The sequence below is a fragment of the Pseudomonas sp. Sample_14 genome, from assembly GCF_004307515.1.
GTDB classification, from domain to species: Bacteria; Pseudomonadota; Gammaproteobacteria; order Pseudomonadales; family Pseudomonadaceae; genus Aquipseudomonas; species Aquipseudomonas atacamensis.
The window spans coordinates 1-55,316 of sequence record NZ_RCOC01000001.1; the positions used below are offsets into that span (position 1 = coordinate 1).

General features: G+C 60.8%; 55 protein-coding genes (1 of these 55 running past the window's edge). 24 read left to right on the forward strand and 31 right to left on the reverse strand.

The features are described 5' to 3' along the window. Positions 1–60: 60 nt before the first annotated feature. Positions 61–1,524: a transglycosylase SLT domain-containing protein gene (locus tag D8U61_RS00005; RefSeq protein ID WP_130909528.1), complete on the reverse strand. Its 1,464-nt coding sequence runs from the start codon at positions 1,522–1,524 to the stop codon at positions 61–63. A gap of 99 nt (positions 1,525–1,623) precedes the next feature. Further along, complete coding sequence (gene gloB / locus D8U61_RS00010; RefSeq protein ID WP_073475417.1) at positions 1,624–2,391, reverse strand: hydroxyacylglutathione hydrolase; 768 nt, start codon at positions 2,389–2,391, stop codon at positions 1,624–1,626. Between the two features lie 66 nt (positions 2,392–2,457). On the opposite strand from gloB, the gene D8U61_RS00015 reads away from it, so the two are divergent. The 4 genes from D8U61_RS00015 (at position 2,458) to D8U61_RS00030 (ending at position 5,651) form a co-directional block, all read left to right on the forward strand. Beyond that, entirely contained in the window at positions 2,458–3,216 is a 759-nt protein-coding gene (locus D8U61_RS00015) for a methyltransferase domain-containing protein (protein WP_041480625.1), read from the forward strand. Positions 3,217–3,306: 90 nt separating this feature from the next. Then, positions 3,307–3,777 carry a ribonuclease HI gene (gene rnhA, locus D8U61_RS00020; protein WP_007910572.1) on the forward strand — a complete coding sequence of 157 codons (471 nt, stop codon included), beginning with the start codon at positions 3,307–3,309 and terminating at the stop codon, positions 3,775–3,777. A 202-nt stretch (positions 3,778–3,979) separates the two neighbouring features. Then, on the forward strand, positions 3,980–4,738 hold the full coding sequence (gene dnaQ, locus D8U61_RS00025) for a DNA polymerase III subunit epsilon (RefSeq protein WP_039763238.1): 759 nt from the start codon (positions 3,980–3,982) through the stop codon (positions 4,736–4,738). A 298-nt stretch (positions 4,739–5,036) separates the two neighbouring features. Then, the gene (locus D8U61_RS00030; protein WP_125926032.1) at positions 5,037–5,651 is read left to right on the forward strand and encodes a GNAT family N-acetyltransferase; all 615 of its coding nucleotides are present in this window, start codon (positions 5,037–5,039) and stop codon (positions 5,649–5,651) included. On the opposite strand, the gene D8U61_RS00035 is transcribed toward D8U61_RS00030, so the two are convergent. Beyond that, entirely contained in the window at positions 5,617–6,510 is an 894-nt protein-coding gene (locus tag D8U61_RS00035; RefSeq protein WP_122700080.1) for a LysR family transcriptional regulator, read from the reverse strand. The two genes, D8U61_RS00030 and D8U61_RS00035, sit on opposite strands and share 35 nt — an antisense overlap. A gap of 85 nt (positions 6,511–6,595) precedes the next feature. Further along, complete coding sequence (locus D8U61_RS00040) at positions 6,596–6,826, reverse strand: hypothetical protein (RefSeq protein ID WP_016774209.1); 231 nt, start codon at positions 6,824–6,826, stop codon at positions 6,596–6,598. 183 nt (positions 6,827–7,009) lie between these two features. Between D8U61_RS00040 and D8U61_RS00045 the strand changes: the two genes are divergently transcribed. Together D8U61_RS00045 and D8U61_RS00050 are read left to right on the forward strand one after the other, a co-directional pair. Next, complete coding sequence (locus D8U61_RS00045) at positions 7,010–7,567, forward strand: NAD(P)H-dependent oxidoreductase (RefSeq protein ID WP_123441682.1); 558 nt, start codon at positions 7,010–7,012, stop codon at positions 7,565–7,567. Positions 7,568–7,716: 149 nt separating this feature from the next. After that, positions 7,717–9,000: an arsenic transporter gene (locus tag D8U61_RS00050; protein ID WP_016774211.1), complete on the forward strand. Its 1,284-nt coding sequence runs from the start codon at positions 7,717–7,719 to the stop codon at positions 8,998–9,000. Between the two features lie 115 nt (positions 9,001–9,115). On the opposite strand, the gene D8U61_RS00055 is transcribed toward D8U61_RS00050, so the two are convergent. After that, positions 9,116–10,066 (reverse strand): DUF1853 family protein, encoded by a 951-nt coding sequence (locus D8U61_RS00055; RefSeq protein ID WP_130926212.1) that lies wholly within the window; start codon positions 10,064–10,066, stop codon positions 9,116–9,118. 114 nt (positions 10,067–10,180) lie between these two features. Here D8U61_RS00055 and D8U61_RS00060 point away from each other — a divergent pair, with 114 nt between their 5' ends. Genes D8U61_RS00060 through pepN form a run of 6 tightly spaced genes read left to right on the forward strand, consistent with a single transcriptional unit; the run spans position 10,181 to position 16,699 of the window. Continuing rightward, positions 10,181–11,071, forward strand: a complete 891-nt coding sequence (locus D8U61_RS00060; RefSeq protein ID WP_016774212.1) for an NAD(+) kinase — start codon at positions 10,181–10,183, stop codon at positions 11,069–11,071. Beyond that, positions 11,071–12,042 (forward strand): metallophosphoesterase, encoded by a 972-nt coding sequence (locus D8U61_RS00065; protein ID WP_125926036.1) that lies wholly within the window; start codon positions 11,071–11,073, stop codon positions 12,040–12,042. Before D8U61_RS00060 ends, D8U61_RS00065 begins: the two co-directional genes overlap by 1 nt. Further along, complete coding sequence (locus tag D8U61_RS00070) at positions 12,039–12,908, forward strand: rhomboid family intramembrane serine protease (protein ID WP_125926037.1); 870 nt, start codon at positions 12,039–12,041, stop codon at positions 12,906–12,908. The genes D8U61_RS00065 and D8U61_RS00070 overlap by 4 nt, the downstream gene beginning before the upstream one ends. A gap of 35 nt (positions 12,909–12,943) precedes the next feature. Beyond that, positions 12,944–13,204 carry a DUF1315 family protein gene (locus D8U61_RS00075; RefSeq protein ID WP_016774215.1) on the forward strand — a complete coding sequence of 87 codons (261 nt, stop codon included), beginning with the start codon at positions 12,944–12,946 and terminating at the stop codon, positions 13,202–13,204. Beyond that, a complete protein-coding gene (locus D8U61_RS00080) occupies positions 13,201–14,031 on the forward strand; it encodes a DUF2797 domain-containing protein (protein ID WP_016774216.1) in 831 nt (276 codons plus the stop codon). The genes D8U61_RS00075 and D8U61_RS00080 overlap by 4 nt, the downstream gene beginning before the upstream one ends. Positions 14,032–14,041: 10 nt before the next feature. Continuing rightward, the gene (pepN, locus tag D8U61_RS00085) at positions 14,042–16,699 is read left to right on the forward strand and encodes an aminopeptidase N (RefSeq protein ID WP_122610182.1); all 2,658 of its coding nucleotides are present in this window, start codon (positions 14,042–14,044) and stop codon (positions 16,697–16,699) included. 182 nt (positions 16,700–16,881) lie between these two features. On the opposite strand, the gene katG is transcribed toward pepN, so the two are convergent. Together katG and D8U61_RS00095 are read right to left on the reverse strand one after the other, a co-directional pair. Continuing rightward, positions 16,882–19,158: a catalase/peroxidase HPI gene (gene katG, locus D8U61_RS00090; protein WP_125926038.1), complete on the reverse strand. Its 2,277-nt coding sequence runs from the start codon at positions 19,156–19,158 to the stop codon at positions 16,882–16,884. Between the two features lie 219 nt (positions 19,159–19,377). Further along, on the reverse strand, positions 19,378–21,588 hold the full coding sequence (locus D8U61_RS00095; RefSeq protein ID WP_130926213.1) for an LTA synthase family protein: 2,211 nt from the start codon (positions 21,586–21,588) through the stop codon (positions 19,378–19,380). A gap of 325 nt (positions 21,589–21,913) precedes the next feature. On the opposite strand from D8U61_RS00095, the gene D8U61_RS00100 reads away from it, so the two are divergent. After that, on the forward strand, positions 21,914–22,930 hold the full coding sequence (locus D8U61_RS00100; RefSeq protein ID WP_125926040.1) for an ABC transporter substrate-binding protein: 1,017 nt from the start codon (positions 21,914–21,916) through the stop codon (positions 22,928–22,930). Between the two features lie 102 nt (positions 22,931–23,032). Here the strand turns inward: D8U61_RS00100 and D8U61_RS00105 are convergent, their stop codons facing one another. From D8U61_RS00105 to D8U61_RS00125, 5 genes are all read right to left on the reverse strand, one after another. After that, positions 23,033–23,350: a hypothetical protein gene (locus D8U61_RS00105; RefSeq protein WP_130888653.1), complete on the reverse strand. Its 318-nt coding sequence runs from the start codon at positions 23,348–23,350 to the stop codon at positions 23,033–23,035. A 124-nt stretch (positions 23,351–23,474) separates the two neighbouring features. Continuing rightward, positions 23,475–23,714 (reverse strand): helix-turn-helix transcriptional regulator, encoded by a 240-nt coding sequence (locus D8U61_RS00110; protein WP_130926234.1) that lies wholly within the window; start codon positions 23,712–23,714, stop codon positions 23,475–23,477. Continuing rightward, positions 23,711–24,085 (reverse strand): hypothetical protein, encoded by a 375-nt coding sequence (locus D8U61_RS00115; protein WP_123441672.1) that lies wholly within the window; start codon positions 24,083–24,085, stop codon positions 23,711–23,713. Before D8U61_RS00115 ends, D8U61_RS00110 begins: the two co-directional genes overlap by 4 nt. 166 nt (positions 24,086–24,251) lie before the next feature. Beyond that, on the reverse strand, positions 24,252–24,731 hold the full coding sequence (locus tag D8U61_RS00120; protein WP_056784698.1) for a copper chaperone PCu(A)C: 480 nt from the start codon (positions 24,729–24,731) through the stop codon (positions 24,252–24,254). Then, positions 24,731–25,336 (reverse strand): SCO family protein, encoded by a 606-nt coding sequence (locus D8U61_RS00125; protein ID WP_016774221.1) that lies wholly within the window; start codon positions 25,334–25,336, stop codon positions 24,731–24,733. Before D8U61_RS00125 ends, D8U61_RS00120 begins: the two co-directional genes overlap by 1 nt. 273 nt (positions 25,337–25,609) lie before the next feature. Here D8U61_RS00125 and D8U61_RS00130 point away from each other — a divergent pair, with 273 nt between their 5' ends. From D8U61_RS00130 to D8U61_RS00140, 3 genes are all read left to right on the forward strand, one after another. Next, complete coding sequence (locus tag D8U61_RS00130; RefSeq protein WP_130926214.1) at positions 25,610–26,536, forward strand: Gfo/Idh/MocA family oxidoreductase; 927 nt, start codon at positions 25,610–25,612, stop codon at positions 26,534–26,536. A gap of 129 nt (positions 26,537–26,665) precedes the next feature. Next, on the forward strand, positions 26,666–27,295 hold the full coding sequence (gene ycaC / locus D8U61_RS00135; protein ID WP_016774235.1) for an isochorismate family cysteine hydrolase YcaC: 630 nt from the start codon (positions 26,666–26,668) through the stop codon (positions 27,293–27,295). Between the two features lie 143 nt (positions 27,296–27,438). Continuing rightward, complete coding sequence (locus D8U61_RS00140; RefSeq protein WP_016774226.1) at positions 27,439–27,639, forward strand: hypothetical protein; 201 nt, start codon at positions 27,439–27,441, stop codon at positions 27,637–27,639. Between the two features lie 70 nt (positions 27,640–27,709). Here D8U61_RS00140 and D8U61_RS00145 read toward each other — a convergent pair whose 3' ends face one another. Next, complete coding sequence (locus D8U61_RS00145; protein WP_130926215.1) at positions 27,710–28,336, reverse strand: XRE family transcriptional regulator; 627 nt, start codon at positions 28,334–28,336, stop codon at positions 27,710–27,712. A 46-nt stretch (positions 28,337–28,382) separates the two neighbouring features. Here D8U61_RS00145 and D8U61_RS00150 point away from each other — a divergent pair, with 46 nt between their 5' ends. Further along, positions 28,383–29,078 (forward strand): B3/4 domain-containing protein, encoded by a 696-nt coding sequence (locus D8U61_RS00150; protein ID WP_130926216.1) that lies wholly within the window; start codon positions 28,383–28,385, stop codon positions 29,076–29,078. 416 nt (positions 29,079–29,494) lie between these two features. Here the strand turns inward: D8U61_RS00150 and D8U61_RS00160 are convergent, their stop codons facing one another. Next, positions 29,495–30,232, reverse strand: a complete 738-nt coding sequence (locus D8U61_RS00160) for an SDR family oxidoreductase (RefSeq protein WP_024012510.1) — start codon at positions 30,230–30,232, stop codon at positions 29,495–29,497. A 126-nt stretch (positions 30,233–30,358) separates the two neighbouring features. After that, complete coding sequence (locus D8U61_RS00165; RefSeq protein ID WP_130926235.1) at positions 30,359–31,240, reverse strand: AraC family transcriptional regulator; 882 nt, start codon at positions 31,238–31,240, stop codon at positions 30,359–30,361. 258 nt (positions 31,241–31,498) lie between these two features. Here D8U61_RS00165 and D8U61_RS00170 point away from each other — a divergent pair, with 258 nt between their 5' ends. Beyond that, positions 31,499–32,263 (forward strand): SDR family oxidoreductase, encoded by a 765-nt coding sequence (locus D8U61_RS00170; protein WP_130926217.1) that lies wholly within the window; start codon positions 31,499–31,501, stop codon positions 32,261–32,263. Positions 32,264–32,437: 174 nt separating this feature from the next. Next, positions 32,438–33,355, forward strand: a complete 918-nt coding sequence (locus tag D8U61_RS00175; RefSeq protein ID WP_130888648.1) for an AraC family transcriptional regulator — start codon at positions 32,438–32,440, stop codon at positions 33,353–33,355. Here D8U61_RS00175 and D8U61_RS00180 read toward each other — a convergent pair whose 3' ends face one another. Further along, positions 33,356–34,285 carry a LysR family transcriptional regulator gene (locus D8U61_RS00180; RefSeq protein ID WP_130888647.1) on the reverse strand — a complete coding sequence of 310 codons (930 nt, stop codon included), beginning with the start codon at positions 34,283–34,285 and terminating at the stop codon, positions 33,356–33,358. It abuts the gene before it with no gap. Positions 34,286–34,379: 94 nt separating this feature from the next. Then, positions 34,380–35,090, reverse strand: a complete 711-nt coding sequence (locus D8U61_RS00185) for an SDR family NAD(P)-dependent oxidoreductase (protein WP_125926049.1) — start codon at positions 35,088–35,090, stop codon at positions 34,380–34,382. 265 nt (positions 35,091–35,355) lie between these two features. On the opposite strand from D8U61_RS00185, the gene ycaC (D8U61_RS00190) reads away from it, so the two are divergent. After that, complete coding sequence (gene ycaC / locus D8U61_RS00190; RefSeq protein WP_016774235.1) at positions 35,356–35,985, forward strand: isochorismate family cysteine hydrolase YcaC; 630 nt, start codon at positions 35,356–35,358, stop codon at positions 35,983–35,985. Positions 35,986–36,178: 193 nt separating this feature from the next. Here the strand turns inward: ycaC (D8U61_RS00190) and D8U61_RS00195 are convergent, their stop codons facing one another. The 3 genes from D8U61_RS00195 to D8U61_RS00205 all read right to left on the reverse strand — a co-directional run bounded on the left by D8U61_RS00195 (position 36,179) and on the right by D8U61_RS00205 (position 38,426). Continuing rightward, on the reverse strand, positions 36,179–36,877 hold the full coding sequence (locus D8U61_RS00195; RefSeq protein WP_312023559.1) for a tRNA (adenine(22)-N(1))-methyltransferase TrmK: 699 nt from the start codon (positions 36,875–36,877) through the stop codon (positions 36,179–36,181). 129 nt (positions 36,878–37,006) lie between these two features. Next, the gene (locus tag D8U61_RS00200; protein ID WP_130926218.1) at positions 37,007–38,056 is read right to left on the reverse strand and encodes an NAD(P)-dependent alcohol dehydrogenase; all 1,050 of its coding nucleotides are present in this window, start codon (positions 38,054–38,056) and stop codon (positions 37,007–37,009) included. 142 nt (positions 38,057–38,198) lie between these two features. Continuing rightward, on the reverse strand, positions 38,199–38,426 hold the full coding sequence (locus D8U61_RS00205; RefSeq protein WP_056784730.1) for a hypothetical protein: 228 nt from the start codon (positions 38,424–38,426) through the stop codon (positions 38,199–38,201). Positions 38,427–38,590: 164 nt separating this feature from the next. Here D8U61_RS00205 and D8U61_RS00210 point away from each other — a divergent pair, with 164 nt between their 5' ends. Next, complete coding sequence (locus tag D8U61_RS00210) at positions 38,591–38,800, forward strand: DUF2945 domain-containing protein (protein WP_122507430.1); 210 nt, start codon at positions 38,591–38,593, stop codon at positions 38,798–38,800. Here the strand turns inward: D8U61_RS00210 and D8U61_RS00215 are convergent. The 5 genes from D8U61_RS00215 to D8U61_RS00235 all read right to left on the reverse strand — a co-directional run bounded on the left by D8U61_RS00215 (position 38,797) and on the right by D8U61_RS00235 (position 45,272). Next, complete coding sequence (locus D8U61_RS00215; protein WP_130926219.1) at positions 38,797–40,050, reverse strand: FAD-dependent oxidoreductase; 1,254 nt, start codon at positions 40,048–40,050, stop codon at positions 38,797–38,799. The genes D8U61_RS00210 and D8U61_RS00215 overlap by 4 nt on opposite strands. Beyond that, positions 40,040–41,632, reverse strand: a complete 1,593-nt coding sequence (locus D8U61_RS00220) for an aldehyde dehydrogenase (NADP(+)) (protein WP_130926220.1) — start codon at positions 41,630–41,632, stop codon at positions 40,040–40,042. Before D8U61_RS00220 ends, D8U61_RS00215 begins: the two co-directional genes overlap by 11 nt. A gap of 63 nt (positions 41,633–41,695) precedes the next feature. Further along, a complete protein-coding gene (locus tag D8U61_RS00225; protein WP_125926054.1) occupies positions 41,696–42,643 on the reverse strand; it encodes a dihydrodipicolinate synthase family protein in 948 nt (315 codons plus the stop codon). Between the two features lie 54 nt (positions 42,644–42,697). After that, positions 42,698–43,624, reverse strand: a complete 927-nt coding sequence (locus D8U61_RS00230; RefSeq protein ID WP_130926221.1) for a 4-hydroxyproline epimerase — start codon at positions 43,622–43,624, stop codon at positions 42,698–42,700. 22 nt (positions 43,625–43,646) lie between these two features. Further along, a complete protein-coding gene (locus D8U61_RS00235) occupies positions 43,647–45,272 on the reverse strand; it encodes an APC family permease (RefSeq protein WP_130926222.1) in 1,626 nt (541 codons plus the stop codon). Between the two features lie 221 nt (positions 45,273–45,493). Here D8U61_RS00235 and D8U61_RS00240 point away from each other — a divergent pair, with 221 nt between their 5' ends. Then, a complete protein-coding gene (locus D8U61_RS00240) occupies positions 45,494–46,264 on the forward strand; it encodes an AraC family transcriptional regulator (protein ID WP_110599539.1) in 771 nt (256 codons plus the stop codon). Here the strand turns inward: D8U61_RS00240 and D8U61_RS00245 are convergent. Together D8U61_RS00245 and D8U61_RS00250 are read right to left on the reverse strand one after the other, a co-directional pair. Further along, positions 46,261–46,857 (reverse strand): LysE family translocator, encoded by a 597-nt coding sequence (locus D8U61_RS00245; RefSeq protein ID WP_130926223.1) that lies wholly within the window; start codon positions 46,855–46,857, stop codon positions 46,261–46,263. The genes D8U61_RS00240 and D8U61_RS00245 overlap by 4 nt on opposite strands. A gap of 54 nt (positions 46,858–46,911) precedes the next feature. Further along, positions 46,912–47,748: an AraC family transcriptional regulator gene (locus D8U61_RS00250; RefSeq protein WP_095179599.1), complete on the reverse strand. Its 837-nt coding sequence runs from the start codon at positions 47,746–47,748 to the stop codon at positions 46,912–46,914. Between the two features lie 1,030 nt (positions 47,749–48,778). On the opposite strand from D8U61_RS00250, the gene D8U61_RS00255 reads away from it, so the two are divergent. Then, positions 48,779–49,078, forward strand: coding sequence for a hypothetical protein (locus tag D8U61_RS00255; RefSeq protein WP_130926224.1), 300 nt, complete (start codon positions 48,779–48,781; stop codon positions 49,076–49,078). Positions 49,079–49,157: 79 nt separating this feature from the next. Here D8U61_RS00255 and D8U61_RS00260 read toward each other — a convergent pair whose 3' ends face one another. Genes D8U61_RS00260 through D8U61_RS00270 form a run of 3 tightly spaced genes read right to left on the reverse strand, consistent with a single transcriptional unit; the run spans position 49,158 to position 52,674 of the window. Further along, on the reverse strand, positions 49,158–50,396 hold the full coding sequence (locus D8U61_RS00260) for a nucleoside permease (RefSeq protein ID WP_130903279.1): 1,239 nt from the start codon (positions 50,394–50,396) through the stop codon (positions 49,158–49,160). Positions 50,397–50,438: 42 nt separating this feature from the next. Next, positions 50,439–51,521, reverse strand: coding sequence for a sugar phosphate isomerase/epimerase family protein (locus tag D8U61_RS00265; protein ID WP_130926225.1), 1,083 nt, complete (start codon positions 51,519–51,521; stop codon positions 50,439–50,441). Beyond that, positions 51,511–52,674, reverse strand: a complete 1,164-nt coding sequence (locus D8U61_RS00270) for a Gfo/Idh/MocA family oxidoreductase (protein WP_130926226.1) — start codon at positions 52,672–52,674, stop codon at positions 51,511–51,513. The genes D8U61_RS00265 and D8U61_RS00270 overlap by 11 nt, the downstream gene beginning before the upstream one ends. 203 nt (positions 52,675–52,877) lie before the next feature. Here D8U61_RS00270 and D8U61_RS00275 point away from each other — a divergent pair, with 203 nt between their 5' ends. After that, positions 52,878–53,891, forward strand: coding sequence for a LacI family DNA-binding transcriptional regulator (locus D8U61_RS00275; protein WP_130926227.1), 1,014 nt, complete (start codon positions 52,878–52,880; stop codon positions 53,889–53,891). 5 nt (positions 53,892–53,896) lie between these two features. Here D8U61_RS00275 and D8U61_RS00280 read toward each other — a convergent pair whose 3' ends face one another. Next, positions 53,897–55,316, reverse strand: partial view of a DUF3772 domain-containing protein gene (locus D8U61_RS00280; protein ID WP_130926228.1) — the 3' portion only. It continues 962 nt past the right edge of the window; only the last 1,420 of its 2,382 coding nucleotides appear in the window; the start codon falls outside the window, past its right edge — the gene reads right to left on this strand; it ends in the stop codon at positions 53,897–53,899.

Consider the following 55,316-nt stretch of genomic DNA (forward strand, 5'->3'; position numbering starts at 1 on the left):
GATCTAAAACACACCAAAAACTTCATCCAAAAAAAGCCCCTGAATTCAGGGGCTCTTCTGTCAGTGCGGCTGATAAACCGTAAGCATCTGCCCCGGCTTCAACGCCTTGCCAGCACCCGGGTTCCAGCGCTTGAGATGTTGCATCTCAACGTTGAAGCGCTTCGCCACCACGTACAGAGTGTCGCCACGCTTGACCTTGTACTGGGTCTGCTGCTTGCTCTCGTCCTTGCCTTTGCTCTTGCTGTTGGCCGCGACCACGGTGTTGACCCGGCCGGACTTGCGCGCCGGGGCACGCTTGGTGTTGTCCTGCATGACCAAGGTCTGGCCGACCTTGAGGTTCTTGCCGGTCAGCTTGTTCCAGCGCTGCAGATCCTTGACTTCGACCTTGTTGGCCTTGGCGATGGAGCCGAGGTTGTCGCCACGCTTGACCCGATAAGCACGTTTGAGCTGCGCCACTTCCGACGGATCGGCGCCTTCGAACACCGGTTTCAGCGAGCGCGGGCTGATCAGTTCGTCCGGGCGCATGGTCTGCAGACTGGCGGTCAGCAGTTGCGCCTTGGACGTTGGCACCAGCAAATGCTGCGGACCGTCGATGGTGGTGCGCTGTTTGAACGCTGGATTGAGCTGGAACAGTTCGTCTTCATCGATGTTCGCCACCGCAGCGACCTTGGACAGGTCCATGCGCTGGTTGATTTCGACGACCTGGAAGTACGGCTCGTTGGCGATCGGGTTGAGGTTGACGCCGTAGGCTTCAGGCGCCAGTACCACTTGCGACAGTGCCAGCAACTTCGGCACATAGGCCTGGGTTTCCGCCGGCAGCGGCAGGTTCCAGTAGTCGGTGGGCAGGCCGAGCTTCTCGTTGCGCTCGATCGCCCGGCTGACGGTGCCTTCACCGGCGTTGTAGGCCGCCAGAGCCAGCAGCCAGTCGCCGTTGAACATGTCGTGCAGGCGAGTCAGGTAATCCATCGCTGCAGTGGTCGAAGCGGTGATGTCGCGACGACCGTCGTAGAAACGCGTCTGGCGCAGGTTGAAGTAGCGCCCGGTGGACGGAATGAATTGCCACAGGCCCACCGCATCGGCGCGGGAGTAGGCCATCGGGTTGTACGCGCTCTCGATCACCGGCAGCAGGGCCAGTTCCAACGGCATGTTGCGTTCTTCGAGGCGTTCGACGATGTAATGAATGTAGAGGCTGCCGCGTTCGCCGGCATTCTCGAGAAAAGAGGGATTACTGGCGAACCACAGGCGCTGTTGCTCGATGCGCGGATTGACGCCAAGTCCTTCCTGCAACTGGAAGCCCTGACGCATGCGTTCCCAGATGTCCTGGGGCGCCACGGGAGTGGGCTTCTCGGTCAGCCAGATAGGCTTCTGCTTGGCTCGCGCAGCAATGTTCGGCGTATGCGTCGCTTCAGTCTGCGGAGCGTGGCTGGAGCAACCCGCCAGCGTGGCGGACACAGCCACCGCGATGGCTTGCGCCAGGCGGGTCAAAGCATCTGAATTGACGGACTTACGTATGGATGACGACATTGGCTGGAAGTAAGTTCCGGGCAAAAATGTCGGGCGATTCTAGAAAGCGCACCCCCTGCGGTCAACCATTGAGAATTTTTGTCCCGGCCGGCGCGCTTGTCAGAACTTGTCTTTCCATGCCCGCAGAGCCGCAAATACCTCGCTCGGCTCCCGGTTTTGAGCGCCTTCCCGTTCGTCCACTTTTTGTGTAACCAATGTTTCAGAAGTGCGTAAAAACGGATTGGTAAGCTTTTCCAGGGCCAAAGTCGACGGCAATGTCATCACGCCGTTCTGCCGTTGCTGCGTGACCTTTTCCAGACGGGCGGCGACTTCCGGATTGCCCGGCTCGACGGCGGCGGCAAATTTCAGATTGCTCAAGGTGTATTCATGGGTGCAGTAAACCAGCGTATCTTCCGGCAAGGCCGCAAGACGGCTGAGCGAGCGGTACATCTGCTCGGGTGTGCCTTCGAACAACCGGCCGCAACCGGCGGCGAACAGGGTGTCGCCGCAGAACAGCAGGCCATGGTGGTAATAGGCGATGTGCCCCAGGGTGTGACCGGGCACCGCATAGACGTCGAAGTCCCAGCCGAGCACGCTGACGCTGTCGTTGTCCTTGAGCGCTACGTCACGCGCCGGAATGCTTTCGCTGGCCGGGCCGTAGACCTTGGCGCCGGTCGCGGCTTTCAGGCGCTCGACGCCGCCGACATGGTCATGGTGATGGTGAGTGATCAGAATATCGCTGAGCACCCAGCCCGGATGCGCATCGAGCCACGCCTGCACCGGGGCGGCGTCGCCCGGATCGACCACCGCACAGCGCTGGGTCTGATGATCCTGTAACAACCAGATGTAGTTGTCGGTGAACGCGGGCAGGGCACTGATCTGTATCATCGTCGGAATTCGCCAAGCGGAAAACATTGGCGCATCTTAGTAGTTCCTGGCGCGTTGGAGAATGACATGACCGATAAAGCGTTCGCTCAGGCCGATCCCGACTGGCTGGCATTGATCAGCGCCGCCCGCGAATGGCTGTCGGGGCCGCTCGGGCAATTTCTGCTGGATGAAGAGCGGCGCATGCTCGATGACGAGCTCGGCCGCTTCTTCGGCGGTTATCTGGTGCATTACGGCCCGTCCGCCGAAACCCCGCCGGCCGCGCCGCAAGTGCAGCGCAACGTGCGTCTTGGCGCGCCGTTGCCCGGGGTCGAGATCGTCTGCGAAGAGCAGGCCTGGCCGTTGAGCGAGCACGCCGCCGACGTGGTGGTGATGCAGCATGGCCTGGATTTCTGCCTGTCGCCCCACGGTTTGCTGCGTGAAGCGGCGAGCAGCGTGCGCCCCGGCGGGCATCTGCTGATCATCGGCATCAACCCTTGGAGCACTTGGGGGCTGCGGCATTTCTTCGCCAATGATGCCCTGCGCAAGGCGCGCTGCATCTCGCCGTCGCGGGTCGCCGACTGGCTCAATCTGCTCGGCTTCGCGCTGGAGAAACGCCGCTTCGGGTGCTATCGTCCGCCGCTCGCGTCGCCCAAGTGGCAGAACCGTCTGGCCGGCTGGGAACGCAAGGCCGGTGACTGGCAGCTGTCCGGCGGTGGCTTCTATCTGCTGGTGGCGCGCAAGATCGTGGTGGGGCTCCGGCCATTGCGCCAGGAACGCCGCGAGCCGATGGGCAAGCTGATTCCGCTGCCGATGGCCAAGGTCAACCGCCGCCGCATCGAACCGTAAATCTTCTTTTATTTGTGGCCGGGCTTGTCCCGGCCGCGGTCATTGTCGATCCGTGATTGGCAGGACAGGCATTTTTCTGGAAAGACTGGCATGAGCGAAAGCGTGGAAAGCGTCGACACCGTAGAACTGTTCACCGACGGTGCCTGCAAGGGCAACCCCGGCCCCGGTGGCTGGGGCGCCCTGCTGGTGTGCAAGGGCGTCGAAAAGGAACTGTGGGGCGGCGAGGCCAACACCACCAACAACCGCATGGAGCTGCTCGGCGCGATTCGTGGCCTCGAAGCACTCAAGCGTCCCTGCGAAGTGCTGCTGGTCACCGACTCGCAATACGTGATGAAAGGCATCAACGAGTGGATGGCCAACTGGAAGAAGCGCGGCTGGAAGACTGCCGCGAAAGAGCCGGTAAAGAATGCCGACCTGTGGAAAGAGCTGGACGAGCAGGTCAATCGCCACAAAGTCACCTGGAAATGGGTGCGCGGGCACATTGGTCATCATGGTAACGAGCGGGCTGACCAACTGGCCAATCGCGGCGTTGACGAAGTGCGTGGTTACAAGCAGAGCTGATTTCGCTTCTAACCGTGGCGTGGCCGTTCGCGAGCAGGCTCGCTCCCACAGGGAAATGTATTCCAGGCCTTGAATTGGAATGCATTCCAATGTGGTAGCGAGCCTGCTCGCGAAGGACCCGCCACGGTCTGACTGAAACACCCCGCCGAGCGTGTTAACATCCGCGCCTTTGCCCGATTGACCCGTTGAGAGCTGAGCACTGATGGCCACCAGATCCGTTGTACTCGATACCGAAACCACCGGCATGCCGGTGACCGATGGTCACCGGATCATTGAAATCGGTTGCGTCGAACTGATCGGTCGGCGCCTGACGGGCCGGCATTTCCACGTGTACCTGCAACCGGATCGCGAAAGCGACGAGGGTGCGATCGGTGTGCACGGCATCACCAACGAATTCCTGGTCGGCAAGCCGCGCTTTGCCGAAGTCGCCGACGAGTTCTTCGAGTTCATCAAAGGCGCGCAGCTGATCATCCATAACGCGGCGTTCGACGTTGGCTTCATCAACAACGAATTCGCTTTGATGGGCCAGCACGATCGCGCTGACATCACCCAGCATTGCACCATCCTCGACACCCTGATGATGGCCCGGGAACGTCACCCGGGGCAGCGCAACAGCCTCGATGCGTTGTGCAAGCGCTACGGCGTCGACAACTCCGGCCGTGAACTGCACGGCGCCTTGCTCGACTCGGAGATCCTTGCCGACGTCTACCTGACCATGACCGGCGGCCAGACCAGCCTGTCGCTGGCCGGCAACGCCTCCGACGGCAATGGTACGGGCGAGGGCGCGGACAACTCAGCCACGGAAATCCGTCGTCTGCCGGTCGATCGCCAGCCAGCGCGCATCATCCGTGCGACCGAAGAAGAACTGGCGGCGCATCTGGTGCGGCTGGAGATCATCGCCAAATCGGCGGGGGCGCCGGCGTTGTGGACGCAGATTGCCGAGGCTGATGCGCAGGTCTGAAAGGTCTAAAGATCAAGATCAAAAGATCGCAGCCTTCGGCAGTTCCTATGGGGATTGCATTCCATAGTAGGGACCAGTAAGGCAGCGATTTTTTGCGTTTGGCGACATGGAGCCAAGTTGCCACTCTCGCCACATTCGCTGCAACCCACTACCCTGAGTGCACTGGTCAGGTGCAAACCTGCCGCCTCAGGACACTGAGCCTCATGTATAAAGAGTTGAAATTCACGCTGGCGATCATCCATCGCGACAACAAGGTCGACACTGTCGGCTGCGTCAAGGAATGAGGACTTTTCCCAGTATGCAACCGGTCATGAATCCGAAATACCCAGGGTTGTCGGTGCGCGTCGCCGATGAAGGTTTCGCGCCGTATATCTGGGGCAGTGACTTCAGTTTCGAGGTCGCCGCCTATGGTGCTGCCGCGATCGGCAAACCGGTCGAGCAGTGGCCGGTGACGCCGATCGTGCCGTACCGCAAGTGCTATGGCATCGATCCGGAAGAGTTCAGCGCCTTTCACAACGCGCCCGACAGCGCGATTTTCATGGCGTATCTGGACGACGAGCCGGTCGGCCACCTGGTGATCAGCACCAACTGGAACGGCTTTGCCCACATCGATGAACTGGCGGTGCATGCCCCGGCCCGTCGCCACGGCGTGGCCAAGGCGTTGCTCGATGTCGCGCAGTTCTGGAGTCGCAAGAAGAAGCTGCCGGGCATCATGCTCGAAACCCAGAACAACAACCTCGGCGCCTGTCGGCTGTATGAGCGCTGCGGTTATGTGATCGGCGGCATCGACCAGTTGCGCTATCGCGGCATCGATCCGCACACCGCCGAAGTCGCATTGTTCTGGTATCGCCTGTTCGATAATCCGCTGGAAAAACCACTCAGCTCGACAACATCGCCTCGGCTTGTTCCGTGACGATGGTCAGCAGTGTCTGAATCGCCGCCGACGGCGTGGCATGTTTGAAGGTCAGGGCGTAGAGGTTGATCGGCACAGCCGGTGAGAGTGGGCAGACGTCAAGCCCACCGGCGCGGGCGCCCAACGCGGTGAAGGGGTCGACGATCGCCAGACCTTCGCCGGCCTCGACCATGCTGCGCATCATCTGATGGGTCTGCACGCGGGTCTGGATGCTCGGTGCCGGGCGCAAGGCCTGAAGTTTGTTTTCCAGCGCCGGGCTCAGCGGATCCTGACCTTCGAGACCGACCATGGCCTGACCGGCCAGATCCGCGAGGGAAATGTATTTCTGCTTGGGTTGCAGCCAGCCGTGCGGCGCGAGCAATTGCAGCTTGCCCTGGGCCAGCGGCTGGCAGTGGATATCGGGGTGTTCGGGATCGTGCAGGCTCAGGCCCAGATCGCTTTCGCGCAGTAACAGGCTGCGGACGATGTCGCGAGTCGGCGCGCTGAGCAGGCTGCACGGTGCGTCCGGCAAGCGCCGACGCAGAGTCGCAAGGCTTTGTGGCAGCAATTGCTGGGCCAGCGGCGGGGTGCCGATGATGCGCAGGGGTGGTGCGAGGTATTGCTTGAGGCTGCTGGCCAGACGCTGCACCGGCTCAAGCGCCTCGTAAACGTGTGCGATTTCCACCTGCAAAGCGCGCGCTTCGGGGGTCGATTGCAGGCGCCCGCGAACGCTGGCAAACAGCATGAACCCCAGCTGACTCTCGGCTTCGCGCAAGCGCTCTTCGACCTCGGTCACCGGCAATTGCAGCCATTCGGCGGCGGTGCCCAGGTGACCGGTCTGCAAGAGCGCCTGAATCACTTCGATGTGGCGTAAACGCATGCGTGAAGTCCATGTTCAGCAGGTGGGGTCAGACGCTGAATCCTACCCCAAGTCCGCTCGCATGACTTCTGCTCATAACGCTGGGTTATTGAGCGACGGTTGGCTCAGGTTCGCGAATCAGGGTAATGCCTGATTGAACCAGGAGAAACTCGCTGTCACTGACCTTATTGACCCGATCGCCAATAGCCAGTCTGTAAATGGGCTCCGAGCCAGTGGATCCGTCTGCAGACGGGTTCGATTCCTGGAATTCATGCACGGAATAAACGCGGCCTTCCGCATCTCTTGCATGAAACTGACCGACGAGTACTGCTGCCATCTGCTTAGAACCTCTGGAGATAAAACGCTTGATTTGCGGCTTTGTAGACCGTCACCAAGCTCGGTAAGTTTTCCTACAGGAAAAAAATATTCGCCGCGCAGGAAAAACCAATGACCACTGGTGAAAGCGTCACTGGATCATCTATAACTAGCGACTCTTCCCACGGACCATCGAGAGTCATCCATGAGCAATGTCTACAACGTCGCTGTAGTGGTCGGTAGCCTGCGCAAAGCATCGATCAATCGTAAAGTCGCACTGGCCCTCGCCGAACTGGCGCCGGCCAATCTCAAGCTCGAGATTGTCGAAATCGGTGAGCTGCCGCTGTACAACGAAGACATCGACGGCGCTTCTCCGCCGGCAGCCTACAGCACTTTCCGTCAGAAAGTGGCGTCATCCGACGCGGTGCTGTTTGTTACCCCCGAGTACAACCGCTCGATCCCGGCACCGTTGAAGAACGCCATCGACGTCGGTTCACGCCCTTATGGCCAGAGCGCTTGGAGCGGCAAACCCGGTGCGGTGATCAGCGTATCGCCAGGCGCCATTGGTGGCTTCGGCGCCAACCAGCACCTGCGTCAGACGTTCGTTTTCCTCGATATTCATTGCCTGCAACAGCCGGAAGCCTATCTGGGCGGTGCGGGCACCGCGTTTGATGAAGCGGGCAAGCTGAGCGACTCGGTGAAGCCGTTCCTGCAGAAATTCATCGATGCGTACGGCCAGTTCGTCGAGCAACACAAGAAATAAACTTACCGAAACTCACTGTGGGAGCGAGCCTGCTCGCGAAGGCGGACTGTCAGATAACAATTTCACGTCTGACACACCGCTTTCGCGAGCAGGCTCGCTCCCACATTTGTTCGATTTCCACCCGTTTCGCTATTTGAAGGCTCCTGCGAATGCTCGCTGCGTCACTGATTTTCCTGCTGACCATCACCCTCGTCATCTGGCAACCCAAGGGGCTCGGCGTCGGCTGGAGTGCAACGTTGGGCGCCGTGCTGGCGTTGATTTTCGGCGTCGTCCACCTCACGGATATCCCGCTGGTCTGGCAGATCATCTGGAACGCCACCGGCACCTTCGTGGCGCTGATCATCATCAGCCTGTTGCTCGACGAGGCTGGCTTTTTCAATTGGGCAGCGCTGCACGTGGCGCGTTGGGGGCGGGGCAGTGGGCGCAAACTGTTTGCCTTCATGGTGCTGCTCGGTGCGCTGGTCTCGGCGTTGTTCGCCAATGACGGCGCGGCGCTGATTCTCACGCCGATCGTGATTTCGATGCTGTTGGCGTTGCGCTTTTCACCGGCGGCGACGCTGGCATTCGTCATGGGCGCCGGGTTTATCGCCGATACGGCGAGCCTGCCGCTGGTGGTGTCGAACCTGGTCAACATCGTTTCGGCGGACTTCTTCCACATCGGCTTCAACCGCTATGCCGCGGTGATGGTGCCGGTGAACTTCGTCAGCGTGGCGGCGACGCTGGGCATGTTGCTGTGGTTTTTCCGTCGTGACATCCCGGCGGCGTACGATCCTGCACAACTGGAAAACCCGCAAACCGCGATCCACGACAAGGCGACGTTCTATGCCGGTTGGGCGGTGCTGGTGATCCTGTTGATTGGCTGCTTCGCTCTGGAACCGCTGGGCATTCCAATCAGCGCGATTTCTGCCGTGTGCGCCGCGCTGCTGCTGGGCATCGCTGCGCGCGGTCACAAAATCTCCACGCGCAAGGTTATGAAAGAAGCGCCGTGGCAGATCGTGATTTTCTCGCTGGGCATGTACCTGGTGGTGTACGGCCTGCGCAACGCCGGGCTCACCGGTTACCTCGCCGGATGGCTGGATGTGTTCGCCGGCCACGGCGTGTGGGGCGCGGCCATGGGCACCGGGGTGCTGACGGCGCTGCTGTCGTCGATCATGAACAACTTGCCGACGGTGTTGATCGGCTTGCTGTCGATCGACGCCAGTCAGGCCAGCGGCGTGATCAAGGAAGCGATGATCTACGCCAACGTCATCGGTAGCGACCTGGGGCCGAAGATCACTCCGATCGGCAGTCTGGCGACCTTGTTGTGGTTGCATGTGCTGGAGCGCAAGGGCATTCACATTGGCTGGGGCTATTACTTCCGCGTCGGGATTGTGCTGACGGTGCCGGTGTTGCTGGTGACGTTGGCGGCGTTGGCGGTGCGGTTATCTCTATAGATCGAGTTGCTCTTTTCGCGAGCAGGCTCGCTCCCACAGGGATCGCATTCCACGTTTGAAATGCATTCTCTGTGGGAGCGAGCCTGCTCGCGAATTGGGTCAGAAACCACAAATCTCAGGTTTGCCCCGGCACATTCGGCCAAAGATCCGCCACCAGAAACAACCGCTCCGCCTCTTCCCATTCGCCCAGGGCATTCTCGGTCATGCGCACCATCAACTGCGCCGGGGCCAGTGCTGGCAGGTCTTCCAGCCACAAACGCAGGTGCTCATCTGTCCAGACCTGATCTGCTGGGTAATGTGCCGGCGCCAGCCAGGCGTGGCGGGGCAGGGGTTGCCAGCGGCCCGGCGGGCGTTGGGCGACAAACGCCGGCCAGTCCTTCTGATGCAGCCAACTGCCACGCAGATGTTGCGGATGGGCGCCGTGCGGTGACTCGGCCTGCCCGGGCCACGGATACAGCAGATAACCGCCCAGCCACAGCTGCGCGCTGAAGGTTTCGATATCCAGCGCCGCGAGCACTTCGCGGCTTTCCGGGCGCGCCGAGATCGGCAATTGATGCTCGGCCAGATGCGCCAGTTTGCGATCCAGCCGATCATGACAACCCGGCCCCAGCCACTGCGCGGGATCGCGGCCATTGCCATCCTGCGGGCCAAGGTAGAGCTTGATCGCCAGTTCCAGATGATGCACGCCGTCGCGGTCACGCAGCAGCATGTCCAGCTCGCCGAGGGTGTGCCCGGCGCGGCGGATTGGCAGGTTGGCGGCGATCAGTTCGATGCCCGGCGCATGCGAGACGGCGAACTGCCAAAGACGCTCGTAATACAGACCCAGACGCCGGGTGCGCGCCTGCGCCAGCCATTGCAGCAGGCCGTAACTGTCGTGGTCGAGCTGGCGCAGCCAGTGTTCGAGACGCTGCGGGTCGTGCACCCAGTCGCTGCCGGCGAGCGGATGGCGCTGCGGCCACGGTGTAGCGGCGAGCATCGGCGGGGCGAGGATCACCCACGCCAGGTCCCGCACTTCAGGATGGCGTAACTGATGGGGCAACTGCAACAAATCGGGAAACAGGATCATCTTGCGAGCATAGCCTTAAACCTGAGCGCACCCTTGAGGCTGAAAGGATTTTGTCTATCTGGCGCTTTCGCCCATAATCGGGTTTTCGCGTTTTCGATTGTCCGCAGAGGTCCCATGGAGCAATTTCGTAATATCGGCATCATCGGTCGCCTGGGCAGCTCCCAGGTGCTGGATACCGTCCGCCGACTGAAACGCTTTCTGCTCGACCGTCACCTGCATGTGATCCTCGAAGACACCATCGCTGAAGTCCTGCCCGGCCACGGCCTGCAAACCTCGTCGCGCAAGATGCTCGGCGAAGTCTGCGACATGGTCATCGTCGTCGGCGGTGACGGCAGCCTGCTCGGCGCCGCGCGGGCGCTGGCCAAACACAATATTCCGGTGCTCGGCATCAACCGTGGCAGCCTCGGCTTCCTCACCGATATTCGCCCGGACGAGCTGGAAATCAAGGTCGCCGAAGTGCTCGATGGCCACTATCTGGTGGAAAACCGCTTCCTGCTGCAAGCCGAAGTGCGTCGCCATGGCGAGGCCATCGGCCAGGGCGATGCGCTCAACGACGTGGTGCTGCACCCGGGCAAATCGACGCGGATGATCGAATTCGAGCTGTACATCGACGGCCAGTTCGTCTGCAGCCAGAAGGCCGACGGCCTGATCGTCGCCACGCCCACCGGCTCCACCGCCTATGCGTTGTCCGCCGGCGGGCCGATCATGCATCCCAAGCTCGACGCTATTGTGATTGTGCCGATGTACCCCCATACCTTGTCGGGACGGCCGATCGTGGTCGATGGCAACAGTGAGCTGAAAATCGTCGTGTCCAAAGATATGCAGATCTATCCGCAGGTGTCCTGCGACGGCCAGAACCACTTCACCTGCGCACCGGGCGACACCATTACCGTGAGCAAAAAGGCACAGAAGCTGCGCCTGATTCATCCGCTCGATCACAATTACTACGAGGTGTGCCGCACCAAGCTTGGCTGGGGCAGCAAGCTGGGGGGCGGAGGCGACTGATGTTCGATCCCGCGCGCAGTTACGACCTGATCGGTGACGTGCACGGATGCGCCATGACCCTCGAACACTTGCTGGACCGTCTCGGTTATCACAAGCAGGGCGGGGTCTGGCGGCATCCGTCACGCATGGCAGTGTTCGTTGGCGACATCATCGACCGTGGCCCGCGCATTCGCGAGGCGCTGCACATCGTCCACGACATGGTCGAGGCGAAGCAGGCGCTGTGCATCATGGGCAACCACGAATTCAACGCGCTCGGCTGGGTCACCCCGGCGCCACCGGGCAGCGGCAAGCAGTTCGTGCGCGAACACACCAAGCGCCATGCGCGGCTGTTGCAGGAAACCCTGACTCAATTTGAAGACTATCCCGGCGACTGGCATGACTTCCAGCAGTGGTTCTACGAGCTGCCGCTGTTCGTCGATGCCGGTCGCTTCCGCGTGGTGCATGCGTGCTGGGATGCCGGTCTGATCGAGCCGTTGCGGGCGTTGTTCCCCAATGGCTGCGTCGATGAGCATTTCCTCCAGGCCTCGGCGGTGCCCGGCAGCTTCGCCTGCACCGTGTTCGATCGCCTGCTGCGCGGCACCGACATGCGTCTGCCCGGTGGCCTGACCATGACCAGCGGCGACGGTCTGGTGCGTTCGTTCTTCCGCACCAAGTTCTGGGAAGACGACCCGAAAACCTACGGCGACATCGTCTTCCAGCCCGATGCACTGCCGGAACCTGTCGCGCAGACGCCGCTGACTTCAACCGAAAAGAATTCCCTGCTGCGCTATGGCGTCGACGAGCCGTTGCTGTTCGTCGGCCACTACTGGCGCAGCGGAAAACCGGCGCCGATCCGCCCGAACCTCGCGTGCCTGGATTACAGTGCGGTGCTCTACGGCAAACTGGTGGCCTATCGTCTGGACCAGGAAACGCGCCTGGATCCGCAAAAATTCGTCTGGGTCGATGTCGAGCGGCCGGAGGTCCTGCAATGAGTGCGGTAGCGGTATTGCGCCTGCCGTTGGCGGTGGATTTGAGCGGTTTTGTCAAACTGCTGCAACGCATGCAAGTGCCCCATCGGGTCAGCGAAGAGGCGGGCGAACAGGTGTTGTGGGCGCCGGAGGAAATCAGCGAGGACGTGCGCTCCTTGTACGAGCGCTTCCCGGCCGGCGACCCGGATCAGCAACTGGACATTCCCGTGGGCCAGACCTTCAAACGGCCAAGCTTCGCCGAACAGCTGAAACACGCCAAAGCCACCGGATTGATTCTGCTGTTGAGCCTGATCGTCGGTGGTCTGACCTTCCTCGGCGAAAACCTGGAAACGCTGCGCTGGCTGACCTTCCTCGATTTTCGCGTGATCGGCGAGTACATCCACTTCACGCCCCTGGCCGACAGTCTGGCGGCAGGGCAGTGGTGGCGGCTGGTCACGCCGATGCTGATCCACTTCGGCATCCTCCATCTGGCCATGAACGGCATGTGGTACTGGGAGCTGGGGCGGCGTATCGAATCGCGTCAGGGCAGCATCAATCTGCTCGGTTTGACGCTGTTGTTCAGTCTGGTGTCCAACTACGCGCAGTTCGTCTGGAGCGGGCCGAGCCTGTTTGGTGGGCTGTCCGGCGTGCTTTACGGCTTGCTCGGGCATTGCTGGATTTTCCAGCTGCTGGCGCCGAACCCGGCCTATCGTCTGCCGCGCGGCGTGCTGGTGATGATGCTGGTGTGGCTGGTGGTGTGCATGTCCGGGCTGATTTCGCTGATCGGTTTCGGCCAGATCGCCAACGCCGCGCACCTGAGCGGGTTACTCATCGGATGCTTCACCGGTTTGTTGGGCGGTTTGTATAACCGCCGTAAACTGGCCGTCTAACATTTTTTGTTTCAGCAAAGAGCACGGAGACCCTGATGTCCTCTTTCAACGACATGATCAACAACATCACCCCGGACATCTACGAAAGCCTGAAACTGGCCGTGGAAATCGGCAAATGGTCCGACGGCAACAAACTCACTGCCGAACAGCGCGAGCTGTCGTTGCAGGCGATGATTGCTTGGGAAATCCAGAACCTGCCGGAAGACCAGCGCACTGGCTACATGGGCCCGCAAGAGTGTGCGTCGAAGTCGATCGAAGTGCCGAACATCCTGTTCAAGTCGGATGCCATCCATTGATCGAGATTGGCCGCGGTGCAATCAGCAAAATGTCGGCGCGCCTGGACGGGTCGAACGTGCAATACGCGTTTCGTCTGGATGACGTCGAGGTGCCGGTCAATCCGTTGATCGGCAGCACGTTGCGTCTGGAATTCCTGGGGGCGATCCACTGCACCCATTGCGGGCGCAAGACCAAGACCAGTTTCAGTCAGGGTTATTGCTACCCGTGCATGACCAAACTGGCGCAGTGCGACCTGTGCATCATGAGTCCGGAGCGTTGCCACTTCGACGCCGGCACCTGCCGCGATCCGGTGTGGGGTCAGCAGTTCTGCATGACCGATCATGTGGTTTATCTGGCCAACTCGTCGGGGATCAAGGTCGGCATCACCCGTGCCACGCAGTTGCCGACCCGCTGGCTCGATCAGGGCGCGAGTCAAGCCTTGCCGATCATGCGTGTGTCGACACGCCAGCAATCGGGCTTTGTCGAGGACCTGTTCCGCAGCCAAGTGGCGGACAAGACCAACTGGCGCGCATTGCTCAAGGGCGATGCCGCGGCGGTGGATCTGGCGCAGGTGCGCGATCAGTTGTTCGAAAGCTGCGCCGAAGGCCTGCAAGGGTTGCAGGAGCGATTCGGCCTACAGGCGATTCAGACGATTGCCGATGTCGAACCGCTGGAAATCCGCTATCCCGTCGAGCAATACCCGGCGAAAATCGTCAGCTTCAACCTGGACAAGAACCCGATTGCCGAAGGCACGCTGCTGGGGATCAAGGGCCAGTACCTGATCTTCGACACCGGCGTGATCAACATTCGTAAATACACGGCGTACCAGCTCGCCGTGCATCAATAAGGATTCCAGCATGCGCACCGAACAACCGAAGATGATCTATCTCAAGGACTATCAGGCGCCCGAGTACCTGATCGACGAAACGCACCTGACCTTCGAGTTGTTCGAGGACCACAGCCTGGTTCACGCGCAACTGGTGATGCGCCGCAACCCGGAGCGCGGCGCCGGCCTGCCGCCGCTGGTGCTCGACGGCCAGCAACTTGAGCTGCTGTCGGTGACGCTGGCGGACCAGGAGCTGAGCGCCGCTGACTATCAAGTCTCGGACAGCCACCTGACTCTGCAGCCAACCAGTGAAACCTTCACCCTCGACACCAGCGTGCGCATCCACCCGGAAACCAACACCGCGCTGGAAGGCCTGTACAAGTCCGGCACGATGTTCTGCACCCAGTGCGAGGCCGAAGGCTTTCGCAAGATCACCTATTACCTCGACCGCCCGGACGTGATGAGCAAGTTCACCACCACCGTCGTGGCTGAACAGCACAGCTACCCGGTGCTGCTTTCCAACGGTAACCCGATCGCTTCCGGCCCCGGCGAAGACGGCCGGCACTGGGCGACCTGGGAAGATCCGTTCAAGAAACCGGCGTACCTGTTCGCGCTGGTCGCGGGTGATCTGTGGTGCGTCGAAGACACCTTCACCACGATGAGCCAGCGCAATGTCGCGCTGCGCATTTATGTCGAGCCGGAAAACATCGACAAGTGCCAGCACGCGATGGACAGCCTGAAGAAATCCATGCGCTGGGACGAAGAGGTCTACGGTCGCGAGTACGATCTGGACATCTTCATGATCGTCGCCGTCAACGATTTCAACATGGGCGCGATGGAGAACAAGGGCCTCAACATCTTCAACTCCAGCGCCGTGCTGGCCCGCGCCGAAACCGCCACCGACGCCGCGCACCAGCGGGTCGAGGCGATCGTCGCCCACGAATACTTCCACAACTGGTCGGGCAACCGCGTGACCTGCCGCGACTGGTTCCAGCTGTCGCTCAAGGAAGGTTTCACGGTGTTCCGCGATGCCGGTTTCTCCTCGGACATGAACTCGGCGACGGTCAAGCGCATTCAGGACGTGGCGTACCTGCGTACCCACCAGTTCGCCGAAGATGCCGGGCCGATGGCCCACGCCGTGCGTCCGGACAGCTTCATCGAGATTTCCAACTTCTACACCCTGACCGTGTACGAAAAGGGCTCGGAAGTGGTCGGCATGATCCACACCCTGCTGGGCGCCGAAGGCTTCCGTAAGGGTAGCGATCTCTACTTCGAACGCCACGACGGTCAGGCCGTGACCTGCGACGACTTCGTCAAGGCCATGGAAGATGCCAATGGCGTTGACCTCAGCCAGTTCAAGCGCTGGTACAGCCAGGCCGGCACACCGCGTCTGGCCGTCAGCGAGTCCTACGACGCTGCGGCGAAAACCTACAGCCTGACCTTCCGCCAGAGCTGCCCGCCGACCCCGGACAAGGTAGAAAAACTGCCGTTCGTGATTCCGGTCGAGCTCGGGCTGCTTGATAGCCAGGGCAACGAAATCGCCCTGCGTCTGGCCGGCGAAGCCTCGGCACAAGGCACCACTCGGGTGATTTCGGTGACCGAAGCCGAGCAGACCTTCACTTTCGTCGACATCAACGAACAGCCGTTGCCGTCGCTGCTGCGCGGCTTCTCGGCGCCAGTGAAATTGAGTTTCCCGTACAACCGCGACCAACTGATGTTCCTGATGCAGCACGACAGCGACGGTTTCAATCGCTGGGATGCCGGTCAGCAACTTTCGGTGCAAGTGCTTCAAGAGTTGATCGGCCAACATCAGAAAGGCGAGAGCCTGAAGCTCGATCCGCGTTTGGTGTCGGCGCTGCGCACGGTGCTGTCCGACGAGTCGCTGGATCAGGCGATGGTTGCCGAAATGCTCTCGCTGCCGGGTGAGGCCTATCTCACCGAGATCAGCGAAGTGGCTGACGTCGAGGCGATTCATGTCGCTCGCGAGTTCGCCCGCAAGCAACTCGCCGAAGGCTTGTTCGAAGCGCTGTGGCTGCGTTATCAGGCCAATCGCGATCTGTCGAAAAAGACTCCGTACGTCGCCGAGGCCGAGCACTTCGCTCGTCGCGCCTTGCAGAACATTGCCCTGTCGTACCTGATGCTCAGCGGCAAGCCGGAAGTGCTGGCGGCGGCGCTGGAGCAGTTCGAGACCGCCGACAACATGACCGAGCGCCTGACTGCGCTGGCGGTGCTGGTCAACTCGCCGTTCGAAGAACAGAAGGCCCTCGCCCTGGCCAGCTTCGCCGAGCACTTCAAGGACAATCCGCTGGTCATGGATCAGTGGTTCAGCGTGCAGGCTGGCAGCACCTTGCCGGGCGGTTTGGAGCGGGTGAAGGCGTTGATGCAGCACCCGGCATTCAACATCAAGAACCCGAACAAGGTGCGGGCATTGATCGGCGCGTTCGCCGGGCAGAACCTGATCAACTTCCACGCGGCGGACGGTTCAGGTTATCGCTTCCTCGCCGATCTGGTGATCGAACTGAACGGCTTCAACCCGCAGATCGCCTCGCGCCAACTGGCCCCGCTGACCCGCTGGCGCAAATACGACAGCGCCCGTCAGGCGTTGATGAAGGCTGAGCTGGAGCGGATTCTGGCGTCCGGGTCGCTGTCCAGCGATGTGTATGAAGTGGTGAGCAAAAGCCTGGCGTAACCCGATCCGGTAGGAACCGTCGAGTTGATCGTTCCCATGCTCAGCGTGGGAATGCCTCTCTCGACGCTCTGCGTCGGCTTTGGGACGCAGAGCGTCCCTTGCTGCATTCCTTTGATGCGCGTGGGAACGATCAACAAAAAATGCCGCTCAACGAGCGGCATTTTTATTGGCACAACAAACAGCTATTTACGCAGATCAAACCGATCCAGATTCATCACCTTCGTCCATGCCTTGACGAAATCGTTGACGAACTGCGCCTTCGCGTCGGAACTGGCGTACACCTCGGCCAACGCGCGCAATTGCGCATTCGAGCCGAACACCAGATCCACTCGAGTCGCCGTCCACTTTGGCGCCCCGGTCTTGCGGTCACGGCCTTCGAACTCATCTGCATCCCTTGAAGTCGGCGTCCACTCCACGCCCATGTCCAGCAGGTGGGTGAAAAAGTCGTTGCTCAGCGTTTCGGTTTTGTCGGTGAACACGCCATGCCGCGTCTGGCCGACATTGGTGTTCAATACCCGCAAACCACCCAGCAGCACGGTCATTTCCGGTGCCGTGAGCGTCAGCAACTGCGCCTTGTCGATCAGCAGGGTTTCCGCCGCAACCGTGTATTTTCCTTTGCTGTAATTGCGGAAGCCATCGGCAATCGGTTCGAGGAAGCCGAACGATTCGACATCGGTCTGCTCCTGCGAAGCATCGACGCGGCCCGGTGAAAACGGCACCGACACTGAATGCCCGGCGTTCTGCGCGGCTTTTTCCACTCCGGCATTACCGGCCAGGACGATCAGGTCCGCCAGCGAGATCTTCTTGCCGCCAGCGGCCGAACCGTTGAACTCGCTCTGAATGCCTTCCAGTTTGCTCAGCACCTTGTCCAATTGCTCGGGCTGGTTGGCCTGCCAGAACTTCTGCGGGGCCAGACGCAAGCGTCCGCCGTTGGCGCCACCGCGCTTGTCCGAACCGCGAAAGGTCGATGCTGCAGCCCACGCGGTCGAAACCAGTTGCGACACTGACAACCCTGAAGCCAGCACCTTGTTTTTCAGCGCAGTGGCGTCGCTGTCATCGATCAGCGGGTGCGTCACGTCGGGCAGCGGGTCTTGCCAGAGCAATTCCTCTTGTGGTAATTCCGGGCCGAGGTAGCGAGAGAGCGGACCCATGTCGCGATGGATCAGCTTGTACCAGGCGCGGGCGAACGCGTCGGCGAGCTGATCGGGATTGGCCAGAAAGCGCCGCGAGATTTGTTCGTAGGCAGGATCGAAGCGCAACGCCAGGTCGGAGGTGAGCATGGTCGGCGAGAGCTTCTTGTTCGGATCGTGAGCGTGGGGAACGGTGCCTGCACCCGCGCCGTTTTTCGGTTGCCACTGATGGGCGCCCGCCGGGCTTTTGGTCAGCTCCCACTCGAAGCCGAACAGGTTTTCCAGATAGTTGTTGCTCCACTGCGTTGGTGTGGTGGTCCAGGTCACTTCCAGACCACTGGTGATGGTGTCGGCGCCTTTACCGGTGCCGAAGGCGTTTTTCCAGCCCAGACCCTGTTGCTCCAGACCGGCCGCTTCCGGTTCGGGGCCGACATTGTCGGCCGGGCCGGCGCCATGGGTCTTGCCGAACGCGTGGCCGCCGGCGATCAGCGCCACGGTTTCTTCGTCGTTCATGGCCATGCGGCCGAAGGTTTCGCGAATATCCTTGGCCGAGGCCACCGGGTCCGGGTTGCCTTCAGGGCCTTCAGGGTTGACGTAGATCAGGCCCATCTGCACGGCGGCGAGGGGATTTTCCAGATTGCGTTCGCCCTGATCGGTGCGGCTTTCTTCATGGCCATGCAAATCGGGCTCAGCCACCAGCGTGCCGTCGCCGGGCTCTTGCACTGGGCCATTGCTCTTGCCGTAACGGTTATCGCCACCGAGCCACTCGGTTTCCGAACCCCAGTACACGTCTTCATCCGGTTCCCAGACATCGGCGCGGCCCCCGGAAAAACCGAAGGTCTTGAAGCCCATGGATTCCAGCGCGACGTTGCCGGTAAGCACGATCAAGTCAGCCCAGGAAATATTGCGCCCGTATTTCTGCTTGATCGGCCACAGCAGGCGGCGGGCCTTGTCGAGGCTGACGTTGTCCGGCCAACTGTTGAGCGGGGCGAAGCGTTGCTGTCCGGAGCCGGCGCCCCCACGGCCATCGGCGGTGCGATAGGTCCCGGCGCTGTGCCAGGCCATGCGCACGAACAGCGGGCCGTAGTGGCCAAAGTCGGCTGGCCACCAGTCCTGAGAATCAGTCATCAGCGCTCTGATGTCTTGTTTCAGCGCCTGAAAGTCGAGGCTTTTGAAGGCCTTGGCGTAGTCGAAGTCCTGGCCCAGCGGATCGGACTTGGGGGAATGCTGGCTGAGGATTTTCAGATTGAGTTGATTCGGCCACCAGTCACGGTTCGTCGTACCGCCGCCGGCGGCGTGGTTGAACGGGCATTTCGATTCGTTTGCCATGTTCGTATCCCTATCAGGTCTGCGGCCGGCTCGTGCCGACTTCGGACTGGTAAGGCTAGACCCGAGTTGGCAAGTCGGCTAATAGCCCGACTATTGGATACCGATAGGCAAACTCTTTCACCGTCCCATGTAGGAGCCGCCGAAGGCTGCGATCTTTTGATCTTTGTTCACCAAAAAATCAAAAGCAAAGATCGCAGCCTTCGGCAGCTCCTACAGGGGTTAGCTCGATTGTGCGGTGTCGTCCTCTGGCACGTCGTCGAGGATGTCTTCCTGGCCGGGCAGTTCAGTGATCACGCTGAAGTCCGAGACCTCGACCGCGCCATTGCCATACCCCAGCAAATGAAAAGAGAACGCCTTGCGCGGCTGGGGGTTTTCAAAGCTGAAGTCCAACTCCAGTGGCTGGTCCGCCGTGGCGACCATTTCCGTAGGCAGGCCCAGTTGCACGTCCTGTTCGAATTGCTTGGCCTTGAGCTGAATGTACGCCGCCTGCTGCGGATCGACCGAGCGCACGGTCAGGCGCACGCGGGTGTGCGAGCCTTTGGGCATTTCCAGGTATTGCGCGCCGATCAGGTTGTCGGCCCAGTCATCCTTGATCTGCGCTTGCAGAGGGATGATGTTGTTGCTGCCGAACTGGTAGCGATGATTGAGCGGTGTGCGCAGCAAGGACAGGTCCAGCGCATCGGCGCGCGCGGCGATCTGCCGGGCCGGGTGGCCGCTGTAGGTGCCTTTGTAGGTGGCACTGTCAGCAATGAAACCGGTGCTTTGGTAATAGCGGCAGCGGCGCGGCAGGTCGCACTCGGAGAAGATGCCCTGACCGTTGTGGTAACGCAGTTTGCCGTTGGTGAACGAAATGATCTCGCGCCCCGAATCGTAGTCGCGAAACAGCGAGCGGCCGCTCAGCGCAGTCGGCACCGGCAGGTCGAAATAGTCGAGGATCGAGGTGCTCAGATCGACATGGCCATAAACCCCGGCATTCAGGCGCGGCAGCTGTGCCTGTTCCGGCGCCAGCGTCAGGTTGAAACCCCACGAGGAGGCCAGTCGCACACCGTCGATGCCGTGGGATTCATCCGAGGTGATCACCACCAACGTGTCCTTGAGAATGCCTTGGCGCTCCAGCCCCGAAAGAAATTCATCCAGCGCATCGTCGAGATAACCCACAGCAGCCTGCTTCGGCGTTTCATAACGCTGCAGATAATCGTCCGGTGCGGAGTAGGGCTGGTGGGTGCCGACCGTCAGCAGGGTCAACATCCAGGGCTGCTTTTGCTTTTTCAACTGGCCGACATAATCCAGCGCACCTTCGAAAAACGCCTTGTCATCCTTGCCCCAGGGGAATTCCAGATAGTTGCTGTTGCTGAACCATTCCAGACCGTGGGTCGCATCGAAACCGATGTGCGGCATGATCTTGTCTTTGGCCATGAAGCGCAGGCCGGCGCCCTGCAAGTAATGAGTGCTGAAGCCGTGCTCGCGCAATTGTGCCGGCAGGCAGGCCTGATTGCGTTCGTTGAGGGTGAGCATTTCCACGCCTTTGGGCGTGCCATTGTTGAGCTTGTCGTAGTCACCGCAGAGCATGGCGTACAGACCGCGAATGGTCTGATGGGTGTGCAGCACGTAATCCGGGGTGTTCATGCCGCGCTCGGCCCAGCGGCTGAGGTTGGGCATCAGGTCTTCCTGATAATGACTGCCGATCGCCTCACGGTTGGCACGGATGTAGGCGCCGGGAATGCCTTCGAGCGCGATGATCAGCAAATTGCGCGCCTGGCCTGGCGCGGCGAGCAGCTTCTGGCCATTGAGATCGACGTCGGTGAGCCCGGCCATCGCCGGTGTGGGTTCTTCAACGTCGCCGTCGAGCCATTCCTCGGCCTGGATCTGCATGTCGGCGACTTCACTGGCGAGCAACTGATGCGGCAGGTTGTACAGGCGCCAGGCGTCGCCGTCATTCGGCCACAGGTTTTGCGCGCCCCAATGGGCGGCGAACAACACGATTGGCGCGGCCCAGACGGAGCGAGGCAGAGCAGGGCGAGACAAGCCGCGACCAACAAACTGAGTCAGCAGCCAGAAAGCCAGGGCACCCAGCAAAGCCATGGCCAGGGCAGGGTGCGCAAGTCCGCCGCCAGTGGAGTTTTCGACGAATTGCGGGTCGATCAGGTAGTGAATATCCGAAGGCGTCGGCAGGCGGCCGACGGCGCTGACCAATTCTGCCGTGGCGATCGCCAGCAGCGCCCAGAACATCAGCACCGGCAAGGCCAGCCACCATGCGCGGCGATGCAGCGTTACCACCAGCAAACTGCCGACGGCCAGATCCGACAAAAAGCCCAGCGGGTTCGACCAGCCCAGCGCCGCCCGCAGGCACACCGGCACGACCAATACCAGAACGATGAGAGAAAGAAGGCGGGCATTCGGCCGCCGCAGCCAGTTGAAAAGAGCGCTCACAAAAAAGGCCTGCTTGTCATCAAAGGGTCAAAAAAGTGTGGGTGATGATACCAAGGGCAGGAAGCCTGATCGGCTTTTAAAACCTGCGGCTGGCGATTGCTGAAACGGCGCGTGCCCATAGCGGGCGTGGGTTGTGGGACGCATGGCCGTTTTTCTGAGGGGCAGTTTTTTGTTTCAGACTGTTGTAGGTCCATCCACTGCTCCTGAATTTCAGCAGCAGACGCTAAATCGCGGAGTGCTATAGATATGCGATAAAGATATTTAATTTATGTTTTTTATAGCTATAAAGTCAGGCCTTTCAGCCCACCCATGCTGCGAGGTTGTCATGGCCACACCGTTCAAACGTTCTGCGCTGACTCTGTTGGCCGCAACTCTGGCAGCGGGCGCGCTGTTCAGCAGCGGCGCCCGGGCCGAGGGCAAAATCAGCATCGCCCAGCAATTCGGCATTGGTTACCTGATTCTCGACGTCGTGCGCGATCAACAGCTGATCGAGAAACACGGCAAGGCCCAGGGTCTGGAGATCAAGGTCGACTGGAACAGCATTTCCGGCGCCACGGCGATGAACGAGGCGCTGCTCACCGGTGCGCTGGACGTCGTCTCGGCCGGCGTGCCGCCGATGCTCACCGTGTGGGACCGCACCAAGGGCAAGCAGAACGTCAAAGCCATCGCCGCGCTGGGCTCGATGCCCAATTACCTGCTGACCAACAACCCGAACATCAAAACCCTCAAGGACTTCAGCGACAAGGACCGCATCGCCGTGCCAGCCGCAGGCGTAGGCTTCCAGTCGCGCACTCTGCAGATTGAAACCGCCAGGCAATTCGGTGACGACCAGTTCAAGAAGTTCGACAACATTTCGGTCAGCCTGCCGCACCCGGACGCCACCGCCGCGCTGATTGCCGGTGGCTCGGAAATCAACTCGCATTTCTCCAGCCCACCGTTCCAGTACCAGGCGCTGCAAAACCCCAACGTGCATAAAGTGCTGAGCTCCTACGACATCCTCGGCGGCCCGGCGACGTTCAACGTGCTCTACACCACGGAAAAATTCCACGACGAAAACCCGAAAACCTACAAGGCGTTCTACGACGCACTGGCCGAAGCCGAGAACATCATCAAAGCCGACAAACCCGCCGCCGCCCAAGCCTACATTCGTGTAGAGCAATCGAAACTGCCGCTGACCCTGGTCGAGCAAATCGTCAAAGACCCAGAAATCGACTTCACCGTCGTACCGCAACGCACGTTTATCTATGCCGAAAAATTGCAGGAATTGGGCGTGCTGAAGAACAAGGCGGGGAGCTGGAAGGATTACTTCTTTGAAGAGGCGCATGGTGGTGCGGGGAGTTGAGGCGAGTGCAGCAGGATCCTGTGGCCTTACGCTGCCGAGCTTGGTTGACGCTTCATGCTGCTGAGTAATGGCTGTCCGTTGCCGGACAGCCGTCCCGAACCATCATGCAACGACCTTGAATGTGCTCTGGAAAACTTGGTTGTCGGGCCACCAGCGGAACGTACAGGTGACCGAATTGTTTTTGCTGCGCTCCAGACCCCAGCGGGGAACGATTCCGTAAGTTTCTGTCACGTTTGCGCTGGGAACAATATCGGTACTCAGACTGCTGCCGTCGGCAAAAGTGAAATTCAGATTGAGACGGGTCATTTGCTCCGTCGGCGTTATCTGCGCGCCGATGTCGCTGATCCTGGATAGCGAAATCTCGGTTTTCTCGGCATTCAACCCTTGGAACTTAAAAGGAAAGGCTACTGTGCTAGTCATCTTTGCAATGCTCCATCTGATCAATGAGACCCCTGCAATCATTGCCGGGAGTAGGCAGGATAGGGCGCATGGCATCGATGCAACACTGTAAAAGTTGACAGTTTTTAGCATGAATCGAAATCAACTACGGCTGTTTGCCACCCCTCACAGCAGTTTGCGAATCGGATTCTGCTTCCGGATCCTCGAAAATACTTTCAATGGCCAATCCAAACGTTCGCGCGATCTGAAACGCCAGCGGCAGGCTCGGGTCGTAGCGTTCATTTTCGATGGCGTTGATGGTCTGGCGCGAGACGTTCAAGCGCTCCGCCAGATCGACCTGTGACCACTTGCGCTCGGCGCGCATCGCCTTGAGGTGATTTTTCATTGATAGCGACGTCGGGCGATTTGCAGACCGAGGATCCACATCGCGGCCATCACCGGCCATACGCAGGTCCACGGTATGTGCGGGGCGCCGATATTTTCGAGAAAGCCATAGCTGAACGTCAGTAACGCGGAAGCGGCGAAGGCAAAGCCCAGCGCTTCAAACTGGATGCGCAGGTGCATTTCATCCAGGCGCCGCAGGTTGCGCACGATAGCCCAGCACATCAATCCGGCGGGGATCATCGGCGCCAGCGCGACGGCTGAACGCAACAGCAGATGGGCGTCCAGAAAATGTTGGCTGGCAACTACCGAGGCGATCAGCACGAGCGTGTACAGCGTCAATGCGGCGCCCATTTCGAGGTAATAGCGATTCATGTTCAACTCCCTGTAAAAGACCCTTTACATCCTCATCGAAATCTTTGCTTATGTAAAGCAAGCTTTCCATGCGGTCAGAGCATCGTTTCCATAAAAAACGGGGCGGCACGATCATCGATCAAGCCGCCCCGCTTATCTGTCGGGCGAACAGTCTTTCCGTCAGCGATCAATGCATCTTGCTGTGATCGTGGCCGCCCATGTTGGTCAGCGCGCGAACCGGCGCTTTGACTTCGATGGTTTCTTTCTCGCCCTTGGCGTTTTCCACGGTCAGGGTCAGCGGCACGTTTTCGCCTTCCTTCAACTGACCGGTCAGGCCCATCAGCATGACGTGGTAGCCGTTCGGATCGAAGCTCACGGCTTTGCCGGCCGGCAGCTCAACTGATTTCACCGGGCCCATGGTCATGACGTCGTTCTTCATGCTCATTTCATGAATCTGCACGTCCTTGGCCACTGGCGAGGCAACGCTGAGCAGTTTGCTGTCGCTGTCGGCAGTGACGGTCATGAACGCGCCGCTGGCGGACTGGGTCGGCACGGTGGCACGGACCCAAGCGTCGTCGACTTTGGTCTGCGCCGACGCCTGAAAGGCCAGGCCGAGCAGGGACAGTGCACATACGGTGCGTTTGAGGTGATTCAGAACGGGATGCATCAGCAGACCTCCATAACAGTAAGCAAATCTTCCGTGCACTCTTGGGCTGTCAGCGAAGTGGACAGGCCCAGGCGCAACTCACCACGCGAGTCGTAGACGTAGCTGGTGGACGTATGGGAGATGGTGTAGGTGTCGCCGGCCGGGACTTTCTCGTAGAACACGTCGAATTCCTTGGCGGTGGCCTTGGTTTCCTCAAGCGTGCCGTACAGCGCGACGAAGCTCGGGTCGAAGGCTTTGACATAGGCGTCGAGGATCTGCGGCGTGTCGCGTTCCGGGTCGAGGGTGATGAACACCACTTGCAAACGATCGCCGTCGCGGCCCATCAGTTTCTTGATCTGCGCGGCGCGGGCCAGGGTGGTGGGGCAAACGGCCGGGCACTGGGTGAAACCGAAAAAGATCATCGGCATCATCCCGCGAAAGCTCGACAGCGACATGGTTTCGCCTTCGGGATTCTTCAGCTTGAAGGTGCGTCCGAGGATCTTGTCGCTCAGATCCTTGCCGTACTTGTACGACAGTTGGCCACGGGTATCGCAACCGGCGAGCAGGCCGAGCCCGAGCACGCCCATTCCCGCAAGTACCTTGCGGCGAGTCAACAAAGCCGTCATCTAATACCGCCTTTTGCAGCCCGCCAGTCGGCAGGACTGGCGAGGGGTTAACCGTAAAAGCGCCGCATGATAGCAAACTGAGGCTGATCGCCGGCTGCCGATCGCCGCGCGGTGCGGGATTGGACGACAAAAGGTGTAAGAAGAAATGACGAATAAGCCATGCGTTCGCCGCGATCAAACTTGATTTAAATAGTATGACGATTGGAGCCTAGCGCAGAAACACGTACTCTTGCCGCTGCGCTGCAAAGACCAAAACAACAACAGGAGTCTGTAATGCAACCGATTCGTCTCGGCCTGGTGGGCTACGGCAAGATCGCCCAGGATCAACACGTCCCCGCCATCCTCGCCAACCCGGCGTTCCAGTTGGTGGCGGTCGCTACCCAGGGCAAACCTTGCGCCGGGGTGGAGAACTTCCAGTCGCTGGGCGAACTGCTCGAAAACGGCCCGACTGTCGACGCAATTGCGTTCTGCACGCCGCCACAAGGGCGCTTCGCACTGGTGCAACAGGCGTTGGCAGCCGGCAAGCACGTGCTGGTGGAAAAACCGCCCTGTGCGACATTGGGCGAGGCCATGGCCCTGGTCGATCAGGTCGCCGAACAAGGCGTCAGTGCTTTGTTCGCCTGGCACTCGCGCTATGCACCGGGCATCGCCGCCGCCCGCGACTGGCTGGCCAGCCGCACCCTGCAAAGCGTGCAGATCGACTGGAGGGAAGACGTGCGCAAGTGGCATCCGGGTCAGGCATGGATCTGGCAGCCGGGCGGCCTCGGCGTCTTCGACCCGGGCATCAACGCTTTGTCGATCATCACCCACCTGCTGGCGCTGCCGCTATTTGTCGAAGCCGCCGAGCTGCGGGTGCCGAGCAACTGCCAGTCGCCGATTGCCGCCTCGATCAACATGTCCGATGCGCGTCGTCTCGACGTGCGCGCCGAGTTCGATTTCGACCATGGCCACGACGAACTGTGGAGCATCGAAATCCGCTGCGCCGAGGGCGTTCTGCGCCTGGACAACGGCGGCGCCGTGCTGAGTATCGACGGCGTGCGCCAAAGCGTCTCGGAGGAGGGCGAGTACGCAGCGGTCTACCGCCACTTCCAGCAATTGATCAGCGACAAGGCCAGCGACCTGGATCTGCAGCCGTTGCGCCTGGTGGCGGACAGTTTCTTTGTCGGTAGTCGGGCTTTGGTTGAACCGTTCTACGATTGAAGTGGATTGTCCGGTTTGAGTGGACGGTGTAACCCTTTTCAAGCGATTTATCCCTTTGCTGTGCGTCAGTAATCTGTACCCAACTTGAACGCAACAACAAACTTCAAAACTTGAAAAGGGATGCACACCATGACCACTCCAACCTACAACCGCCTGAACAAAGACGACGCTATCGTGCTGCTGGTTGACCACCAGACCGGTCTGATCTCGCTGGTGCAGGACTTCTCGCCGAACGAGTTCAAGAACAACGTGCTGGCGCTGGCGGATCTGGCCAAGTTCTTCGACCTGCCAACCATCCTCACCACCAGCTTCGAACAAGGCCCGAACGGCCCGCTGGTGCCGGAGCTGAAAGAGATGTTCCCGGACGCGCCGTACATCGCTCGTCCAGGCCAGATCAACGCTTGGGACAACGAGGACTTCGTCAAGGCGATCAAGGCCACCGGGCGCAAGCAGATCATCATTGCCGGTGTGGTCACGGATGTGTGTGTAGCGTTCCCGACCTTGTCGGCGCTGGCGGAAGGTTTTGATGTGTTCGTGGTCACCGATGCGTCCGGCACTTTCAACACGACCGTGCAGCAAGCCGCATGGAGCCGCATGACTCAGGCTGGCGCGCAGATGATGAACTGGTTCTCGGTGGCCTGCGAACTGCACCGCGACTGGCGCAACGACATTGAAGGCCTGGGCAATCTGTTGTCGCAGCGCATTCCCAACTACCGCAACCTGATGAACAGCTACTCGGCGCTGACGCAGCAGAAGTAAGCGTTAAATCCGAAGCGAAAGCCTGCCTCGAAAGCAGGCTTTTGCATTTTCTACAGAACGCCGTTCGTCCATTGTCGGGCACTTGTCACGCAAGGGCATTTCACACGTTCAGGTACTTATCGCTGAACACCTCGGAGAACGACATGGACATTGATGAAAACGCACCGGGCAACCAGTCGCAACAAGCCGTGACGCGCACCACCGACAATGAGACCGGGCACGATCCCAAGCGCGAAAACCCCGAGGTGCCTTTGCCGCCGGACGATGAGGCGCCTGTAGAAGAAGACATGTCGGATGTGGATGCGGCCAATTCGGTTTCGACGGAGCATCCGCCGTCACGCTGACCGTGCTGTTTGAAGGGGAACGCTCCCTGTGATGGTCAACCCGGACAGTTCCCTCTCCTCGGGGAGAGGGCTAGGGTGAGGGGCTTTCCCTGGCACCCTGATGCAGTTCAGTCACCGACATCGTGAAAACCAGTTTCGACCGGCCATGGTTGGCGTACCCATGCGCCACATCCGTCCGCGCCACCGCCGAACACCCAGGCCCGACAATCAGCTCGGCATCGCCAACGTGCAAATGCAACGTGCCTTTCTCGACATGAAACAGCTCTGTGGTGCCATTCGGGTGACCGGCTGAAGAAAACGACTCGCCGGGAAACAACTCCCAGCGCCACAACTCGAGCATGTTCGGGCCGCTGGTGCCGGCCAGCAGTCGTGCCGATCCACCCAGCTCACCGGTCCACAGCGTGGGGATGTCCTGACTGTCGATCAAATGCGCCGTCGGAGTGTCGGCGACATTGACGAAATCCGCCACGGACAAGCCCAGCGCCGCGGCGATCTTGCACAGCGTCGCGATGCTAGGGTTGGCCGAGCCTTTCTCGATCTCGACCACCATGCCTTTGCTCACGCCGGAGCGTCTGGACAGTTCATCCAGGGTGATGCCCTGTTGTTTGCGCGCCTGTTTGAGCGTGCGCGACACCGCCGCGCTGACGGTCTCGACGTCGGCGCCGGCTTCGGTCGATATATTGACTTTCTTGGTCATTGATCGCTAGCATCGTTTGAAATTCGGGTATGAGGGGGATTCTGGGATGCTGTCTGTCGTGCCGTCAATCGATCCGGCTATTGCGCAACTCGCGCCGGGCTTCAGAGCGCTGAGTATTGTCGTGCAAGCGGCGCCGATTACTCAGGCATACGTGGCCGGTGAAGCACTGGCCAAAGCCTGTCAGATCGTCGCCAACGGTGGCCCGTCATGGGCGCCCGCGCACTTGCAGGCCTGGGCGGACGTGTTTCGCCAGTTCGGTGCCAAGCCGCAGCGCACGCCTTGCTCGGCCGAGGCTCTGCGCAAACGGGTGTTGCGCGACGGCGAGTTGCCGAGCATCGATCCGGTGGTTGATCTGTACAACGCCATCAGTCTGGAATACGCGATTCCCGTGGGGGGCGAGAATGCCGAGGCCTACGTCGGCTCACCGCGTCTGGTCGTCGCCGATGGCAGCGAACCGTTCGACACGATGAAAGAAGGTCTGCCCGCGCATGAATTCCCGGACGCCGGCGAAGTGGTCTGGCGCGATGACCAAGGCGTGACCTGCCGGCGCTGGAACTGGCGCCAAGGCGTGCGGACCCGCCTCGATGCGCAGGCGCAGCACATGTGGTTCATCCTCGAAAGCCTGCCGGCGATGCCGCTGGAAGCGCTGACCGAGGCCGGCGACAAGCTCATCGAAGGCCTGCAGCAAATGATGCCCGGCGCCGAGATCGAAAGCATGTTGATCGGGCCGGGAGCGCGTTAGGTTAGATATGAGTGCCAGCCCGTTTCGTCAGCGGCACCGCGATTCCCTGTGGGAGCGAGCCTGCTCGCGAGACGGCGGCATATTCAACCTCTTTGCCCGCTGAACCACCGCTTTCGCGAGCAGGCTCGCTCCCACAATGTTCCGTGTTGACCAATGATTTGGTGGTGCTACCACCTCTGTGGGAGCGAGTCTGCTCGCGAAGGCGGCGTCACATTCAACTTCATATTCGCCTGAACCACCGCTTTCGCGAGCAGGCTCGCTCCCACAATTTTTCCGTGTTGACCAATGATTTGGTGGTGCCACAAAAAACCTGTGGGAGCGGGCTTGCCCGCGAATGCGGCGGTACATTCAACATCATGTTCGCCTGACCCAGCGCTTTCGCGAGCAGGCTCGCTGCCACAGATTGACTCCTGGTCTCAATAAGGGCTCGCGGTTGGACGCACGATCAGTTCGCTGACGTCCACGTCCGCCGGTTGTTCGACGGCATACGCAATCGCGCGGGCGATGGCTTCGGCGGGGATGGCGATCTTGCGGAATGACTTCATCTCTTCGCGGCCGCCTTCATCGGAAATGCTCTCGGCCAGTTCCGATTCGGTCACGCCCGGTGCAATGACGGTGACGCGGATATCGCCGCCGACTTCCTGACGCAAGCCTTCGGAAATGGCCCGCACTGCGTATTTGGTTGCGCAGTACACCGCTGCGGTGGGGCTGACCGCGTAAGCGCCGATCGAGGCGATGTTGATGATCTGCCCGGCGCGCTGGCGCTGCATCAACGGCAGACTGGCAGCGATGCCGTGGAGTACGCCACGGATGTTGACGTCGATCATGCGGTTCCACTCATCGACCTTCAGCGCATCCAGCCGTGACAACGGCATCACGCCGGCATTGTTGACCAGCACATCGACGCGGCCGTAATGTTCGACGGCAAAATCGACGAAGCGCTGCACATCCTGCTGATCGGTGACGTCCAGTGCGCGGAACTGCGCGTGGCCACCGGCGCCGTTGATCTCTTCGGCAATCACTGCCAGACGCTCGGTGCGCCGTGCGCCCAACACCACTTTGGCGCCACGTTCGGCGAGCAGGCGTGCGGTGGCTTCTCCGATGCCGCTGCTGGCGCCGGTAATCACGATCACTTTGTCTTGAATGTTCAGCATGATGTCGTCCTCTTCTGTGTGCCCGTGAGTGGGCTTGGAAGAAGATTAAGTGCGGGGGCGCATGGGCTATTAATCGATTCCTCCACGGGATTTGCCCAATTCTGCTGCGTCGCTTTTCGACAGGTTTCAGGCCCCGCGTGGCGCATCGCGGTAGGCGCTCGGGGTGACGCCGACTTCACGGCGGAACACCTGGGAAAAGTGGCTGGGGCTGGAGTAGCCAACCTCCAGGCCGATGTCGATCATGCTGTGGGCGGTTTCCAGCAACAGATGACGCGCGCGGCTCATGCGCAGGCGGATGAAGTATTGCGAGGGCGATAAACCGGTGGCGCGCTTGAAGGTGCGGCTGAAGTGGTAGTCGCTCAGCCCGGCGATGGCGGCCAGATGACTGAGGCTGAAATCCTCCGCCAGATTCGCATTCATCGCTTCAAGCACCCGGCGCAGTTTGTAGGCGGGCAGGGCGTTGTCGCGGCGCGGGTTGCTGCCGGGGTCGAGGTAATGACGCAGCAGATGGATCGCCAACGCCTGAGCCAGGCTGTGCACCAGCAGTGCGCTGGGTTGGCGCTGTTCGGTCAGTTCGATGCGCAGTTGCTCAAGGATGAAGCTGACCTGCTCGTCACGCGCACCGGACACATCGACAAACGTCACTGCACCGGCCTGTTCGCCGAACGCTTCGCGCGCCGCTTGTTCGATCAGGCCCAGACCGAGGTAGAGGTGCATGACTTCGAAGACCTCACAGCCTTCGGTTTGCCAGCGCATTTCATAGGGTTCGCGAGTGTTGGTCAGGAAGAAGTCGCCCGCCGTGACCTGGCTCGCCTGCCATTCTCCGCCCAACGAACGTTCTTCGACCCGGGCAGTGCCGGCCAATACCAGCACCAGCAGCGGTTCGGCCACGCAGGGCACGCGGATCGGTTCGAGCAGAGTCTGATGGCGGAACAGTTGCACCACTGCATCCTTGATCTGCGGCCGCGGCGTGGTCGTTTCCGCAACACCGGGCAGATGCTCCGGCATGGCTTCGGCGGCGATGCGCGCGGGCTGGCTGATTGTCGGTGTAGCGGGGCTGGCAGAGGGCACAGGACGCTCCATGAAAAGCTTCGGCTGCGAATGATTTTGCAGGTTAGGGCGGGCGAATGAGAAATTCCAGCGCAAAACTCCGACAGTCCCGGCAATCGCCCGAAAGCCCGGCGGCGGCCAGTGCGCGACAGTGAAGCCGTGTTTACGAGCGCGCCATCAGGCGCAACACCGATTCGCTATCGAGGAGTTAAAACCATGACTGATTTCAACCACACCCTGCCACAAGAAGTCGCCGGTAAAGTTGCACTGGTCACTGGCGCGGCCAGTGGCATCGGCAAGGCGATTGCGCTGATGCTGCACGTTCGCGGCGCCAAGGTGATTGCCGAAGACCTCAACCCGGCTGTCGAAGAACTGGCTCGTCCCGATCTGGTGCCGCTGGTGGCGGACATCACCGAGGACGGCGCCGCCGAACGCGCAGTCGGCCTTGCCGTCGAGCAGTTCGGGCGCCTGGATATTCTGATCAACAACGCCGGGATCATTATCAACAAAGCAGTGATCGACATGAGCCGCGACGACTGGGAAAAGATCCAGGCAGTCAATGCCACGGCCGCCTTCCTGCACTGCCGCGAAGCGGTCAAGGCGATGATCCCGAACAAGTCCGGTGCAATCGTAAATATCGCTTCCTATGCGTCGTACTTTGCCTTTCCGACCATTGCCGCCTACACCGCTTCCAAAGGTGCGCTGGCACAATTGACCCGCACGCTGGCCCTGGAAGTCATCGAGCACGGCATTCGCGTCAACGCGATCGGCGTCGGCGATGTGGTGACCAATATCCTCAATGACGTGGTCGAGGACGGCCCGGGCTTCCTCGCGCAGCACGGCGAAGCGGCGCCAATCGGTCGGGCGGCGCAGCCGGAAGAAATCGCCGAAATCGTCACCTTCCTCGCCTCCGACCGCGCCAGCTTCATGGTCGGCTCGGTGGTCATGGCCGATGGCGGCATGACGGTAACGGCGGGTTGATAGTGGTGTGAGAAGCCATGGGCGCGTGTGATAACGCGCCCATGGCTTTGCTACGATCACGAGCACGCAGAATCAGGCAAATCTGCAGCATCTTTGATCTAGTCGCCGCTGGATAAAACTGGCTAATCTTCCTCCGCAGTTGACCCACCTTCGTCTGCTTTCGAGGCCCTTTGCATGGATAACCACGACGCTTCCATCCTCCACGATACGGCGGTGTATCGCGCCGAACTGGTGCGCCTGCTGACTCAACGCTTTGACGCGCCGGGCACCTACGAAACCGCGATTGCGCCACTGCACGTGATCCGTCTCGATGGCCCGTCCGAGCTGATTCACGTTGTGCACCGGCCCGCGCTGTGCCTGATCGTGCAGGGGCGCAAGGAAGTCGGGCTGGGTGATGAGCGCTTCCTCTACGACCCGCTGAATTATCTGGTGGTGTCAGTGACGTTGCCGGTGTCGGGACGGGTGATCGAAGCCTCGCCCGAGGCGCCGTATTTTTGCGTACGGCTGGATTTCGATCCGGCACAACTGACGCAACTGATTGCCGAGTCGCCGCTGACCGGCATGCCACAGGACGCCGGGCGCGGGATGTTCCTCGACAAGATCGACGTGACCTTGCTCGATACCATGCTGCGTCTGGTGCGCCTGCTGGATAATCCACGCGACATCGGCATGCTCGCGCCGATGGTGTTGCGTGAGCTGTATTACCGCCTGCTGCGCGGCCAGCACGGGCATCTGCTGTATGAAATCGCCGTCAACGATTCGCAGACCCACCGGGTCACGCGCGCTATCGACTGGCTGAACAAGAATTTCACCGAGCCGCTGCGTATCGACGCGCTGGCGCAGGTGGCCAACCTGAGCAACTCGGCGCTGCATCACCGCTTCAAAGCCGTCACCGCCATGAGCCCGCTGCAATATCAAAAACAGCTGCGCCTGCAAGAGGCGCGGCGGCTGATCATCAATGAAGGGCTGGACGTCTCGAGCGCCTGTTACCGCGTCGGCTACGAAAGCGCTTCGCAGTTCAGCCGCGAATACAACCGCCAGTTCGGCTGCCCGCCGTCCAAGGAACTCAGCCGCCTGCGTCAGACCGGTTGATTACCGCGCGGGTCCTGTCCATTGCTCACGAAACCCCAGCAGAAAATCCACAAACGCCCGCACCCGCTGCGGCACATAGCGGCCGTGCGGGTAGAGCAGGGTGTAGGGGCGCGAACGTCCGGCGTACGGTTGCAGCACCTCAATCAGGCGGCCATCGGCGAGTTCCTGCTCGACGATGAAACGGTAAGTCTGAAACAGCCCGGCGCCGTGCTTGGCCAGCGTCACACCGCCGAGCACATCGTCGGAACAGGAATAGCCACCGTCGGAAATCACTTCCAGGTCCCGGCCGTTTTCCTGAAACAGCCAGGAAATCCGCCGCCCGCTGCTGGGCAATTCGAACTGGATGCACTCATGCGCGATGAGATCGTCCAGCGTCTGCGGCGTACCGGCTCTATGCAGATATTCGGGGGCGGCGACCACCACCAGGGCGGCGTCTTCCAGCAAGCGCGCGATCAGCGTCGAGTCCGGTTGTGCGCGCACGCGTATCGCCAGGTCGTAGCCCTCTTCGACGAAGTCGATATTGCGATTGCCCAAGTGCACGTCGACCGTGACCTCGGGGTACAACGCGCGAAATTTCGGTAGCAGCGGCAGGATGCGGTGATGCCCGTAGGTGGTCGGCAGGCTGATGCGCAGTCGCCCCGACGGCGAAGTCTGCGCGCCCATGACTTCCTGCTGCGCTTCAACCAGTTGCGTCAGCGCCTGGCTGCATTGTTCGAAGAAGCTCCGTCCGGCGTCGGTGAGGCGGATGCTGCGCGTGGTGCGCGCGAACAGTCGCGAACCCAGGCGTTGCTCCAGACGCAGAATCGACCGGCTCACCGCAGCGGGCGTGACTCCGGCCAGTTGCGCGGCGGCGGTGAAGCTGCCGGCTTCGGCGGCCAGGCAGAACAGTTCGATACTGCCTAACTGCAAATCTTCAAAATGGCGTTTCATTGTGGCTCGCACCGAGGATCGACGGACGTTCATCCTCTGTGTACCACAACCAACGACGCCGCCGGTATCCACCGGCGGCGTTGCAGGGTTTCGATCAATGGCCGGCGCTCTGGCCACCGTCGACATGCAGGATCTCGCCAGTGACGAAATTTGCACCGTCGAGGTAGAGGATCGCTTGCACGATGTCGTCGATTTCCCCCATGTGACCGACCGGGTGCAGGCTGCCCAGCGCCTGATGGGTTTCTTCGGCGTGCATCGGCGTTTTGATGATGCCCGGCGACACGGCGTTGACCCGAATCCCGCGCTTGGCGTACTCGATCGCCAGGGATTTGGTCGCGGCGTTGATGCCGCCCTTGGTCAGCGACGCCAATACCGAAGGCACGCCGTCGATTGCATGATCGACCAGGCTGGTGGTCACGCTGACGACGTGGCCGCTGCCGTGTTTTTCCATCTCGGCGATGGCCAGTTGCGAGATGTAGAAGAAGCCGCTCATGTTGGTCGCCACGACCTGGGCATAGTCCGCCTGGCTGTAAGCGGTGAACGGCTTTGCCAGAAAGATCCCGGCATTGTTGACCAGCGTATCGACGCGACCGAAGCGGGCGACAGCGGCGCGAATCACGCGCTCGGCGGTTTGCGGATCGGCAATGTCGCCGGCGACGGTCAGGACATTCGGGTCGCTCGACTCTTTGATCGAGCGCGAGGTAGCGACCACTTGATGGCCAAGGGCGCGAAAGCCTTCGACCAGACCTGCACCAATGCCTTGCGAAGCGCCGGTGATGACAACTACTTTTTTCGATGTGCTCATGATGATTTCCTCTGTCGCTGGCCCGTCAGGATGGCGGGTGGCTGTTGGAGGAGACTTTAGGAAGTTGAGCGAAGTTGATAAATGGGGGCTGAGGTACATCATTTGTACTGTGGTGTATCTAATCAGAGCGGACCTCGAATGATTGTCCCGTTTGAGTGGACGGTGAAACGCTTTTCAGCCGATTTATCCCTTTGCTGTGCGTCAGTAATCTGTACCCAACTTGAACGCAACAACAAACTTCAAAACTTGAAAAGGGATGCACACCATGACCACTCCAACCTACAACCGCCTGAACAAAGACGACGCTATCGTGCTGCTGGTTGACCACCAGACCGGTCTGATCTCGCTGGTGCAGGACTTCTCGCCGAACGAGTTCAAGAACAACGTGCTGGCGCTGGCGGATCTGGCCAAGTTCTTCGACCTGCCAACCATCCTCACCACCAGCTTCGAACAAGGCCCGAACGGCCCGCTGGTGCCGGAGCTGAAAGAGATGTTCCCGGACGCGCCGTACATCGCTCGTCCAGGCCAGATCAACGCTTGGGACAACGAGGACTTCGTCAAGGCGATCAAGGCCACCGGGCGCAAGCAGATCATCATTGCCGGTGTGGTCACGGATGTGTGTGTAGCGTTCCCGACCTTGTCGGCGCTGGCGGAAGGTTTTGATGTGTTCGTGGTCACCGATGCGTCCGGCACTTTCAACACGACCGTGCAGCAAGCCGCATGGAGCCGCATGACTCAGGCTGGCGCGCAGATGATGAACTGGTTCTCGGTGGCCTGCGAACTGCACCGCGACTGGCGCAACGACATTGAAGGCCTGGGCAATCTGTTGTCGCAGCGCATTCCTAACTACCGCAACCTGATGAACAGCTACTCGGCGCTGACGCAGCAGAAGTAAGTTCACCACCCACGAAAAAGCCTGCTTTTAACAGCAGGCTTTTTGTTTTTCCGACGGCTGCGGCCAACTTGGTTGCTGTGTAGCTTGACCCACCGCTTTCGCGAGCAGGCTCGCTCCCACAGTTGACCGTGTTCCCTCAGGAGAAATGCAATTTCCTGTGGGAGCGAGCCTGCTCGCGAAGACGGCGGCACAGTCACCCGAGCAATTCACTGATCCACTGCATCTCTTGCTTCAGCGCAAGAATTTTATCCTCCGGCAACGCCTGTTGCGCTCGCGTAAACTGCCCCAACGTCTTCTGCCGCTGACTCAGCCTGCGTTGCCATTTGTGCAGAAATGCCGGGCAGCGTGCCTGCAGATGCAGCGGTCCGAAAAACAGTTCCCTGGCATCGTAAGTCACCGGATCAGAGGCCCGCTCGGCAACGATAATTTCGTAGTCGAAGCGGTTCTCGTGCAGCACTTCTTCGCAAACGATGCGGTAGCCGTCATCCATCAACCACTGGCGCAGCGCTTGCTCGCCGCCGTTGGGTTGCAGGATCAAGCGTTCGTGGCCACTGAGATGGGCCTTGCCACTGTCGAAAATATCGCGAATGGTTTCGCCGCCCATGCCGCACAGGGTGATGGCGCTGATGCCGTCGTCAGGCCTGATCGCCGCCAGGCCATCGGCCAGACGCACGCTGATCTGCCCCTGCAGATCGTTGTCATTGACGGTGCGTTGCGCCGCGTGGAACGGCGTCAACGCGACCTCGCCAGCGACCGCTGCTGTTATCAGGCCCCGGCGCAGCAAGGCCACCGGCAGGTAAGCGTGATCGGAGCCGATATCGGCCAGTCTCGCGCCAAGCGGCACATGTGCGGCGACGCGTTCAAGACGCATGGACAATGTCTGTTGGTTCAACGCAAACCCCTGTTCACCCTGCGGTGGAAAAAAGGGGTGCGACTCTGGCGAGCAACGCTGGCGCTGTCAATTACGGGATGGAATTACTCGTGCCATCGGCAGCATTGCGCTGCCGATGGGCGCTTGTGCTTAGCCGGCGAGCGTTGCGTTGTCGATGACGAAGCGGTATTTCACGTCGCCCTTGAGCATGCGCTCATAGGACTCGTTGATCTGGTCGGCGCGGATCAATTCGATGTCGGAAACGATGCCGTGCTCGGCGCAGAAATCCAGCATTTCCTGAGTTTCGGGAATGCCGCCGATCATTGAACCGGCAATGGTGCGCCGCTTGGTGATCAGGTTGAACACGTTCGGCGACGGATGCGGCGATGCGGGCGCTCCGACCAGGGTCAACGCGCCGTCGCGCTTGAGCAGAACCAGGAACGCGTCGAGATCGTGCGGCGCTGCGACGGTATTGAGGATGAAGTCGAAGCTCTTGGTGTGTGCCGCCATTTCCTCGGCATTGCGTGACACCACCACTTCGTCCGCGCCCAGTGCCTGGGCCGCTTCACGCTTGGATTCGGAAGTGGTGAATGCGACGACATGGGCGCCCATGGCGTGGGCCAGTTTGATGCCCATGTGGCCCAGGCCACCGATGCCGACCACGCCGACTTTCTTGCCAGGGCCAGCGCGCCACTGACGCAGCGGCGAGTAGGTGGTAATCCCGGCGCAGAGCAGCGGCGCGACGGCAGCCAGTTGCGCCTCGGGATGACGGATGCGCAACACATAGCGCTCGTGCACGACGATGTTCTGCGAGTAACCGCCGAGGGTCCAGCCCGGTGCGTCCGGGGTCGGGAAGTTGTAGGTGCCGATCATGCCGTCACAGTAGTTTTCCAAACCGGACTCGCAGTCATCGCAGTGCTGGCAGCTGTCGACGATGCAGCCGACACCGACCAGATCGCCGACCTTGTAGTTTTTGACGTGATCGCCGACCGCCGAGACGCGGCCGACGATTTCATGGCCGGGCACGCAAGGGAATTGCGTGCCAGCCCATTCGGCGCGCACCTGATGCAAGTCGGAATGGCAGATGCCGCAGAAGGCGATATCGATCTGCACGTCGTGCGCCGCCGGGGCACGGCGGTTGATCTGCATCGGTTCAAGAGGTTTGTCGCCAGCGTGGGCGCCGTAGGCTTGTACGAGCATGTGAGCATCCTCCATGGGGTTGTCGGACGCCCGTTGTTGCGCCTGGGTCGGAGCGCGAGGTAGTGCATTTCTGTGAAATGCTTGCCTGATTCTGCTGTTGATTGCGCAACCGAAAGGCAGCCGTATGGCTGCCGTTTCAGGCTCAACGCGGATTGGGCTGGTCGTCCATCTCGGCGTTATCGGTTTCCTGACGTACGCGCTCCGGATCTAGGCCGGTACTGTCATCATCCAGCGGGATTTCGCCTTCGTTGTCGGGTAGCTCGTCGATGCCGCGTTCCTTCATCGGATCGACCTCGGTACGCCCCGGACTCAGCGGGTCGGGCGTGGTTGGGAGCGGATCGTCACCTTGCTTGCCTTGATCGTTATTCATCTCACACCTCGTCATGGCCGTTTTCTACGGCTTGTGCAGGTTGGAGGTGCGGGCGATTTTCGCCGTTCGATTTTTTTGCCTGCCTTCGGTCGCCTCGCAAAAAAGCGGAATTTCTCCGACGCGCGCGGCTCCATAAATCAACAGCCAGAGGCGAGGACGCAATGATGAGCAGTTCATTCAAGGTCGGCGAAGCGGTGCGCTGGAATTCCGAGGCCGGCGAGATCCACGGCAAAGTGGTCAAGGTGCACACTCGCGATACCGAGTTCATGGGCCGCCACCGGCCGGCTTCGAAAGACGCGCCGCAGTACGAGGTCAAGAGCGACAAGACCGGCCACCTGGCCATGCATCACGGCGACGCGCTGAAGCACGCTTAGAAACGTGCCAGTCGGTAGGCGTCGACACTCGGCAGCGCGAGAGCCGCGCCTGAGACCATCTGCCCGATCAATTCCGCCGTCAGCGCCGCTTGAGTCAGGCCCAGATGCTGATGACCGAAGGCAAGCAAGACCTTGCCGGCGCAAACCTGATCGATCACTGGCAGCGAATCCGGCAGCGACGGGCGAAAGCCCATCCACGGTGTGGCGCCATCAGCGTTCAGATCCTTGCGAAACAGGCCTTGGCTCAGGCGCTGCAACTGCCAGGCGCGTGCCATGTTCGCCGGCCGCTCCAGCCCGGCGAATTCGACCGTGCCGGCCAGGCGCAGGCCTTCGCGCATCGGCGTCATGATGAATTTGCGTTCCAGCGAGGTGACGGGGAAGGGCAGGCGATCATGCTCGTGCGGCAGCATCAGGTGATAGCCACGTTCGGTGTCCAACGGTACCTGCTTGCCAGTCAGCGCGGCAGTCAGTTTCGCCGAATGCGCACCGCAGGCCAGTAACACGCGTCTGGCCGTTACCCCGCCATTACCGGTCACTAATAAAACACCGTTCTCCTGCACGTAGCCGCCCTGAACCTGCTGCTGGAGAAAACTCACGCCGCTGCTGCGAGCCGCTTCGACCAGTGCGCAGACCACCCGATAGGGATCAAGGAAATGCCCGGTGCGCGGGAAAAACAGTCCGCCCTGAATCTGTTCGCTGAGTTGCGGCGCCGTTTCGCGGATCGCCCCGGCCTGCCAGTAATCCACCGGCACCTGCTGCTGATTCAGGCGTGCCTGCAAGGCTTCGAGCAATTGCCGCGATTCAGGTTTTTCGAAGACCAGTAACGAGCCGTCAACCTTGAGCAGATCCGTGCGCTGGATATCGCTGAGCAAGCGCTGCCACGCGTCGAGACTGCTTTCATTCAGCGCGCGCAGGCCGGCGACGGTTTTCTGAAAAGGTTCAGGCCGCAGATTCAGCAATAACCGGGTGAACCACGGCAGGGCGCGCGGCAGATATTTCCAGTCCAGGCGCAGCGGCCCCATCGGGTCCATGAGCATGGCCGGCAAACGCTTGAGGATCGAAACATCAGCAATCGGAAACACCTGCTCGGTGGCCAGATGCCCGGCATTGCCGAACGAAGCGCCGTGCCCCGGTTCCTGCTGATCGATGACCACCACGCGCAAACCCTGACGCGCCAGGCGCAGTGCGCAAGCGACGCCGATGATCCCCGCGCCGACCACGGCGATGTCGTGCGAAGGGTTATTCGCCATGGTGTGTCGCTTCCCGTTGGCCATCGAGCAAGCGCCGAAGGTTTAGCGGATTGGTCTGTTGCAGCGCCGTTGGCAGCAGACTGTCGGGGAACTCCTGATAGCACACCGGCCGCAGGAAACGCAGGATCGCCGCAGTGCCCACCGAGGTGCTGCGCGCATCCGAGGTCGCCGGGTAAGGCCCGCCATGCACCATTGCATCGCAGACTTCCACGCCGGTCGGCCAGCCATTGACCAGCAAGCGACCGGCCTTGCGCTCCAGGGTTGGCAGCAACGAACGCGCCAGTGCAAGGTCGGCGTCATCCATGTGCAGGGTCGCGGTCAGTTGACCTTCGAGATGGGCGCAGACCTGACGGATTTCTTCGTCACTGCTGCATTGCACGATCAGCGATGTCGCGCCGAACACCTCAGCCTGCAAACGCTGATCGTCGAGAAAATCCGCTGCATCGGTGCTGAAGACATGCGTCTGACACTGATTCGGGCCGCTGCCGACTTGGCCAACCGCTATCGCGCGTGCACGGGGGTTGTCTTGCAGAGCGGTCACGCCTGCTTGATAGGCGCCGAAGATGCCGGGCGTGAGCATGGTTTGCGCCGCGCTGCGCGGGATCAGTTCCGCTACCGCGCCGAGAAACCCGTCGAGCGCCGGGCCTTTGCGGGCAATCAGCAATCCCGGGTTGGTGCAGAACTGCCCGGCGCCCAGTGTCAGCGACGCGACAAACCCTTCGGCCAACGCCTGCGCGCGATTTTCCAGCGCGGCGGGAAACAGCAATACCGGGTTGATCGAGCTCATTTCCGTATACACCGGGATCGGCTCCGGCCGCGCTTGCGCGGCTTTCATCAAAGCGAGACCGCCAGTGCGCGAGCCGGTGAAACCAGCGGCTTTGATGCGCCAGTCGCTGACCAATGCGATGCCGACTTCGTAGCCAGAATCGAACAACAAGGAAAACACGCCCTCGGGCAGAGCGCAGGCTTTGACCGCTTGCGCGACTGCGCGGCCGACCAGTTCGCTGGTGCCCGGATGGGCGCTGTGCGCCTTGACGATCACCGGGCAACCGGCCGCCAGTGCTGCGGCGGTGTCGCCACCGGCCACGGAAAATGCCAGCGGAAAGTTGCTCGCGCCGAACACCGCGACCGGCCCCAAGGCAATCTGCCGCTGGCGCAAGTCGGAGCGCGGCAGCGGTTGGCGTTGCGGTTGCGCACTGTCGACGCGCAAGTCGAGCCATTCACCGGCGCGCACCGTGCGGGCGAACAGGCGCAATTGCGAGCAGGTGCGGCCACGTTCGCCCTGAAGGCGTGCACGCGGCAGACCGGTTTCGCCGTGGGCGCGTTCGATCAGTTCATCGCCAAGGTTTTCGATGTGTTCGGCAATGCTTTCGAGAAATGCCGCACGGGTGCTCAGGCTGGTTTCGCGGTACGCGTCTTGCGCCGTCCAGGCCAGGGCGCACGCCTGTTCCACCTGTTCGGCTGACGCCCCGGCGAACTGCGGTTCAAGTGCCTGGTTGGTCGCCGGATCAATCCCGCGAAAGGCTGGACGATGGCCCGTCACGGATTGTTGGCCGATCAGCATGTTGCCCGTCAGAGTCATGGTGTCTTCCTGTGAAATGAGCGAGGCCTGCCGCGAATCGTGATGACTCGCGGCAGGTGGTGGTCAGGCGAAGTTCTGCTCGGCGGACCAGTTTTCGTACCAGTGACGGAACAGCGAATACTGCTTCTCGGCATAGCGCCGTTGCGAGTCGCTCAGCACATCAGTTTCATTGAAGTGCAGGGTGTATTCCTTGTCGCCGTTGAGCACCATCAGATGCTTGTAATACAGCACCAGATCGCAACCTTCGTCGAACGAGGACAGCACCGCCAGCGCCGACTCCAGCTCCCGCGCCTGGCGCCGGGCCTTGGCATTGCCTTGCGCGGCCTGCTTGCTCAGCGCTACCAGTTGCAGCACTTCGCGGGGCAGGGCGTTGCCGATGCCGGTGATGGCGCCGGTGGCGTTGCAGTTGACGAAGCCGTGCACCACTTGCGTGTCGACGCCGACCATCAGCGTCACGTCGTCATCCTTGGAGGTGATGTTCTCGGCCGCGTAGCGCAGGTCCGCGCCGCCGCCGAATTCCTTGAAACCGATCAGGTTCGGGTACTCGCGGCGTAGTTCGAAAAACAGATCGGCGCGGGTGGCGAAGCCGTAATAAGGGCTGTTGTAGATCACCGCCGGCAAGTTCGGTGCGGCTTGCAGGATCGCGGCGAAGTGGGCCTTTTGCGCCGTCGCCGAAGCGCCACGGGACAGCACGCGCGGGATGACCATCAAGCCTTGCGCGCCGACTTTCGCCGCATGCGCTGCGTGGGAAACCGCTTCACGGGTATTCACCGCGCCGGTGCCGACGATGGTCGGCACCCCGGCAGCGACCAGCCGCGCCACGCCTTCCTGACGCTCGGCTTCAGTCAGCAGCGGCCAGTCGCCCATCGAGCCGCAGTAGACCACGGCGCTCATGCCGACATCGATCAGCTCGCGTCCCTTGGCCACCAGCGCATCGAAGTCCGGTTTGCGCTGGGCGGTGCATGGGGTCATCAGGGCCGGCATGCAGCCGGTGAAGATGTTGTCGCTCATGATTCAACTCCTTGGCATTTCGTTTGATTCGAAGTGAAAAATCGGCGTGGCGGCTCAGATGCCCCACGCGAACGGGTCGCTGTCGTCGATCAGCAAGGTGCTGTCGGCGGTCATGTAGGCGCGGCCGGTGATGAACGGGCGAATGCGTTCGCCCTCCCATTCGAAGCGCCCTTCGAACTGGCTGCCGGTAATGCTCGCCTGGATCCATGGCGCGCCCGCTTGCAACTTGTCGTCGGCGGCCAGGCAGGCAAGTTTGGCGCTGGTGCCGGTGCCGCACGGTGAGCGGTCGTAGGCTTTGCCGGGACACATGACGAAGTTGCGGCTGTCGGCCCGATCGTCATCGGCGAACAGTTCGATGTGGTCGATGACCGCGCCGTCTTCGCCAAAAATGCCCTGATCTTCCAGCGCCTTGAGCATCGCCCAGGTGTACGCAGTCAGGTGTTCGACGTTGTCCATCGTTAACCTCTGGCCATGCTCGGAGACCAGATAAAACCAGTTGCCGCCATAGGCGATATCGCCGACCACGCGGCCATAACCCGGCACCTCCACCGGTACCTGTTTGCGATAGCGGTAGGCGGGCACGTTGCCCAGGGTGACCGAGCCATCGTCATGCAAAGTCGCGCTGACTTGCCCCACCGGCGTGTCGATCTTGTGCACGCCCGGCTGGATTTTCCCCAGATGCTGCAACGAATTGATCAGGCCGATGGTGCCGTGGCCGCACATGCCCAGGTAGCCGGCGTTGTTGAAGAAGATCACCCCGCAGGTGGCATCAGGCGACACCGGTTGGCAATAGAGCGCGCCGACCAGCACATCGTTGCCGCGTGGCTCGAGCAGACAGGCGCGGCGCCACTGATCGTGCTGGCTGCGCAGGGCATCGCGTTTCTCGACCATGCTGTTGCCGGACAGCTCGGGGAAGCCGCTCATCACCAGCCGTGTCGGCTCGCCGCCGGTGTGGGAATCAATGACGTGTACTCGTTTCATGAAGAGATCCCGTTGGATGATTTCAGTAGGCGCCGGCAGGGCGGGCGCTGACGGTGGACGAGGGCGCAGGGCTGTCGCTTTCTTCGTCCTCGTCGTCCAGGCGCAGCAGATGGGCAGGCACGCCGGTCGCTGCGCCCCAGTAGTAAATACCGGTGGCGCAAGCGGCGACGACGATCGTGTCGAACGGATGGGTGAGGATGCCCAGGCCCCCGAAAGTGCCGAGTTTCGACAGCACGATGGTCACCGCATAGAAGGCGATCAGCCACGCCGATGAGCGCACCTGACGCGCCAGACTCAGATGGGCGGTGGGCACAAAGCGACCGCAGAACAGATAGATGACAAACATCAGGATTTGCAGGCCGAGCAGCCACGACACGGTGTTCCAGCCCGACCAGTAGACGATCAGCGCGGCGATGATGAACGACACCGGCCCGAGCAGGCCCATGCTCTTGACCCGGAACGGGCGCGGCATGTCCGGCGCATTGCGGCGCAGCGCCGCAACCGATACAGGCGCCACCGCATAGCTCAACACCAGCGCGGCGGAGACCACGTTGATCAGCGCTTCCCACGACGGGAATGGCAGGGTCCAGAACACCGACAGGGCGAAAGTCAGCCACAGCGCCGGACGCGGGATGCCGGACTTTTCATCGATGTGGGTGAAGACCTTGAAGAAGGTGCCGGTCTGCGCCCAGCCGTAGATCACTCGCGGCGTGGCATTCATGTAGATGTTGCCGCAGCCGCTCGGCGAAATGACCGCATCGGCAACCACCAGATACGCCAGCCAGCCGACACCGAGCGCCAGAGCGATGTCGCGATAGGGCAGGGCGAATTCCTTGCTGATGCCAGCCCAGCCGTTGGCGAGCATTTCCGTCGGGATGCTGCCGAGAAAGGCCATTTGCAGCAGCACGTAAATCAGGGTCGACAGCAGCACCGAAAGAATCAGCGCAATGGGAATGGTGCGCTGCGGATTTTTCACTTCGCTGGCCACGGAAATGATCGGCGTCAGGCCCAGGTAGGCAAAGATGATTCCGCCGGCGGAGACCGCCATCTCGACGCCCGACAAGCCGAACGGGGCGAATCCCTGAACCTGAAAGCTCTCCGGTTTGAAGAAAGTGAACAGCACGCCGATGACCAGCAACGGCACGATGAATTTGAACACGCTGACCAGATTGTTGGCCTTGGCGAAGGTCTTCACGCTGCGGTAGTTGAGCAGGAAAAACACGCAGAGCAGGCCGAACTGCACCAGCCAGCCGAGGATCGTCGGATCGCCACTGCCAGCCTTGGTCAGGCCGGGAAACCACGCCGCCGCGTATTGGCGCGAGGCGACCACTTCGATCGCCACCAGACTGGAAAACGCAATCAGCGTAATGAAGCCCATCAGGTAGCCGAGCAGCGGGCCGTGGGAATAAACCGGGTAGCGCACCACGCCGCCAGCGCGGGGCAATGCCGCACCCAGTTCGCAGTAGACGATGCCCAGCAGCAACACGGCGAAACCGCCCAGCAACCAGGAAAAAATCCCCGCCGGACCGGCAATCGCCGAGACATGGCTGGCGGCGAACAACCAGCCGGAGCCGAAGATCGCGCCGAGTCCGATAAAGGTGAGGTCGATCAATGAAAGCTGTTTTTTGAACTTGCCTTGGCCTGACATGGCATCGCCTTCTTGTGAGTTATTGGATAGGCAGTTGTGTCACGGGGACGAGCAGACTTTGCACCGCTCGGCAGTGGCGGCGATTGATGTTTTATGCCGGGATCGATGACGAATTCAGCACAATGGCGCCGATGAATGCGCGGCCTCGACAGGGCCGCGACGTTGCTGCAATCTGCTGGCGAGTGATATTTGCGGTGGTTCAGCTCGAGGGGAAGTGTTTGATGCAGTCAGCGTTTTCGATCCTGTGCCAGGGCACTGACGGCTTGCGTGCGCAGACCCTCGAAGAGATGGTCGCCGGTGCCGCGCAGCTGTTGCCGATACTCGATGTGATCCCCAATGCGGCGATCTTCATCAAGGATCTGCAAGCGCGCTATGTGCTGGCCAACCGTACGCTGGTGCAGCGTTGTGGCTTGAAGGACCTGCGCCCGTTGCTCGGCAAAACCAGTGCGCAGGTGTTCCCGGCGCAGTTGGGCCCGGGTTATACCGAGCAGGATCGCAAGGTGCTGGAGGAAGGATTTGTGCTGGAGGATCAGCTCGAACTGCACCTGTATGGCAGTCGCGAGCCGGGCTGGTGCCTGACTCACAAGAGGCCGATCTACAACCGTGACGGGACGATCATCGGCCTGGTGGGGATCTCGGTGGATCTGCAGTCAGCCAGCGAAACCCACCCGGCGTTCGAGCGCCTGGCGGCGGTCGATGAATACATCCGCGGCAACTTCAACCGGCGGGTGACGCTGGGTGAACTGACGCGGATCGCCGGGATATCCGTGGCGCAACTGGAGCGCTATTGCAAACGCGTTTTCCACCTGACACCACGGCAGATGATTCAGAAAGTCCGCCTGGAACACGCGCATCGATTGCTGCACAGCGACTTGCCGATTACCGAGGTTGCGCTGCAATGCGGCTACACCGATCACAGCGCTTTCACCCGTCAGTTCAAGGCCTCGACCGGGTTTACACCACGCGAATACCGGCAAGCCACCGGGCATTAGACCAACACGGCCAGCCAGGCCGAGAGCAGCAGAAGAAGGGCCAGTGCCGCGTTCATTCGCTTGAACGCTTGCGGTGAGCTGAGCAACCGCGCGCTGCCAACGCCGAGCAGCGCCCAGAGCGTCATGCACGGCAGCGACACCAGCAGAAATGCCAGCGACAACACCAGCAGGCGCAGGGTCTTGTCGCCGCCGCCAACGAATACGCTGACCACGGCCACAGCCATCATCCACACCTTCGGATTGACCAGTTGCAGCAGCGCCGCGCCGAAGACGCTCAAGCCTTGTTCCTGTGCAGCATTTGGGTTCAGCGATGGCGGCGGGCTGCGAAAGATCTGCCACGCCAGCCAGCTCAACCAGAGCACGCCAGCCCAGGCCATGGCTTGCTGCACGCGCGGAAAGCGCAACAGGGTTTCGCCAGCACCGAGCCCGACCACCAGCACAATCAGCGCCGCCGCCGCACAGGCGCCAAAAATGATCGGCAACGTGGCGATCAACCCGCGCCGCGAACTGTGGCTCAGCACCAGAATATTGGTCGGCCCCGGCGTGATCGAGGCGACGAAAGCAAACAGCAGAAAGGGCAGTAAAGAAGCCATGGTGCAGATTCCTGAAAGTCGAAACAGGACACCATGATCGTCAGTGGGCAGGCCTCAGTCTGGAAGATTTGAGCAGCGTTTGCGGTAGTCCGCCGGGGTCAATTGATAGGCGCGGCGGAACCAGCGCCCCAGATGACTCTGATCGGCAAAACCAAGCACGCTGGCCACCTGCGCTGGCGTCTCGCCGCGCGCGAGCAATTGCCGCGCCTTGGCCAGGCGCAGTTGGATCAGGTAAGCGTGGGGTGCCAGACCGAAAGCGGCCTTGAACGCGCGGGTCAAGCGAAAACGATCGACACCACAGGCTTGCGCTAGGTCGTCGAGGCCGATGTCTTCGTAGGTATGGGCATGCAGATAGTCGCGCGCAACCTGCGCAACCAGTGGCAGGCGCGGATCGAAGTCCTGACGCTTGCGCCAGTCGAGATGGCGGGTGAGGGACGCCAGCAGGCCATCCAGTGCAGTCTGCCGGACGATGCGCAGATCGCCGTCATGCAAAGCATGGAAGGCTTGCACGATCGCCGTCGACAGGCGCGGATCGTGGCTCAGGGTGTCGGCAAATCCTGGCTGACTGTCAGCGGGCGCTTCTTCGAACAGCGCGTGCAATTCGCGCTCCAGCCAGTGCGGATCGAGGTACAGCATCGAGTAGGTAAAGCCATCCTCGGTCGGCGCATGGCCATCGTGGATTTCTCCCGGCTCAAGCAGAAACACATGCCCCGGCGTACTGCGATGACGCACCCGGCGACAATTGAACTGCTGGACCCCTTGCTCGGTAACGCCGACGAGAAAGCTGTCATGCCAGTGCGGATCGTAAGCATGGCCACGGAAATGCGCACGAATCGACTCGATCCCGGTATCGACATCCTGGGAGAGAGAGATCCAGTTGCGTTTGTCCATGGGAGGACTCCATAGGGCGGTTGAGCAGGGGCGTTTCTAAAGTACCGCGTGGAGGAGGAGAGTGTTTAGAAGATTTGTGCAGGTGCGCAGGGGGATCGAGTCAGGCAATGTGTCCTGGATGGGGTGGGACCATAAAACGCAGACGAAAAAAAACCGCCTTCGCGGGGCGGTTTTTCAATCCTCGGTTTGGAGCCGAGGCCATGTGCTTCACTAGCCACACCAACATGTCCGCGCATGGTATTGAGTTTCTCCCGTCAGTGCAACGAAGGTTTAGCGTGATGTGCGAGGTTTTTTCGGAACGTCCAACGCATGTAACTGAATTCAGGTCTGTCAATAAACATTGTCAGAAATACGGTTTTACAAAGGTTCAGGCGTAGCCGCAGAATAACCTTGGCTACTCGGGTTTTCTCTTCTGATTTCTGCGTTAAGATGCCTGCGCTCATCTTGTTGGTAGAGCTGTGAGGTTTGGCTGGGGGCGCAAAAGGTTTCACGCCCTCTGACGCGGATTCGCACCCGCGCCGGAATGATGTCTCGGAGGGATTTCAACCGGCCGCCTCACTAGCTACACCAACATGTAGGCTGAAGGCACGCATGGTCCGGTAAGTTTGCTGGAGGTTTGGCCGCCAGCCCTGGAGGCCAAAACGTATGAAGCTTCTGCTGCGTACGCTGAGCCTTGTATGGAGATTGTTGAAAGCCTTGCGCTTTTACGAGTTCCTGCGAGACCACTTTGACGACTTGAAATAAGGTCGTCTAAGTGGGGAAAGACCCGTTTCGGTTTCGACTGATACGGGTCTTTTTTTGTGTGCGAAAAACTGTCAAAAACGAGATTGTCGGTTTTATGCTTTCGACTTTGTAGGGCGTTTCGCTTAATGACGTAAGCAACAGCATGAAGATCGATCCAATAGCGGCTCATGCTCGATCAACCATTGATTGCGTCAATAACAACCATTAAGTCAATGAAGTTCTCATATCCACGGTGCGGCGTAAGATCGGCTCCATACCCAACCACTGCAACTCGGAGCACATCATCATGAAACGCCAGACTATCCTCGGTATCGCTTTCTCGGTTTTTGCACTGAATGCCTTCGCCGCCACCGAAACCGACCCGCTGTTCAGTGATGCGGTCGCGGCCGCCACTCAAACAGACCGCTTGTTCAGCGATGCAATAGCCGCAACCGAAACTGACCCGCTGTTCAGCGATGCAGTAGCCGCAACCGAAACCGATCCACTGTTCAGCGATGCAGTAGCCTCTGATGGCTCCGATCATCTGCAAGGCAATCGGGTCGCTGAAGGTGGCGCTGACCGTCTGCTCGAACGTCGCACCGCTTGAGCGCAACGATGAGCATCGATAACGAATGCCGCCTCCACCACAGGCGGCATTCGTTCTATTCACGCTTTACAAGTCTGCTCTAAACCGCACTCGGCAGCACGGCCTTGTCGCGATCGCGGCTCTTGAATGTCGCCCAGAAACACAGCAATACCGCCACGGAAAAACCGGCGGGGAACAGCCAGATGCTTCTCCAGTCATGCCCCGCGCTTGATGTGAAGTGGTCGGTAATCCGTCCCGCGATCCAGAAACCAATCAACATGCCCAATCCGTACGTAGCCAAGGTGATCAAACCTTGCGCCGAGCTGCGGAAGCGTTCCGGCGCCTTGGCATCGGTGTAGATCTGCCCGGACACGAAGAAGAAGTCATAGCACACGCCGTGCAGGGCAATGCCGATCAGCAGCATGTATGCCTGATCGTCGTTATTGCCGAAGGCAAACAGTACGTAACGCAACGCCCAAGCAGCCATGCCGACCAGCAGGGCGATCTTGATGCCGAAGCGATGGATGAACAGCGGCAACAGCAACATGAACAGCACTTCCGACACCTGACCGATGGCCATCTTCGCTGTCGGGTTGGTCACGCCTATCTCGGCCAGAAACGGGTTGGCATTCTGGTAATAGAAGGCCAGCGGAATGCAGATCAGGATCGAGGCGAGGAAGAACACCAGATAGCTGCGATCCTTGAGCAAACCCCACGCATCGACGCCGAGCATCTGCTTGAGGCTTGATGAGCCGGCTGCGGTTTTCAGCGGCGCGGTGCTCGGCAGGCTGAAGCTGTAAAGCCCCAACAGCAGCGATGCGAGGGCGGACATCAGGAACGTATTGCGCAAGCCTCCGGCCGCGATGCTTTGCTGCGAGTCCCAGGCGAACACGAAGCTGATCACCACGCCGGCGACGATCCAGCCCACCGTGCCCCACACGCGAATGCGCGAGAACTCCAGCGCCGGGTCTTTGATCTGGCGGAACGCCACGGCGTTCACCAGTGCCAATGTCGGCATGTAGACCATCATGTAGGCGAGCACATAGGGATAAAACACGCTGAAGTCTGCCGCGCGATAGAGCTGATAAAGCAACACTGCGCCAAGCAGATGCAGCACTGCCAGAATGCGTTCGGCGTTGAAGAAACGGTCGGCAATCAGGCCAATGACAAATGGCGCCAGAATCGCGCCCCAGGATTGCGTGGCGAAGGCCATGCCGACCTGGCCGCCGCTGGCAGCCAGCGTTGTCGCCAGAAAAGTGCCGAGGGTGACGAACCAGCCGCCCCAGATAAAGAACTGCAAAAACATCATCACGCTGAGTCGCGCATTCATTACGTTCATTTCAGATCACCGTATTGTTTTTATGTCGGTAACGCGGATGAATCAGTCGTCGGTCAGGCCGAGCAGGCGTCGGTTGGAAGCAGCGTCAGCGTTGACTCCGGCGAAGTCGTCGAAGGCCTTGGCGGTCTTGCGGATCATGTGTCGCTCGATGAACGCCGCGCCTTCCGCCGCGCCCTGTGCGGAGTCTTTCAGGCAGCACTCCCACTCCAGCACGGCCCAGCCGTTGAAGTCGTATTGGCACAATTTGCTGAAGATCGATTTGAAATCGATCTGGCCATCGCCCAGCGAGCGAAAGCGCCCGGGACGCTCGACCCAACCCTGATACCCGCCGTAGACGCCGGAGCGCGCATCGGGGCGAAACTCGGCATCCTTGACGTGAAACATGCGGATGCGTTGGTGATAGCGATCGATGAAGCCGAGGTAGTCCATTTGCTGCAGCAGCAGGTGGCTCGGGTCATACAGAATCGCGGCGCGAGGGTGATGATTCACCGCTTCGAGAAACTGCTCGAACGACGCGCCGTCATGCAAGTCTTCGCCGGGATGGATTTCGTAGCACAGATCAACGCCGGCCTCTTCGAAGCAGTCGAGGATCGGCAGCCAGCGCTTGCCCAGTTCGGCGAAACCTTGCTCGACCAAACCGGCCGGACGTTGCGGCCATGGATAGACGTAGGGCCAGAGCAGGGCACCGGAAAAGGTTGCATGGGCTGTAAGTCCCAAACGCTTGCTGGCACGGGCGGCCAGTTTCAACTGCTCAATGGCCCACTCGGTGCGCTCCTGAGGTTTGCCGCGCAGCGCGGGCGGGGCGAAGTCGTCGAACAGGCTGTCGAACGCCGGATGCACCGCGACCAATTGCCCTTGCAGGTGCGTCGACAACTCGCTGATCACCACACCGGCGCGGGCGCACACGGCGATGAGTTCGTCGCAGTAATCCTGGCTGTCAGCGGCGCGCTGCAAATCGATGAACCGTTTGCCGAGGGTCGGTACCTGGATGGCTTTGTAGCCTTGCGAGGCCGCCCACTCGGCAATGTTGGCGAGGGAGTCGAAAGGCGCTTCGTCGGCGATGAATTGCGCGAGGAAAATCCCCGGACCTTTCAGGCCAGTCGAATTTTGCTGATCACTGTGCATTGTGCTGGGCTCCTGTCAGTGGGCCGGGGATCTCGCTCCACTTTTCATTGCCGAGGTGGTTGGCGATCGCGGTTTCAATGAAGGCCATGCCGCGCAAGCCGGTCTCGATGCCCGGTACGCCCGGTGCCTGATGGCCCTCGGCGCCATGCACAATCGCTTCGGCGAGATCGCCGTACAGGTTGGCCATGGCTTCCAGATAACCTTCGGGATGCCCCGCAGGCAGGCGCATGCGTCGGGTTGCGGCGGCACACAGCCACGGCTGACCGACCCCGGCGCGCAGAACGCGCATCGGCTCGTTCAACGGTCGATGAATCAGGCTGGCCGGATCCTCTTGGCGCCATTCCAGGCCGCCCTTGTCCCCGTAGACGCGGATCTTCAGCGGGTTTTCCTCACCGGCGCAGACCTGGCTGGCGAGCAATACACCACTGGCGCCGTCGCGCATTTTGAACAGCATCGCCACATCGTCATCCAGTTGCCGACCCTCGACATGCGAGCCGAGCATTGCGCTGATGAACTGGATCGACTGGCCGGCAACGAACTCGGCGAGGGAAAACGCATGGGTGCCGATGTCGCCGATGCAGCCGCCGATCCCGGATTGCGTCGGGTCGTCGCGCCAGCCGGCCTGCTTGTTGCCTTGCCCGGCGACATCGGTGCTGAGCCAGCCTTGCGGGTACTCGACGAGGACTTTGCGCACGCGCCCGAGCACGCCGCTGGCGACCATTTCGCGGGCCTGCCAGACCATCGCGTAACCGAGGTAGGTGTGCGCCAGCCCGTAAATTCGCTGGCTGTTGATGACCACCGAGCGCAGCGCCTGCACCTCGGCGAGGTTCAGCGCCGCGGGTTTCTCGCTGAACACGTGAAAACCGGCGCTCAATGCCTCACGGGCAATCGGTGCGTGCAGATGATTCGGAGTGACGATGACCAGCAGTTGCATGCGCTGCTCGGCGGGCAGGGCGGCCTCGCGGGCGAGCAGGGTTTGCCAGTCGTCGTAACAACGCTCGGCCGCGACACCCAAGGCCGCAGCGGTGCGCTGATTATTCTCCGAGTCGCGGCTGAACGCGCCGCAGACCAGTTCGAAGCGTCCGTCGAGGCCGGCGGCTTGCCGGTGGGCACGGGCAATGAATGAACCTTCACCGCCTCCAACAAAACCCATTCTTATTTTTGCGGCAGCGTACATGGCGGTCGTCTCGGTAGCTGGATGCAATGTTGATATGTGATGTAACCGGTTACATCGTGGGCGAAATCTAGGCTTGAATTAGCCGAGTGTCAAATGCCAGCGGATGATCGACAGCGTTTCGATCGCTCGTCGCCTGCGGTAAGCTCCGCGCCTGATCGGCATGAATCAACGAGGTGGTTTTGTCCAATATTCGCGAAGTGGCTCGGCTGGCCGGGGTTTCCGTGGCGACGGTTTCGAGGACTTTGAAATCGCCCGAGCGCGTGCTCGCGCCAACCCGTGAGCGCGTCATGGCCGCCGTGGAGCAGGCCGGCTATCGGCCGAACCTGATGGCCGTGCAGTTTCGTTCGCGGCGCACCGGCAATCTGGTGATTCTGGTGCCGACCATCGCCAACACCTTTTTCGCCCGGGTCATCAGCGGCGCGCAGCAAGCGGCGCAGGCGGCCGGTTATCGCCTGCTGCTGTGCGACACCCAGGGCCGGGAAGAACTGGAGCGACAATTCGCCGAGCTGGTTTACGCTTATCAGGCTGACGGGGTGATCCAGTTGCGCGCCTACGATCCTTTCGAAAACGCCCCGGCCGACGCCGATGTGCCGCCGATCGTTAACGCCTGCGAAGTGATCAAGGCCGGGCGTTATCCAACCATCAGCCTGGACAACGTCGCCGCCGCCAAAGCCATGACCGACCACCTGATCGCCTTGGGACACCGACGCATCGGCCTGATCAAAGGCTCGAAAAACAGCCCGCTGACTTTGGATCGATTGGCGGGTTACGAAGCGGCATTGCGCGAAGCCGGGATTGCCTTCGATGAAGCACTGATCTGCCATGGCAATTTCAGCCTCGAGGCCGGTTTTGCCGGCGCGCAAAAGATGCTCGCATTGGCCGAGCGGCCGAGCGCGCTGTTCTGCGAAAACGATGAAATGGCCATTGGTGCGCTCAAGCGCATCCGGCAGGCCGGGCTGCGTGTGCCCGAGGATATTTCCCTGGTGGGTTTCGATGACATTCCCATGGCTGCGTACTGCGATCCGCCGCTGACCACCATCTCGCAACCGGCCGAGGCCTTCGGGGCCAAGGCGGTCGAGATGTTGATTGCGCTGATCGAAAAACAGCCGCTGACAGAGCGGCATGTCGTCTTGCCGTTCGAGCTGACGCCACGCAGCAGCACGGCCCGCATCGACAACACGGGCAAGCGCTAACCGAATCACGCCGCTGGCGGTTTCGCCAGCGCAATCCCCGCCGCGCCCAACCGCTTCAACACTTCGAACAACAAATCGCTCTTGGTCAGCCCGACAATCCTCGGGCTGCCGACATAGCCGGTGACCGTGAGGGTTATGCCGTCCGGCGACAATTTGCTGAAACGCACGAACGGCGCCGGTTTATCGAGGATAGTTTCGTTCTCGTGATAAGCATCCAGCAGCAGTTGTTTGACCTGCTCAGGATCGATATCCAGCGGGAACACCAGCTCCAGCGATGCCACGCCCTGAGCACTGCCGCCGAGGGTAACGTTGCGCAGATTCTGCGAGATCAGCTGCGAGTTGGGCACGATCACGATCGAGCGGTCGCTGAGCTGGATTTCCGTGGCACGCACGTTGATCCGGCGGATGTCGCCCTCGACGCCGCTGATGCTGATCAGGTCGCCGACTTTTACCGGGCGCTCGGTGAGCAGGATCAGGCCGGAGACGAAGTTCTTGACGATCTCCTGCAAGCCAAAGCCGATACCCACGGATAGCGCACTGACGATCCACGCCAGATTGGTCCACTGCACGCCCAGCGACGATAGCGTCAGCAGAATCACAAAGGCGTAGCCGATGTTGGAAAACAGCGTGCTCAGAGATGCGCACATGCCCGGGTCCATGTCGGTCTTGGGCAGGAATTCGTTGTCGAGCCAGCGGCTTAATGCACGGATCAGCCAGATGCCAATCAGCAGTGCCAGTAGCGCGTTGAGCAGATGCGCCGGGACAATATTCAGCTTGCGCAAACCGGCGCCGCCAAGAATCGACATTATGTTGGTGACCAGTTGGCCAAGCGTGGTGCCGATGCCGCCGACAAACAACGAAATCAGCGCCATCAGCATCAGGCCGGCGCGGCTGACGCCGGACAACAGGATCGACGTCTGCTCGAGGCGCCGGTCGCTGACGCCGAGCAATTGCTTGAGCGCCTGGCCGCTCGCGTGTTTCGGCGAAAACAGGTGCTCACAGGCGTCCTTGACCAGCTGAATCAGCAAGTAGAAGCCCGACAGCACGACATAGCCCCACACCAGCTCATAGCTGATGAACCGTGCCAGCGAAACATAGCCGGCAAGCAGGGCGATGGCCGTCACCAACATCGAGAGACTGGCGACGCTGTAAATCAGCCCGGCGAACACGCTGTTCGTAGCCGACGCGTCATTGGCTGCGACCAAGGCCTTGCGCACTTTGCCGACGCGCAACAGCATCGTGCCGATGATCGCCAGCACCACCATGGAAATCACGCCGCGCCCGGCCATCACGATGTGGCTGCTCATGCCTGTGGCATTGGCGACTTGCACCAGCGTCACCAACACCAGCAACGAGCAGGCGAGGATTCGCGGATAAGGCTTGAGGGCCAGCGCCACTGGATCGGCAATCGACGGCAGGCGCCAG

Excerpts from the sequence above, each read along its gene's own strand:
- D8U61_RS00005 (WP_130909528.1), bottom strand. The coding sequence starts at position 1,524 with ATGTCGTCATCCATACGTAAGTCCGTCAATTCAGATGCTTTGACCCGC.
- gloB (WP_073475417.1), bottom strand. The coding sequence starts at position 2,391 with ATGATACAGATCAGTGCCCTGCCCGCGTTCACCGACAACTACATCTGG.
- D8U61_RS00015 (WP_041480625.1), top strand. The coding sequence starts at position 2,458 with ATGACCGATAAAGCGTTCGCTCAGGCCGATCCCGACTGGCTGGCATTG.
- rnhA (WP_007910572.1), top strand. The coding sequence starts at position 3,307 with ATGAGCGAAAGCGTGGAAAGCGTCGACACCGTAGAACTGTTCACCGAC.
- dnaQ (WP_039763238.1), top strand. The coding sequence starts at position 3,980 with ATGGCCACCAGATCCGTTGTACTCGATACCGAAACCACCGGCATGCCG.
- D8U61_RS00030 (WP_125926032.1), top strand. The coding sequence starts at position 5,037 with ATGCAACCGGTCATGAATCCGAAATACCCAGGGTTGTCGGTGCGCGTC.
- D8U61_RS00035 (WP_122700080.1), bottom strand. The coding sequence starts at position 6,510 with ATGCGTTTACGCCACATCGAAGTGATTCAGGCGCTCTTGCAGACCGGT.
- D8U61_RS00040 (WP_016774209.1), bottom strand. The coding sequence starts at position 6,826 with ATGGCAGCAGTACTCGTCGGTCAGTTTCATGCAAGAGATGCGGAAGGC.
- D8U61_RS00045 (WP_123441682.1), top strand. The coding sequence starts at position 7,010 with ATGAGCAATGTCTACAACGTCGCTGTAGTGGTCGGTAGCCTGCGCAAA.
- D8U61_RS00050 (WP_016774211.1), top strand. The coding sequence starts at position 7,717 with ATGCTCGCTGCGTCACTGATTTTCCTGCTGACCATCACCCTCGTCATC.
- D8U61_RS00055 (WP_130926212.1), bottom strand. The coding sequence starts at position 10,066 with ATGATCCTGTTTCCCGATTTGTTGCAGTTGCCCCATCAGTTACGCCAT.
- D8U61_RS00060 (WP_016774212.1), top strand. The coding sequence starts at position 10,181 with ATGGAGCAATTTCGTAATATCGGCATCATCGGTCGCCTGGGCAGCTCC.
- D8U61_RS00065 (WP_125926036.1), top strand. The coding sequence starts at position 11,071 with ATGTTCGATCCCGCGCGCAGTTACGACCTGATCGGTGACGTGCACGGA.
- D8U61_RS00070 (WP_125926037.1), top strand. The coding sequence starts at position 12,039 with ATGAGTGCGGTAGCGGTATTGCGCCTGCCGTTGGCGGTGGATTTGAGC.
- D8U61_RS00075 (WP_016774215.1), top strand. The coding sequence starts at position 12,944 with ATGTCCTCTTTCAACGACATGATCAACAACATCACCCCGGACATCTAC.
- pepN (WP_122610182.1), top strand. The coding sequence starts at position 14,042 with ATGCGCACCGAACAACCGAAGATGATCTATCTCAAGGACTATCAGGCG.
- katG (WP_125926038.1), bottom strand. The coding sequence starts at position 19,158 with ATGGCAAACGAATCGAAATGCCCGTTCAACCACGCCGCCGGCGGCGGT.
- D8U61_RS00100 (WP_125926040.1), top strand. The coding sequence starts at position 21,914 with ATGGCCACACCGTTCAAACGTTCTGCGCTGACTCTGTTGGCCGCAACT.
- D8U61_RS00105 (WP_130888653.1), bottom strand. The coding sequence starts at position 23,350 with ATGACTAGCACAGTAGCCTTTCCTTTTAAGTTCCAAGGGTTGAATGCC.
- D8U61_RS00110 (WP_130926234.1), bottom strand. The coding sequence starts at position 23,714 with ATGAAAAATCACCTCAAGGCGATGCGCGCCGAGCGCAAGTGGTCACAG.
- D8U61_RS00115 (WP_123441672.1), bottom strand. The coding sequence starts at position 24,085 with ATGAATCGCTATTACCTCGAAATGGGCGCCGCATTGACGCTGTACACG.
- D8U61_RS00120 (WP_056784698.1), bottom strand. The coding sequence starts at position 24,731 with ATGCATCCCGTTCTGAATCACCTCAAACGCACCGTATGTGCACTGTCC.
- D8U61_RS00125 (WP_016774221.1), bottom strand. The coding sequence starts at position 25,336 with ATGACGGCTTTGTTGACTCGCCGCAAGGTACTTGCGGGAATGGGCGTG.
- D8U61_RS00130 (WP_130926214.1), top strand. The coding sequence starts at position 25,610 with ATGCAACCGATTCGTCTCGGCCTGGTGGGCTACGGCAAGATCGCCCAG.
- ycaC (WP_016774235.1), top strand. The coding sequence starts at position 26,666 with ATGACCACTCCAACCTACAACCGCCTGAACAAAGACGACGCTATCGTG.
- D8U61_RS00140 (WP_016774226.1), top strand. The coding sequence starts at position 27,439 with ATGGACATTGATGAAAACGCACCGGGCAACCAGTCGCAACAAGCCGTG.
- D8U61_RS00145 (WP_130926215.1), bottom strand. The coding sequence starts at position 28,336 with ATGACCAAGAAAGTCAATATATCGACCGAAGCCGGCGCCGACGTCGAG.
- D8U61_RS00150 (WP_130926216.1), top strand. The coding sequence starts at position 28,383 with ATGCTGTCTGTCGTGCCGTCAATCGATCCGGCTATTGCGCAACTCGCG.
- D8U61_RS00160 (WP_024012510.1), bottom strand. The coding sequence starts at position 30,232 with ATGCTGAACATTCAAGACAAAGTGATCGTGATTACCGGCGCCAGCAGC.
- D8U61_RS00165 (WP_130926235.1), bottom strand. The coding sequence starts at position 31,240 with ATGCCGGAGCATCTGCCCGGTGTTGCGGAAACGACCACGCCGCGGCCG.
- D8U61_RS00170 (WP_130926217.1), top strand. The coding sequence starts at position 31,499 with ATGACTGATTTCAACCACACCCTGCCACAAGAAGTCGCCGGTAAAGTT.
- D8U61_RS00175 (WP_130888648.1), top strand. The coding sequence starts at position 32,438 with ATGGATAACCACGACGCTTCCATCCTCCACGATACGGCGGTGTATCGC.
- D8U61_RS00180 (WP_130888647.1), bottom strand. The coding sequence starts at position 34,285 with ATGAAACGCCATTTTGAAGATTTGCAGTTAGGCAGTATCGAACTGTTC.
- D8U61_RS00185 (WP_125926049.1), bottom strand. The coding sequence starts at position 35,090 with ATGAGCACATCGAAAAAAGTAGTTGTCATCACCGGCGCTTCGCAAGGC.
- ycaC (WP_016774235.1), top strand. The coding sequence starts at position 35,356 with ATGACCACTCCAACCTACAACCGCCTGAACAAAGACGACGCTATCGTG.
- D8U61_RS00200 (WP_130926218.1), bottom strand. The coding sequence starts at position 38,056 with ATGCTCGTACAAGCCTACGGCGCCCACGCTGGCGACAAACCTCTTGAA.
- D8U61_RS00205 (WP_056784730.1), bottom strand. The coding sequence starts at position 38,426 with ATGAATAACGATCAAGGCAAGCAAGGTGACGATCCGCTCCCAACCACG.
- D8U61_RS00210 (WP_122507430.1), top strand. The coding sequence starts at position 38,591 with ATGAGCAGTTCATTCAAGGTCGGCGAAGCGGTGCGCTGGAATTCCGAG.
- D8U61_RS00215 (WP_130926219.1), bottom strand. The coding sequence starts at position 40,050 with ATGGCGAATAACCCTTCGCACGACATCGCCGTGGTCGGCGCGGGGATC.
- D8U61_RS00220 (WP_130926220.1), bottom strand. The coding sequence starts at position 41,632 with ATGACTCTGACGGGCAACATGCTGATCGGCCAACAATCCGTGACGGGC.
- D8U61_RS00225 (WP_125926054.1), bottom strand. The coding sequence starts at position 42,643 with ATGAGCGACAACATCTTCACCGGCTGCATGCCGGCCCTGATGACCCCA.
- D8U61_RS00230 (WP_130926221.1), bottom strand. The coding sequence starts at position 43,624 with ATGAAACGAGTACACGTCATTGATTCCCACACCGGCGGCGAGCCGACA.
- D8U61_RS00235 (WP_130926222.1), bottom strand. The coding sequence starts at position 45,272 with ATGTCAGGCCAAGGCAAGTTCAAAAAACAGCTTTCATTGATCGACCTC.
- D8U61_RS00240 (WP_110599539.1), top strand. The coding sequence starts at position 45,494 with ATGCAGTCAGCGTTTTCGATCCTGTGCCAGGGCACTGACGGCTTGCGT.
- D8U61_RS00245 (WP_130926223.1), bottom strand. The coding sequence starts at position 46,857 with ATGGCTTCTTTACTGCCCTTTCTGCTGTTTGCTTTCGTCGCCTCGATC.
- D8U61_RS00250 (WP_095179599.1), bottom strand. The coding sequence starts at position 47,748 with ATGGACAAACGCAACTGGATCTCTCTCTCCCAGGATGTCGATACCGGG.
- D8U61_RS00255 (WP_130926224.1), top strand. The coding sequence starts at position 48,779 with ATGAAACGCCAGACTATCCTCGGTATCGCTTTCTCGGTTTTTGCACTG.
- D8U61_RS00260 (WP_130903279.1), bottom strand. The coding sequence starts at position 50,396 with ATGAACGTAATGAATGCGCGACTCAGCGTGATGATGTTTTTGCAGTTC.
- D8U61_RS00265 (WP_130926225.1), bottom strand. The coding sequence starts at position 51,521 with ATGCACAGTGATCAGCAAAATTCGACTGGCCTGAAAGGTCCGGGGATT.
- D8U61_RS00270 (WP_130926226.1), bottom strand. The coding sequence starts at position 52,674 with ATGGGTTTTGTTGGAGGCGGTGAAGGTTCATTCATTGCCCGTGCCCAC.